At 65.9% G+C, this 57,057-nt stretch carries 51 protein-coding genes (1 of these 51 only partly in view); 24 read left to right on the forward strand and 27 right to left on the reverse strand.

Features of this window, described 5'->3' with window-relative positions; all coding sequences use genetic code 11:
• Positions 1-269: 269 nt before the first annotated feature.
• Positions 270-1,571, forward strand: coding sequence for a hypothetical protein (locus GQY20_RS20525; RefSeq protein WP_157219028.1), 1,302 nt, complete (start codon positions 270-272; stop codon positions 1,569-1,571).
• 29 nt (positions 1,572-1,600) lie between these two features.
• Here the strand turns inward: GQY20_RS20525 and GQY20_RS20530 are convergent, their stop codons facing one another.
• The 7 genes from GQY20_RS20530 to GQY20_RS20560 all read right to left on the reverse strand — a co-directional run bounded on the left by GQY20_RS20530 (position 1,601) and on the right by GQY20_RS20560 (position 8,350).
• Positions 1,601-2,743: an acyl-CoA dehydrogenase family protein gene (locus tag GQY20_RS20530; RefSeq protein ID WP_157219029.1), complete on the reverse strand. Its 1,143-nt coding sequence runs from the start codon at positions 2,741-2,743 to the stop codon at positions 1,601-1,603.
• Positions 2,731-3,498 (reverse strand): TetR/AcrR family transcriptional regulator, encoded by a 768-nt coding sequence (locus GQY20_RS20535; RefSeq protein ID WP_157219030.1) that lies wholly within the window; start codon positions 3,496-3,498, stop codon positions 2,731-2,733. The genes GQY20_RS20530 and GQY20_RS20535 overlap by 13 nt, the downstream gene beginning before the upstream one ends.
• 97 nt (positions 3,499-3,595) lie before the next feature.
• Positions 3,596-4,696, reverse strand: a complete 1,101-nt coding sequence (locus GQY20_RS20540; RefSeq protein ID WP_157219031.1) for a Zn-dependent alcohol dehydrogenase — start codon at positions 4,694-4,696, stop codon at positions 3,596-3,598.
• Entirely contained in the window at positions 4,696-5,196 is a 501-nt protein-coding gene (locus GQY20_RS20545) for a VOC family protein (RefSeq protein ID WP_157219032.1), read from the reverse strand. The genes GQY20_RS20540 and GQY20_RS20545 overlap by 1 nt, the downstream gene beginning before the upstream one ends.
• Positions 5,197-5,255: 59 nt before the next feature.
• Complete coding sequence (locus GQY20_RS20550; protein ID WP_157219033.1) at positions 5,256-6,680, reverse strand: aldehyde dehydrogenase family protein; 1,425 nt, start codon at positions 6,678-6,680, stop codon at positions 5,256-5,258.
• A gap of 10 nt (positions 6,681-6,690) precedes the next feature.
• Positions 6,691-7,569, reverse strand: a complete 879-nt coding sequence (locus tag GQY20_RS20555; RefSeq protein ID WP_157219034.1) for an SDR family NAD(P)-dependent oxidoreductase — start codon at positions 7,567-7,569, stop codon at positions 6,691-6,693.
• 136 nt (positions 7,570-7,705) lie between these two features.
• Positions 7,706-8,350: a TetR/AcrR family transcriptional regulator gene (locus tag GQY20_RS20560; protein WP_157219035.1), complete on the reverse strand. Its 645-nt coding sequence runs from the start codon at positions 8,348-8,350 to the stop codon at positions 7,706-7,708.
• 136 nt (positions 8,351-8,486) lie between these two features.
• On the opposite strand from GQY20_RS20560, the gene GQY20_RS20565 reads away from it, so the two are divergent.
• Both GQY20_RS20565 and GQY20_RS20570 read left to right on the forward strand, forming a co-directional pair.
• Positions 8,487-9,269 carry an SDR family NAD(P)-dependent oxidoreductase gene (locus GQY20_RS20565; RefSeq protein WP_157219036.1) on the forward strand — a complete coding sequence of 261 codons (783 nt, stop codon included), beginning with the start codon at positions 8,487-8,489 and terminating at the stop codon, positions 9,267-9,269.
• Between the two features lie 55 nt (positions 9,270-9,324).
• Positions 9,325-11,625 (forward strand): TonB-dependent receptor, encoded by a 2,301-nt coding sequence (locus tag GQY20_RS20570; protein ID WP_157219037.1) that lies wholly within the window; start codon positions 9,325-9,327, stop codon positions 11,623-11,625.
• A 20-nt stretch (positions 11,626-11,645) separates the two neighbouring features.
• Here GQY20_RS20570 and GQY20_RS20575 read toward each other — a convergent pair whose 3' ends face one another.
• Positions 11,646-12,506 (reverse strand): NmrA family NAD(P)-binding protein, encoded by an 861-nt coding sequence (locus tag GQY20_RS20575; protein ID WP_157219038.1) that lies wholly within the window; start codon positions 12,504-12,506, stop codon positions 11,646-11,648.
• Between the two features lie 148 nt (positions 12,507-12,654).
• On the opposite strand from GQY20_RS20575, the gene GQY20_RS20580 reads away from it, so the two are divergent.
• Positions 12,655-13,572, forward strand: coding sequence for a LysR family transcriptional regulator (locus GQY20_RS20580; RefSeq protein ID WP_157219039.1), 918 nt, complete (start codon positions 12,655-12,657; stop codon positions 13,570-13,572).
• Positions 13,573-13,614: 42 nt separating this feature from the next.
• Here GQY20_RS20580 and GQY20_RS20585 read toward each other — a convergent pair whose 3' ends face one another.
• Complete coding sequence (locus GQY20_RS20585) at positions 13,615-15,228, reverse strand: flavin-containing monooxygenase (protein ID WP_157219040.1); 1,614 nt, start codon at positions 15,226-15,228, stop codon at positions 13,615-13,617.
• Between the two features lie 168 nt (positions 15,229-15,396).
• On the opposite strand from GQY20_RS20585, the gene GQY20_RS20590 reads away from it, so the two are divergent.
• A complete protein-coding gene (locus GQY20_RS20590; protein WP_232476176.1) occupies positions 15,397-17,460 on the forward strand; it encodes a PQQ-dependent dehydrogenase, methanol/ethanol family in 2,064 nt (687 codons plus the stop codon).
• 69 nt (positions 17,461-17,529) lie between these two features.
• Here the strand turns inward: GQY20_RS20590 and GQY20_RS20595 are convergent, their stop codons facing one another.
• The 5 genes from GQY20_RS20595 to GQY20_RS20615 all read right to left on the reverse strand — a co-directional run bounded on the left by GQY20_RS20595 (position 17,530) and on the right by GQY20_RS20615 (position 23,133).
• Entirely contained in the window at positions 17,530-18,579 is a 1,050-nt protein-coding gene (locus GQY20_RS20595) for a J domain-containing protein (RefSeq protein ID WP_157219041.1), read from the reverse strand.
• A gap of 142 nt (positions 18,580-18,721) precedes the next feature.
• Positions 18,722-19,147: a GlcG/HbpS family heme-binding protein gene (locus GQY20_RS20600; protein ID WP_157219042.1), complete on the reverse strand. Its 426-nt coding sequence runs from the start codon at positions 19,145-19,147 to the stop codon at positions 18,722-18,724.
• The gene (gene glcF / locus GQY20_RS20605; protein ID WP_157219043.1) at positions 19,144-20,475 is read right to left on the reverse strand and encodes a glycolate oxidase subunit GlcF; all 1,332 of its coding nucleotides are present in this window, start codon (positions 20,473-20,475) and stop codon (positions 19,144-19,146) included. Before glcF ends, GQY20_RS20600 begins: the two co-directional genes overlap by 4 nt.
• Positions 20,465-21,640 carry a glycolate oxidase subunit GlcE gene (gene glcE, locus GQY20_RS20610; RefSeq protein WP_157219044.1) on the reverse strand — a complete coding sequence of 392 codons (1,176 nt, stop codon included), beginning with the start codon at positions 21,638-21,640 and terminating at the stop codon, positions 20,465-20,467. The genes glcF and glcE overlap by 11 nt, the downstream gene beginning before the upstream one ends.
• Positions 21,640-23,133, reverse strand: coding sequence for an FAD-linked oxidase C-terminal domain-containing protein (locus GQY20_RS20615; protein WP_157219045.1), 1,494 nt, complete (start codon positions 23,131-23,133; stop codon positions 21,640-21,642). Before GQY20_RS20615 ends, glcE begins: the two co-directional genes overlap by 1 nt.
• Positions 23,134-23,579: 446 nt before the next feature.
• Here GQY20_RS20615 and GQY20_RS20620 point away from each other — a divergent pair, with 446 nt between their 5' ends.
• Positions 23,580-24,326, forward strand: a complete 747-nt coding sequence (locus GQY20_RS20620) for a hypothetical protein (RefSeq protein WP_157219046.1) — start codon at positions 23,580-23,582, stop codon at positions 24,324-24,326.
• Between the two features lie 10 nt (positions 24,327-24,336).
• Here GQY20_RS20620 and GQY20_RS20625 read toward each other — a convergent pair whose 3' ends face one another.
• Genes GQY20_RS20625 through GQY20_RS20635 form a run of 3 tightly spaced genes read right to left on the reverse strand, consistent with a single transcriptional unit; the run spans position 24,337 to position 26,425 of the window.
• Positions 24,337-25,734: a hypothetical protein gene (locus GQY20_RS20625; RefSeq protein WP_157219047.1), complete on the reverse strand. Its 1,398-nt coding sequence runs from the start codon at positions 25,732-25,734 to the stop codon at positions 24,337-24,339.
• A 44-nt stretch (positions 25,735-25,778) separates the two neighbouring features.
• Positions 25,779-25,958, reverse strand: a complete 180-nt coding sequence (locus tag GQY20_RS20630) for a hypothetical protein (protein ID WP_157219048.1) — start codon at positions 25,956-25,958, stop codon at positions 25,779-25,781.
• Positions 25,959-25,963: 5 nt separating this feature from the next.
• On the reverse strand, positions 25,964-26,425 hold the full coding sequence (locus GQY20_RS20635; protein ID WP_157219049.1) for a hypothetical protein: 462 nt from the start codon (positions 26,423-26,425) through the stop codon (positions 25,964-25,966).
• A gap of 283 nt (positions 26,426-26,708) precedes the next feature.
• Between GQY20_RS20635 and GQY20_RS20640 the strand changes: the two genes are divergently transcribed.
• Positions 26,709-27,737 carry a methyltransferase gene (locus GQY20_RS20640; protein WP_157219050.1) on the forward strand — a complete coding sequence of 343 codons (1,029 nt, stop codon included), beginning with the start codon at positions 26,709-26,711 and terminating at the stop codon, positions 27,735-27,737.
• Between the two features lie 45 nt (positions 27,738-27,782).
• Complete coding sequence (locus tag GQY20_RS20645) at positions 27,783-28,097, forward strand: hypothetical protein (protein WP_232476177.1); 315 nt, start codon at positions 27,783-27,785, stop codon at positions 28,095-28,097.
• 335 nt (positions 28,098-28,432) lie between these two features.
• On the opposite strand, the gene GQY20_RS20650 is transcribed toward GQY20_RS20645, so the two are convergent.
• Positions 28,433-29,914: an acyl-CoA reductase gene (locus tag GQY20_RS20650; RefSeq protein WP_157219051.1), complete on the reverse strand. Its 1,482-nt coding sequence runs from the start codon at positions 29,912-29,914 to the stop codon at positions 28,433-28,435.
• Position 29,915: 1 nt separating this feature from the next.
• Positions 29,916-31,328, reverse strand: a complete 1,413-nt coding sequence (locus GQY20_RS20655) for a hypothetical protein (protein ID WP_157219052.1) — start codon at positions 31,326-31,328, stop codon at positions 29,916-29,918.
• 211 nt (positions 31,329-31,539) lie between these two features.
• On the opposite strand from GQY20_RS20655, the gene GQY20_RS20660 reads away from it, so the two are divergent.
• Positions 31,540-31,707 carry a hypothetical protein gene (locus GQY20_RS20660; RefSeq protein ID WP_157219053.1) on the forward strand — a complete coding sequence of 56 codons (168 nt, stop codon included), beginning with the start codon at positions 31,540-31,542 and terminating at the stop codon, positions 31,705-31,707.
• A gap of 81 nt (positions 31,708-31,788) precedes the next feature.
• Here GQY20_RS20660 and GQY20_RS20665 read toward each other — a convergent pair whose 3' ends face one another.
• Positions 31,789-32,190, reverse strand: coding sequence for a hypothetical protein (locus GQY20_RS20665; protein ID WP_157219054.1), 402 nt, complete (start codon positions 32,188-32,190; stop codon positions 31,789-31,791).
• 268 nt (positions 32,191-32,458) lie between these two features.
• Here GQY20_RS20665 and GQY20_RS20670 point away from each other — a divergent pair, with 268 nt between their 5' ends.
• Genes GQY20_RS20670 through GQY20_RS20685 form a run of 4 tightly spaced genes read left to right on the forward strand, consistent with a single transcriptional unit; the run spans position 32,459 to position 35,456 of the window.
• Positions 32,459-33,007, forward strand: coding sequence for a DUF1003 domain-containing protein (locus GQY20_RS20670; RefSeq protein WP_157219055.1), 549 nt, complete (start codon positions 32,459-32,461; stop codon positions 33,005-33,007).
• A complete protein-coding gene (locus tag GQY20_RS20675) occupies positions 33,004-33,366 on the forward strand; it encodes a hypothetical protein (RefSeq protein WP_157219056.1) in 363 nt (120 codons plus the stop codon). The genes GQY20_RS20670 and GQY20_RS20675 overlap by 4 nt, the downstream gene beginning before the upstream one ends.
• 10 nt (positions 33,367-33,376) lie before the next feature.
• Positions 33,377-34,066, forward strand: coding sequence for a winged helix-turn-helix domain-containing protein (locus GQY20_RS20680; protein WP_157219057.1), 690 nt, complete (start codon positions 33,377-33,379; stop codon positions 34,064-34,066).
• A gap of 1 nt (position 34,067) precedes the next feature.
• Positions 34,068-35,456 carry a sensor histidine kinase gene (locus tag GQY20_RS20685; RefSeq protein WP_157219058.1) on the forward strand — a complete coding sequence of 463 codons (1,389 nt, stop codon included), beginning with the start codon at positions 34,068-34,070 and terminating at the stop codon, positions 35,454-35,456.
• 110 nt (positions 35,457-35,566) lie between these two features.
• Here GQY20_RS20685 and GQY20_RS20690 read toward each other — a convergent pair whose 3' ends face one another.
• The gene (locus GQY20_RS20690; RefSeq protein WP_157219059.1) at positions 35,567-35,755 is read right to left on the reverse strand and encodes a hypothetical protein; all 189 of its coding nucleotides are present in this window, start codon (positions 35,753-35,755) and stop codon (positions 35,567-35,569) included.
• 267 nt (positions 35,756-36,022) lie between these two features.
• Here GQY20_RS20690 and GQY20_RS20695 point away from each other — a divergent pair, with 267 nt between their 5' ends.
• On the forward strand, positions 36,023-39,376 hold the full coding sequence (locus GQY20_RS20695; RefSeq protein ID WP_157219060.1) for a glycosyltransferase: 3,354 nt from the start codon (positions 36,023-36,025) through the stop codon (positions 39,374-39,376).
• A 103-nt stretch (positions 39,377-39,479) separates the two neighbouring features.
• Here the strand turns inward: GQY20_RS20695 and GQY20_RS20700 are convergent, their stop codons facing one another.
• Positions 39,480-40,151 (reverse strand): GDSL-type esterase/lipase family protein, encoded by a 672-nt coding sequence (locus GQY20_RS20700; RefSeq protein WP_232476178.1) that lies wholly within the window; start codon positions 40,149-40,151, stop codon positions 39,480-39,482.
• 112 nt (positions 40,152-40,263) lie between these two features.
• Positions 40,264-41,394 carry an NADP-dependent oxidoreductase gene (locus tag GQY20_RS20705; RefSeq protein WP_198351090.1) on the reverse strand — a complete coding sequence of 377 codons (1,131 nt, stop codon included), beginning with the start codon at positions 41,392-41,394 and terminating at the stop codon, positions 40,264-40,266.
• Between the two features lie 199 nt (positions 41,395-41,593).
• On the opposite strand from GQY20_RS20705, the gene GQY20_RS20710 reads away from it, so the two are divergent.
• From GQY20_RS20710 to GQY20_RS20735, 6 genes are all read left to right on the forward strand, one after another.
• Positions 41,594-42,379, forward strand: a complete 786-nt coding sequence (locus tag GQY20_RS20710; protein ID WP_157219063.1) for a hypothetical protein — start codon at positions 41,594-41,596, stop codon at positions 42,377-42,379.
• A 157-nt stretch (positions 42,380-42,536) separates the two neighbouring features.
• Positions 42,537-43,730 (forward strand): efflux RND transporter periplasmic adaptor subunit, encoded by a 1,194-nt coding sequence (locus tag GQY20_RS20715; RefSeq protein WP_157219064.1) that lies wholly within the window; start codon positions 42,537-42,539, stop codon positions 43,728-43,730.
• Between the two features lie 3 nt (positions 43,731-43,733).
• Positions 43,734-46,919 (forward strand): efflux RND transporter permease subunit, encoded by a 3,186-nt coding sequence (locus tag GQY20_RS20720; protein WP_157219065.1) that lies wholly within the window; start codon positions 43,734-43,736, stop codon positions 46,917-46,919.
• Positions 46,916-48,370, forward strand: coding sequence for an efflux transporter outer membrane subunit (locus GQY20_RS20725; RefSeq protein ID WP_157219066.1), 1,455 nt, complete (start codon positions 46,916-46,918; stop codon positions 48,368-48,370). The genes GQY20_RS20720 and GQY20_RS20725 overlap by 4 nt, the downstream gene beginning before the upstream one ends.
• A gap of 12 nt (positions 48,371-48,382) precedes the next feature.
• Complete coding sequence (locus GQY20_RS20730) at positions 48,383-49,729, forward strand: chloride channel protein (RefSeq protein ID WP_157219067.1); 1,347 nt, start codon at positions 48,383-48,385, stop codon at positions 49,727-49,729.
• A gap of 121 nt (positions 49,730-49,850) precedes the next feature.
• Positions 49,851-50,231, forward strand: a complete 381-nt coding sequence (locus GQY20_RS20735; RefSeq protein WP_198351091.1) for a DUF4168 domain-containing protein — start codon at positions 49,851-49,853, stop codon at positions 50,229-50,231.
• Positions 50,232-50,316: 85 nt separating this feature from the next.
• Here the strand turns inward: GQY20_RS20735 and GQY20_RS20740 are convergent, their stop codons facing one another.
• Positions 50,317-50,889: a hypothetical protein gene (locus tag GQY20_RS20740; protein ID WP_157219069.1), complete on the reverse strand. Its 573-nt coding sequence runs from the start codon at positions 50,887-50,889 to the stop codon at positions 50,317-50,319.
• 314 nt (positions 50,890-51,203) lie between these two features.
• On the opposite strand from GQY20_RS20740, the gene GQY20_RS20745 reads away from it, so the two are divergent.
• On the forward strand, positions 51,204-51,491 hold the full coding sequence (locus GQY20_RS20745) for a hypothetical protein (RefSeq protein WP_198351092.1): 288 nt from the start codon (positions 51,204-51,206) through the stop codon (positions 51,489-51,491).
• 8 nt (positions 51,492-51,499) lie between these two features.
• Here GQY20_RS20745 and GQY20_RS20750 read toward each other — a convergent pair whose 3' ends face one another.
• The gene (locus GQY20_RS20750) at positions 51,500-52,417 is read right to left on the reverse strand and encodes a LysR family transcriptional regulator (RefSeq protein ID WP_157219071.1); all 918 of its coding nucleotides are present in this window, start codon (positions 52,415-52,417) and stop codon (positions 51,500-51,502) included.
• Between the two features lie 109 nt (positions 52,418-52,526).
• Between GQY20_RS20750 and GQY20_RS20755 the strand changes: the two genes are divergently transcribed.
• From GQY20_RS20755 to GQY20_RS20765, 3 genes are all read left to right on the forward strand, one after another.
• Positions 52,527-53,369: an SDR family NAD(P)-dependent oxidoreductase gene (locus GQY20_RS20755; protein WP_157219072.1), complete on the forward strand. Its 843-nt coding sequence runs from the start codon at positions 52,527-52,529 to the stop codon at positions 53,367-53,369.
• A gap of 62 nt (positions 53,370-53,431) precedes the next feature.
• On the forward strand, positions 53,432-55,681 hold the full coding sequence (locus GQY20_RS20760) for a glycoside hydrolase family 66 protein (RefSeq protein WP_157219073.1): 2,250 nt from the start codon (positions 53,432-53,434) through the stop codon (positions 55,679-55,681).
• An 82-nt stretch (positions 55,682-55,763) separates the two neighbouring features.
• A complete protein-coding gene (locus GQY20_RS20765) occupies positions 55,764-56,183 on the forward strand; it encodes a secondary thiamine-phosphate synthase enzyme YjbQ (protein ID WP_157219314.1) in 420 nt (139 codons plus the stop codon).
• 13 nt (positions 56,184-56,196) lie between these two features.
• Here GQY20_RS20765 and GQY20_RS20770 read toward each other — a convergent pair whose 3' ends face one another.
• Both GQY20_RS20770 and GQY20_RS20775 read right to left on the reverse strand, forming a co-directional pair.
• Positions 56,197-56,634: a VOC family protein gene (locus GQY20_RS20770; RefSeq protein WP_198351093.1), complete on the reverse strand. Its 438-nt coding sequence runs from the start codon at positions 56,632-56,634 to the stop codon at positions 56,197-56,199.
• Between the two features lie 25 nt (positions 56,635-56,659).
• Positions 56,660-57,057 carry the final stretch of an NADH:flavin oxidoreductase/NADH oxidase gene (locus GQY20_RS20775; protein ID WP_157219075.1) on the reverse strand. The gene runs 709 nt beyond the window's last position, so only the last 398 of its 1,107 coding nucleotides appear in the window; its start codon lies off the right edge, out of view; its stop codon occupies positions 56,660-56,662.

Below are 57,057 nucleotides of genomic sequence, written 5' to 3' on the forward strand. Positions count from 1 at the left end.
GCGAACTCCCATACTGGCCCGCAGCTATGGCGCTGCTCATCGAGGCCGGACAGATGACAGCATCCGACTACCTGCCAATCCACCCCGATTTACCGCTTGCATCCGAAGGGGCGTCCACAGACGCCATTCCATAAGGCATCGTCACTGAATTGCTCGGTCGGGGATCGTCATTCCCTTCTGTGGTAGGATTCGCTCCTGTCGTAGAGCGCTTTCAGTTCCTTGCAGAGAAATCTCCCGGCAATCCCCGCCGTCATGCCAGCCTCGCTGCCATGACCGACTACAGCCCCGCTTTGATCCCCGTCGCCCGCACGCTTGCGGCGCGCGGCGCGCTCGACAAGGATCTCGCCACCGCCTTCGGCGTGCCCTTCACGACCATCCGCGCATGGAAGCAGCAGCATCCCGACTTCGCCGCCGCCTGCCGCCTGTCTCCGGAAGCGGCGGACGCCGCCGTCGAACGCGCGCTGTTCCGGCTGGCCACCGGCCATGACCGCGAGACCGAGCAGCTCGCCCTGAAGGACGGCGAACTGATCCGCACCACCGTCACCGAACATGTCCCGCCCAATGACAAGGCCGCCGCCTTCTGGCTGCGCATCCGCCGCCCCGAGCGCTGGGCCGCACCGATGGTGATCCGACGAGCCGGACCCGACGATCTCACGCCTACCGAAGAGACGCTGCGCGAGATCGAGCATGTCGCCTATGAGGCCTGGTGCGCTGCGATCGACGGCGAGCCGGAGATGGCGGGCGACGCCGACACGCTCGCCCGCATCGACGCGCTCGCTCCTGCGACTGCGCCCACCGACGATATCGATCCGCTCCAGATCCTCGAAACGCCCGCCCCATACCCGTCATCCCAGCGCAAGCTGGGATCGCTCTCCACGGGCGACCGGCCGACGGTTGAAAGCGATCCCAGCTTGCGCTGGGATGACGGGAAGGAGGAAAGCGATACCCTCCCTCATCGCATACACCCCCCTCTGCCGGCACCGATCACCGCCCCCCTCGTCGAACCCATCGACGCCGATCCGCCCGCACCCGCAGCGCGCTACGACCCCGCCTTCGTGCCCTTGGCCCGCGCGCTGGCCGGACAAGGCGCGCTCGACCGCGATCTCGCCCGCGCCTTCGGCGTCACCACCACCACCATCCGCCAATGGACACTCCGCCACGCCGCCTTCGGCCAAGCCGTACGCCTTCCCAAAGACGTTGCAGACGATGCCGTCGAAGCCGCCCTCTTCGCCCGCGCCACCGGCTACAGCCATGTCCGCGAGAAGATCTTCCGTAACGACGATGGCGACATCATCCGCACCCGGACCCGCGTCGAGCAGCCGCCCTCGCTCACGGCCATCCTCTTCTGGCTTTCCCGCTGCCCCGACCAGCGCTGGTCGCTGAACGCCCGCCCCGATCTCGACCCCGACGAAGCCGCCGCCCTCATCGCCGAGACCCGCGAACGCGTCGCCGACTATGATCTCCACCGCCGTCACTGGCGCACCCATGGCTGCGCACCGCCGGGCCGCGACGAGCCCGAGCCGCCCGAGTGGCAATGGGACGAAGCGGAGGACTGGGACGAGGCCGCCTGATCGAGGGCGGCACCGCCCCTGCCCGCCTCTCAGATCGAGCGGCTGATCAGCTCCTTCATGATCTCGCTCGTTCCGCCATAGATGCGGGTCACGCGGGCGTCGCGGAACAGCCGGGCGATCGGATATTCGTTCATATAGCCAGCGCCGCCATGCAGTTGCAGGCAGGCATCGATGATCTGCCACTGCGTCTCGGTATGCCAGAGCTTGGCGGCGGAGGCCTCATATTGATCGAGTTCACCGGCGATGTGGCGGGTCAGGCACCAGTCGACATGCGCCCAGCCGAGCTGAAGCTTGGTCTTGATGTCGGCTAGGACGAAGCGGGTATTCTGGAAATCGAACACACTCTTCCCGAATGCCTGGCGTTCCTTCACGAAACGAACCGTCTCGTCATAGGCGCGCTGGGCATTGGCCTGCGCGGCGATCGCGACGGTGAGCCGTTCCTGCGGCAATTGCTGCATCAGATAGACGAAACCCTTGCCTTCCTCGCCGATACAATTGCCCACCGGCACACGCACGTCTGCGAAGAAGAGTTCGGACGTATCGGCGCTGTGCTGGCCGATCTTGTCCAGGTTTCGGCCCTTGGTGAAGCCCGGCCGATCGGCCTCGACGATGATCAGGCTGATGCCCTTGGCGCCCGCATCCGGATCGGTCTTGGCGACGACGATCACGAAATCGGCATTTTGGCCGTTGGTGATATAGGTCTTCTGTCCGTTCACCACATAATGATCGCCGTCGCGCCGGGCGCTGGTGCGGATACCCTTCAGATCGGATCCGGCGCCGGGTTCGGTCATCGCGATCGCGGCGATCGCCTCGCCGGTCACCATCTTCGGCAGCCAGGCCCGCTTCAGCGCCTCGTCGCCATAATCGAGGATATAGTCGCACGCGATGTCTGTATGCAGGTTGAGCCCTGCCGAGGAACCGGCATAGTTCAGCTCCTCGTTGACCACCGCGATGAATCCGTAATCCAGGCCCAGCCCGCCATACTCCTCCGGCACCTGCGGGCAGAGCAGCCCGGCCTCGCCGCAGCGCAGCCAGAAAGCGCGATCGACGATGCCTTCCGCCTCCCACCGATCGAGATTGGGATAGAGTTCGCGATCGAACAGCTTGCGCACCGCTTCGCGAAACTGGTCGTGCTCGGCTCCGAACGCAGTCCTGCGGCTCAATTCCAGCATATGTCCTCTACAGGCTTGGGGGTGGAGGGCCAGGGCCGCTCGGGGAGCGTTTCGCCCCGCGCCTCGGCAATTTCCGTCAGCAGCGGACGGAGCAGTTCCGCCGCCAGATCATCGATATTCTCGGTATAGCCATGCAGCTGCCCGTGCAGCGTCGACAGCCGATCGCGATCGAAGCTCTCGAGCTGCATCCGCGCGGCCATGTCGGGATCGGCCCAGCGCCTGCGGCTCACCTCGGCCCGGCGCAGGCACACGGCCGCACCGACCGTGATATAGCCCGCTGCGCGGAACAGCCGCATCGCCTGATCGTCGGCGAAACCGCGCGCCGCCATCGCGCGCATGAAGCGATCCGCGATGCGCAGCTCCGCTTCCATGCCGAAGCCGGATGCGACGAACTGGCTCGCTATCTGCGGATGATCGGCGAGCAGCGCCTGCAGCCCGCGCGCATAGCAGACCACATAATCCCACCAGGGCTGCCCCTGGTCGACCGCGATTGGCAACCGCTCCACCTGCAGCGAAACCGTGCGCTGCAGCAGTTCGTCGCGGCTGCCGACATATTGGTAGAGCGTCGCAAGGCCGACGCCGAGCGTGTCGGCGATGCGTTTGAGGCTGAAATTTTCGAGGCCGAGCGCCAGCGCCGTCTCGACCACCTGCTCGACGGTCAGCAGCCGCGGACGGCCCGGCGGTCGTCCGGATCCGGCTTCGCCGGCACTCACCGCTCGCCGCCCTGTCTGCAATCCACCCATCTCGGCCACCATCCCCTGATCCGGAAATAGAGGGCAGCATCGCGTGCATGACCATGTCCGAAGGCTACCGCGTGACCGTCAAAAGATGACAGACATGCAGGATCCGCGCTCACAGCGTCAGCACCGTGCGGATGCCGATCCCCGCGCGCAGATCGGCGAGCGCCGCATTGACCTCTTCGAGCGGACGCTGCCGCGTCACCATCGGCGCCAGCCGCAGCAGGCCGGCGCGCCACATCTCCAGATAGCGCGGATAGTCGCGCGGCGCATAAGCGGTGCCGACATTGCAGCCCAGAATGCGCTTCTCCTGGCCGATGAGCTGGTTCGGCGAGACCAGGCCCAGCCGGTCCTCGGCCTGGAAGGCACCGACCAGCACGATCGATCCGCCCGGCATCGTCGCGCGCACGCCGAGCGCGACCAACTCCGGCGATCCCACCGCATCGAAGGCGTGGCGTACGCCGGGGCCGCCGGTGAGCGCGCGCACCGTTCGCACCACCTCGCATCCCGCCGGATCGATCACATCCGTCGCGCCGAACGCCAGCGCCGCCTCGCGCCGCTCCGCGATCGGATCGCTGGCGATGATGCGCGTAGCCCCCGCGATCCGCGCGCCCTGCACGATCGCCTGGCCGACGCCGCCCAGCCCCATCACCAGCACATGATCGCCAGCCTCGACACGGGCGGTGTTGAACACCGCCCCGACGCCGGTCTGGATCGAACAGGCGAGCAGGCATGCCTGGTCCAGCGGCGTGCCCGCCGGCACCGGCACCACCCCCGCGGCGTTGAGCACCGTCATCTCCGCCCAGCCGCCCATGCCGTTGCCGCGAAACACCTCCCGGCCGCGCCAGCGGAACGGCGTCGTGCCGTCGGCGAACAGGCCGCTCATCCAGATCCGCGCTTCGTCGCAGCAGGCGGGATTGCCGTTGCAGCAATAGGTGCAGCGCCCGCATGCCGGCATCGGCGTCAGAGCGACCGGATCGCCCGGCGCGACGTGCGACACGCCCTCGCCGACGCGATCGACGATGCCCGCCGCCTCATGCCCCACGATGATCGGCAGATGATCGCCGAAGCCGCCCTGCAGCGTATGCTCGTCCGAATGGCAGACGCCGCAATGGGTGATCCGCACGCGAACGTAGCCCGGCCGGGGATCCTCGACCTCGAGATCGTCGACGATCTCCAACGGGGCGCCGTGCGCGGTAGCGATCGCCGCGCGCATCAGGCGCGCTGGAACTGCATGAATTCGATGACGATGCCGTCCGGATCCTCGACGCAGAAGACCATGAAGGGCTGCCCCGCCATCACCACGCGGCACGGCTCGCTATACGGCCGATGCCCGGCCGCGACGAGCGCGGCATGGATGGCCGCGGCATCGCGCACCTTGAGCGCGATGCGCCCCACACCGGGCTGCGCCAGGCCGATACGCGCCGGCCCGCGCTGCACGGGCGCGCTCCATTCGACGATGTCGAGGCGCGTGCCGCGCGGATCGTCGCCTGTCGCCATCAGCACGGCACGACCGGCAAGATCGTCCGGCAAGGCCAGCGGCCGGGCAAGTCCGATCTCCGCAAAGCCGGTCGGCAGATCGCCTATCGGATCGCTGAGATCGATGGACCGCCTGAAGCCGATCAGTTCGTAGAAGGCGACGGTGCGATCGAGGTCGGTACTGTTGAGGTTGATATGATAGATTTGCAGCAGATTGGGCTTATCGGCCTCGGCCATTGTGGTCCTTCCCTTGAATCCTCCCCGTTTCCGCTCGGGAGGACGCAGCTCTCCCAGGCTCAGCCCGGAGCGAGCATATGATCGACATAGGCCGCCATTTCCGGCGGAAACGGCGGATAGGCGGCCGGCGTGCCGACGGCCGGATCCAGCGCATCCTCCACGACCCCGCGGCCGTTCGAGAATTCGCGGAAGCCGGCACGGCCGCCCAGCCGGCCGATGCCGCTATGATTGGATCCGCCGAAGGGCAGCGTGCCGATATTCGCCTGCGCCGCGACCGCGTTCACCGCGGTCGATCCGGCCCGCGTATGATCGATATACCAGTCGACGGTCGCGCGATCCTTCGTGAAGATGTAGAGGCCCAGCGGATTGGGCCGCCCGGCGATTTCCCGCGCGGCCTCTTCCCGCGAGGAGAAGCCCTGCACGGTCAACACCGGCCCGAACACCTCTTCGTGGAAGATTTCCATCGTCTCGCCGACATTTTCGAGCACGGTCGGCGCGACGAAACGTGCCTCGACGTCCGCCTCCCCACCCAGCGCCACCGTCGCGCCCTTGGCGACGGCATCGTCGATCAGCCCCTTGATCCGCGCCGCATGCCGCGTGTTGACGATGCGGGGCAGGTCGGGCGACGCTTGGAAGCCCTTGCCCTCGGGATCGTAGAAAGCGGCGATCTTCGTCTTCAGCGCGGCGACGAACGGTTCGCGCACGCTTTCGTGGACCAGCACATAGTCGGGCGAAAGGCACACTTGGCCCGCGACGAGGTGCCGGCCGAAGCTGATCTTGGCCGCCGCATCGTCGAGATCGGCATCGCGCTCCACGATCACCGGATTCTTGCCGCCCATCTCCAGGGTGACGCCCGCGAAATGCTTGGCCGCGGCCTCCATCACCAGCCGGCCGACGCGGTTGTTGCCGACATAGCAGACATGGTTGAACGGCAGCTTCAACAGCGCCTGCGCCGTCTCCGGCCCGCCGGTGACGACGGCCACATCATCGGTCAGCCCGGCCTTCTCGATCACCTTCGCGACGAGATCGGCGGACAGCGGCGCCAGTTCCGAGGGCTTCAGCACCACTGCATTGCCCGCGGCGAGCATCGTCACCAGTGGCGACAGGCTGATCAGCACCGGCGAATTCCAGGTGGCGAGATGCAGCACCACGCCCTTCGGTTCCCAATGGATATAGCCGCGCCGGCCCATGAGCGAGGGCACCTGCTCCACTTCCTCGCGCTCCATCCACCCTGCGAGCCGCTCGGAAACGAAGCCGATCTCCTCCTTGAGCGGCAGCAGCGCGAGCCGACCGTCCATGCCCAGTTCCTCGAGCCCTGCCTCGCCGATCTCGCCGCGCAAGTCGTAAACCGCCTGGTAGAGCCGCTTGAGCTTGGCGATGCGCTCGTCCGCGCTGGTCCGCGCCAGCGCCGGCGCCCGCGCGCGCAGCCGATCGAAGATGTCGCGATAGGCCTGCTCGTCCGCGCTTATGCTGTCATGAAGCATCCGATCCTCCTCACATCATGTCCGGAATGGCGGGCTGGCGCCGCTCTAGCATGTCCTCATAGCGTTTCCGGATGGCGTTCTTGGTCCGCTCTTCCAGCGGCAGGATATAGAAATCGTCGCGCAGGATCGAGGCGTAGACTTCCTCCGCAAAGTCCTCCGGTTGCGTCAATGGCACTTCATGGCCGATCAAGTGGCGCATGGCCGCTTGGAACTCGTCGACATTGTTGATACCGCCGCCCGCGCGCAGCGAAGGATCGCCATATCGCTCCTGGACATTGCGATGCGAACTGAACAGCCGCGTGTCGACGACATGCGGGCCCGGAAAGAGGATCGCGGCCTTCACCTTCGATCCGGCCATCTGCAGTTGATAGGCCAGCACCTCCATCAGCGCGATCAGCGCCGCCTTGGACGAGGAATAGGCCGCGCCGCTCGGCGGAAATACGATCCCCGCGCCGGACGAGGTGGACGTCATCAGCGCCTCCTCGCCCTGCTCGATCAGCACGGGCATGAAGGAGAGGATGCCGTTGAGCGGCCCGAAATAATTGACGTCCATCGCCCAGCGGAACGCATCCTCGCTGGTTTCCCAGATGGTCGGCCCACCACCGCCGCCGACGCCGGCATTGTTGAAGACGAGATGGACCTTGCCATATTCCGCGAGCACCGCGTCACGCAGCCCATCGACCGCCGCGCGCTGCGACACGTCCGTGACATGGCCGAACGCGGTCCCGCCCGCCTTGCGTACCTCGGCCACCGCCTCGTCCAGCGCGCCCTGCTCGATGTCCGCCAGCGCGACCTTCACGCCTTCGCGTGCCAGCCGCAGCGCCAGCTGCTTGCCCACGCCGCTGGCCGCGCCCGTGATCACGGCGACGCGCCCGTTCAGATTCTGCATCCCACTCTCCTGTGCCCTCGTTCGTCAGGGTCGGCAGGGACTCGGCCATCCCTACCGAACGAACGTTAGTCAGGTGTGGAAGCAGCTGCAACGGGGTGTCGCACACGTCGATGCGAAGCCGTGCCGCGCATGGCGCTCAGCCGTCGGGCAACAGCAGCGTCCGGGCCGTGCGGTGGAGCAGGCCGCGATAGCGGGCGATCCGCGCCGGATCGGCGAAGTCGTAACGGCGCGCCTCGCCCAACTGACCGGCATTGCACACATAGTTGATGATGCCGGCGCCCAGGATGTTGAGCGCCATCATCGGCTCGACCGGCCCGAACGCGCCACACGCCCGGCCTTCGTCCACGATCGCTTCGAACAGCAGCAGGATGCGTTCAGAAAATTGCACCGGATCGGGCGCGCGCGAGGTGAGGTCCGAGCTGTTGCGCGCCATGATCCGCGCCGCGGTCGGCCGTTCGATCATGAAATCGAGCCAGGTATCGATGAGGCCGGTCATCCGCTCGAACGGAGTGCCTCGGCTGCTCCGCTGCTCCGTCCGCGCCGCCAGTTCCTCGATGATCGACTGCTCCACGCAATCGTATATTTCGCGCTTGGACCGGAAATGGTGCAGGACGGACGGGCGCCTGATGCCCACGACGTCGGCGATCATGTCCAGGCTGGATCCCGAAAAGCCGACCTCCGCGAAGACCCGTTCGGCATGACGGACAATCTCGCCCCGCGTCTCGCTGCGGATCGATCCGCGCGGCGGCCCCCTGCGTACCCGTGTCTGCCCTTCGATCATGTCGTCGTCCCGTCCTTTGTTCTCGTCGTGGCAAGCTCCGTTACGGCTTGCAAGCGCGCTTGACTCGACCGCGCCGTGCCTGATAGCGCAATTAAACCTACTAACATGTAGGCATAATAATTAATGGGGAGAAGCCATGCCGGGTACCGACATCCGTCCCAACCTCGCCTCGCCGAACACCGGCGTCGTGATCACCGGGGGCGCCTCCGGCCTCGGCTTCGCCTCCGCGCGCGCGCTGGCTGCAGTGGGCCGCGCCGTCGCGCTATGGGACATCGACGGTGCGCGCGCCGAAAGCGCTGCCGGGCAGGTCCGTTCGGAATTCGGCGTTGCCGCGATCGGGCTCGCCGTCGATGTGCGCGATCCGCACGCCATCAAGGAAGCGGCCGAGGCCAGCCGTGCGGCGCTGCCGTCGATCGGCGGCATCGTGCATTGCGCCGGCATCGTCGACACCGCCTCGCTGGAAGGCATCACCATCGAAAGCTGGGACGACGGCATCAACATCCATCTGCGCCCGATCGTGCTGCTGCTGCAGGCTTTCCTCGAAGATCTGAAGAGCAATCCGGGCTCTGCCGTGGTCGCCACCGCGTCGATCAACGCCACGCTCGGCAACGCCGTCAACCCGATCTACACCGCCGCCAAGGGCGGCGTGCTCTCGCTCGTCCGCTCGCTCGCGGACCGGCTGGCGAAGGACGGCATCCGCGTCAACTCGGTCTCGCCAGGCCAGATCATGACTCCGATGATGAAGCCCTCGGTCGATGCGCTGCCCGATCGCTATTTCGAGAAACGGATCCTGATGGAGCGGATCGGCGAGCCCGAGGAGATCGGCCGTGTCGTCCGTTTCCTGCTGTCCGACGAAGCGAGCTACATCACCGCGTCCGAAATCGTCGTGGATGGAGGAAACATCTCCTCGCAACGCTGACGCCGGGATCTTCGACAGAATGATATCAAGTCCAAAACACTAAGGGGAGTGAAAGATGAAAGCTTCGGTCGTGCGCCGCATCGTGGCGCGCAGGACGCTGTGTGCCGCCGTGTCGATGAGCGCGCTCGCCGCCATGCCCACCCACGCGCAGGATGCGGCTGCGCCGGCATCGGTCAGCGAGGCCGCCACCGGTCTCGGCGATATCGTCGTCACCGCGCGGCGGCGCAACGAGAATCTGCATGACGTGCCGGTGGCGATCACCGCCTTTACCGGCGAGGCGCTGCAGACCCGCAACATCACCGAAGTGACCGCGCTCGATGGGCTCGCGCCCAACGTCAAGGTCGTCGAGAGCAGCAGCAACGTGACGACCTACATCCAGATCCGCGGATCGGTGACGACCAATCCCAATCCGGGCTACGAACCGGCCGCCGCCATGTATATCGACGGCGTCTATATCGGTAAGGCCGTGGGTTCGACCGTAGACGTCGCCGACATCGATCACATCGAGGTGCTGCGCGGTCCGCAGGGCACGCTGTTCGGCCGCAACACGCTGGCCGGTGCGGTCAACATCGTCACCAAGAAGCCGAGCGGCACATTCGGCGGCTGGGCGAAACTCGGCGCCGGCGATTATGGTCGCAAGCTCGGCCAGTTTTCATTGGACCTGCCTGAATTCAATAATATCAGCATCAAGCTCGCCGGGCTGATCTCGCGCCGCAACGGCTTCGTCCATGTGCGTGACAATCCCTATCCGGCGATCCCCGGCCAGGATCCCACGGTGAAGCGCATCGGCGACGAGCGCAGCGAAGCCTTCCGCGCGGCGGTGCGTTACCGGCCGGTCGACAATCTGACGCTCGACTACACCTTCGATTATAACCGGGTCCACAACACGCCGATCGCAGGCGTTCTGCAATCCATCGGACAAGGCGGCATATTCGATCCCAATTCATCCAACTATGTTGGCGTGCCACTCTATCTCTATCTGCAGAACGGCCGCACCGACACCAGCTACGCGACTGGCGGCGTCGACAATGCGAAGATGGCGGATCGGGTGAAGACCTTCACCCACACGCTCACCGGCACGCTCTCGCTCGGCGAAGCGACGCTGAAATCGATCACCTCCTATCGCACGATGAAGTGGCTCCAGTCGCTCGATCTCGATGGCACGCCGCTGCCGATCGCCGCCGGCGGATCGAATCTCGACTATCATCAATTCTCGCAGGAGATCCAGGTCACCGGCAAGCTCGGCCGGCTGGTTTATACCGGCGGCCTCTATTATTTCCACGACAAGGGCGACAACAGCAACCCGCAGCAATTCTTCGGAACGACGCTGGAATCGCTCGACACCTTCACCACCAATGCCGACGCCATCTACGCACAGGTCGATTACACGCCGCCGATCCTCGACGACAAGCTCGTGCTGACCGCCGGCTACCGCTATAGCCACGAACGCAAGACGAGCGACCGCTTCGCATCGGCCGGCGGCTTCGTCACCATTCCAGCGGGAACCATCTCGGCTGCCAGCTTCCATGGCTCGACGCCGACTTTCATCGCCAAATACTCGTTCACGCCCGCGTTCAACGTCTACGCCAAATATGCCGAGGGTTTCAAAAGCGGCGGCTTCTCCGTCGACGCCACCGATCTCGTCGCCGCGACGACCCCCTATGCCCCCGAAACCGTCAAATCGATCGAGGTCGGCTCCAAGCTGCGCTTGTTCGGCGGCCGCCTGATCCTCAACGCCGCCGCCTTTTTCGACAAGCACGACAATCAGCAGATCGCCATCTTCAAGGCCGGTCCGAACGGCTTCGTGACGCTCACCGCCAACGGCGCCAAGTCCAAGATCAAGGGTTTCGAGCTGGAGGCGCAGGCCAAGCCGGTCGACTGGCTGATGCTGTCGGGCAATGTCGGGCACACCGATCCGCGCTTCACCCAATATTTTGGAACGGAAGGCGGCCCCAATATTGCGAAAACACAGGCCTTCGCCTTCGTGCCGCGCTGGCAGGCGACGGTCAGCGGCGATGCACGGTTGTTCCAGGCAGACAATCTTCAGGTCAATGTCGCGGTCGATTTCAACTATAATTCGAAATATGCCGCCTTGCCCTACAGCACGGACCCTGCGACCAACCCCAACATCTATTCGACGCTAGCGGATTCGCAAAAGATCGTCGACGGCCGCGTGATCTTCAGCAAGATCCCGATCGGCGGCACGACGCTGACAACGACGGTGTTCGTCAAGAACATCTTCAACGATGCGTCGCGCACAGCCGGAATCGATTTCGGCCCGTCCTTCGGCAATATCGTGACGCGCAACTATAATTTCCCGCGCAGCTTCGGGGTGGACGCCACTGTCCGCTTCTGATCGGGTGAGCCGCCGCCCGATCAGGCGGCGGCTACCAAAGCTGCGATCGCAGCGTCTAGACCAGTCTTGCCTTTTCGGGCACCGGCGCCGCGATCGGGATAATCGATCCAGCCGGCATTGAAACCGTCGATCATCTGCATGCGCGGAACCGGATTGCGCATGCCCTGCTCGCGGAAGATCGCCTCCCACCTCGCACGCGGCACCGCCTCGGCCTGCACCGGTCGGGAGAGCGCCTGGGAAAAGGCCGATGCCAGTGCCAGGGGCGTTACGCGCTCCGCCGCCTCCAGTTCGACGACATGCGCATGCGTTTCCTCGCGCAGCAGGTCGGCGACACAATGGCCGACATCCTGCGCGGCGATCATCGGCACCGGCCGATCGAGCGGCTGCAAATAGCTGCGGATCACCCCCTCGTCTCGGGCGGATGCCACATCGGCCGCGGCATTGTCGATGAACCAGGCCGGCCGCAGGAAGGTGACGGGAAACGGCAACGTGCCAAGCCTTTCCTCCAGCAATCCCAGCTGATTGAGCAGGTTCGGCCGCGTCGTATCCGCACCGATGGTGGAGAGCGCGACCACATGGGCCGGCCGGGAGGAGACCAGCGCGGCGTGCAGCGTCGCGATCATCGCCCGTGCCTCCGGAAAACCGGGCGAAGGATCGAACACCGACGGGAGCATCGCGAACACCCCCTCCGTCCCGGCAAAAGCCCGCGCCAAGGCGTCCGGCGCATCCAGATCGGCAACAGCGATCTCGCAACCCAGGCCCGCCCATGGCGCCCCCTTGGCAGCATCGCGCACGATCGCCCGCACAGGCTGTCCCGCTGCACGCAAAGCGCGCGCGGCCGCGCCGCCGACCTTGCCGGTCGCTCCCATGATCGCAAACATTGAATTGTCCTTTCCGCATTCCCGCCAGTGCGGGGAAACAGGTTCGGCAGGACTTTGCCCGCCTCGCTCCGTCTTATGCAATTTGGAGACTACTGATCCCAATGCGCTTATGTCATATCAGTCGTGATCTGTTGTCAGGAGTGAACCCATGGCCTATGACGGCCGCCTGCTGTCCGGCGTGACCGTGCTGATGGCGGTGGTGGAGGCAGGATCGATCGTGCGCGCCGCCGGTGCGATCGGCCTTTCGCCTTCCGGCGCCAGCCGCGCGCTTGCCCGGCTGGAGGCGCGCGTCGGCATCCGCCTCATCGATCGCACCACTCGCGCCCTCTCGCTCACCGACGAGGGCCGACGCTTCTACGAGAGCGTCGCACCGCATCTGGCCGCGATCGAGGAAGCTGCGCACGAGGCTGCAGGATCCGCCAGTCTCGTGCGCGGCCGCCTGCGCGTCAACGTCGATCCATTCTTCGCGCGCATCGTGCTGGCCGATCGCATCGCGGCTTTTCTTGGCAGCCATCCCGATCTGTCGCTGGAACTGGTGGCTCGGGATGCGGTGGGCGATCTCGTCGCGGACGGCTTCGATCTCGCCATCCGCTTCGGCGATCCGCCCACCGGCTCGTTCGTCGCACGCAAGCTGACCGACACGCGCATCCTCACCGTCGCATCGCCCGCCTATCTCGCCACGCGCGGCCGGCCGTCCCACCCGTCCGATCTTGCGGACCATGACTGCATCGATTTTCTCGATGTCGGCACCGGCCGCCCCTTCGCGTGGGAGTTTCACCGCAAAGGCACGATCATGCCGGTGACGTTCCGCTCACGGCTGCTGCTGTCGGATAGCAACACGTTGCTCGACGTCTGCGTCGCGGGCGCGGGCATCGCGCAGGTGCTGGAGATCGGCACGCGCGCCTGGATCCGGAGCGGCGCCTTGGTCGATCTGTTCCCCGACTGGGCTGAAGAGCGCTTTCCGCTCTATGCCCTCTTCCCGTCGCGCCACCATCGCGCCGCGAAAGTCCGCGCATTCATTGACTTCTGCGAGGAGATGATCGCCGCGCACGAAGCACTGGGATGATCTTTGGCCCTCTCCCCCGCGCGGAAGAAGGTTCAATCAAGGTCAGGGCGCCACCGTGAACCCACTATATCCCTCTGCCGCCACTTTCTCGCATCGTCCGACATAGGCCGGATAATCGAGATGAATCATGAAACGACGTGGTTTCCCGTCTATATTTGCGCCGGTGTACCAACTGTTGCCTGTCGCCAGCAATGTGCCGGCGGCCATCGCGTTCAGTTCCTCGCCCCATGTCTCCTGCGCCGTCTCGTCCGCCTCGATCAGGTTCAGGCCTTGCGTGCGCAGATGGACGAGACAGTCCGCGATCCAGTCGACATGCTGTTCGATCGAATAGATCATGTTGGTGAGCACGCAGGGGCTGCCCGGTCCCGACACGATGAACATGTTCGGAAAGCCGGCGACGCCGAGGCCGAGATAGGATTGCGCTCCGTCCGCCCAGTCGTCCCGCAGCCGGCGGTCGCCGCGGCCGCGAATGTCCATGCGCAGCAACGGTCCTGTGATCGCATCATAGCCGGTCGCCAGCACCAATATGTCGAGCGGATGGTCCTTGCCGCCCGCACGTACGCCGGTTTCGGTGACGCGTTCTATCGGCTCCTGCTTCAGGTCGACCAGATGGACGTTGGGCCGGTTGTAGGTGTCGTAATAGCCGGTATCGATGCACAGCCGCTTCACGCCCAGGCGATGCTTCGGCACCAGCTTGTCCGCCGTTTCCGGATCCTTGACGATCTCATGGATCTTGTCGCGGAAGAAGGCCGAGGCGGTGTCGTTGGCCTTCATGTCGTAGCTGAGATCGTAGAAGGCGCCCTGGAACGAAAGGCCGCCGCGCGCCCAGGCTTCCTCATAGATGCGCTTGCGCTCGGCATCGTCCACTTCCAGCGCGCTCTTGGTACCAGGTTCTCCGGTCACGGCACCGAACTGCTTGCCGCAATGATCGCGGAACGCCTTGTAATCGCTCTTGATCTTGGCGGCATCGGCGGGATCGAGCGGCCGGTTGTGCGCCGGCACGCAATAGGATGCGGTGCGCTGGAAGACGGTCAGTTCCGCCGCCTCACGGGCGATCATCGGAATAGCCTGTACGCCGGACGATCCGGTGCCGATCACGCCGACGCGCTTGCCGGCGAGGTCCACGCCCTCGTGCGGCCAGCTTCCGGTATGGACGAGCAGGCCCTGAAAGCTGTCGAGCCCGGCTATGTCCGGCACGTTGGACGCGGAGAGGCAGCCGACGGCGGTAACGAGGAAGCGCGCCACCGTTTCAGCGCCATCGGACGTCGCGACGATCCAGCGCCCGCGCGCTTCGTCGAAACGCGCGCCCAGCACGCGCGTGTGGAAGCGGAAGTGACGCCGCAGATCGAAGCGGTCCGCGACGTGGCCCGCATAGCGCAAGATTTCCGGCTGGGGCGAGAAATGCTCGCTCCATTCCCATTGCTGCTGCAGATCCTCGGAGAAACGGTAGCTATATTCCATGCTCTGCACGTCGCAGCGCGCGCCGGGATACCGATTCCAGTACCAGGTACCCCCGACATCACCGCCCGCCTCGAACCCCTGCATGGAGAAGCCGTTTTCCTGCAGCCGGTTCGCCATGGCGAGCCCCGCAAAGCCCGCACCGATGACGACGACATCCACCTCACCACCCTGGCCGGCCCGCTCCGCCGAGTTCATGATCCTGCTCCTATCAAAAACCATGTCCGGGAATCGAAAGCCCCCGCTTCTTTCTCTGCGCGCATCAATCTGCCATCACGACATTTGACGGGCATTTTGGTTTATTCTAGCACGCATCACATCGTCAATGCGCGAAAATATTGACAAAATGCGTAAGGGGAGAGGGTCTTGAAATCGATCTGGCGTGTCGCCGTACTTGGCGTGACCCTTCTTTCCGGCGCCGCCTTCACCATGGTGCCTTCGCAGGACAGCCTTTCAGACCCGTCTGCGCGGGATTGGGCGATGCACGGCCGCACCGCGAGCGAGCAGCGCTTTTCCCCGCTCGGCCAGATCAGCCAGGCAAACGTCGCTGGCCTCGGTCTCGCCTGGTATCATGAGTTCGACACGGATCGCGGCCAGGAGGCGACGCCGATCGTCGTCGACGGCAAGCTCTATGTCTCCACCGCCTGGAGCAAGGTGTTCGCCTTCGACGCCGCAAGCGGCACGCCTCTCTGGTCCTATGATCCGCAGGTAAAGGGCGCCAAAGGCTTCGATGCCTGCTGCGACGTGGTCAATCGCGGCGTGGCGGTGGATGGCGGCCATGTCTTCGTCGGCACGCTCGACGGCCGACTGATCGCGCTCGACCGGACGACAGGCAAGCCGGCCTGGTCCGTGCAGACCACCGATCCGGCCAAGCCTTACACGATTACGGGTGCGCCGCGTGTCGTGCGCGGCAAGGTGATCATCGGCAACGGCGGCGCGGAATATGGCGTGCGCGGCTATGTGAGCGCCTATGACGCGGCCACCGGCAAGCTCGTCTGGCGCTTCTACACTGTGCCCGGAGATCCGAAGAAAGGGCCCGACGGAGCAGCGTCCGATCCGATCATGGCCAAGGCCGCGTCCACCTGGTCGGGCCGCTGGTATGACGAGGGCGGCGGTGGCGGCACCGTCTGGGACTCGATCGTGTATGACGAGGAACTGGGCCGGCTCTACATCGGCGTCGGCAATGGCGGGCCCTATAATTATTTCGTGCGATCGGACGGCAAGGGCGACAACCTCTTCCTCGCCTCGATCGTCGCGCTGGATCCGGATACCGGCCGCTACATCTGGCACTATCAGGAAAATCCGCAGGAAAGCTGGGACTATACCGCGACGCAGCCGATCGCGCTGGCCGATCTCGTCATCGACGGCAAGCCGCGCAAGGTGCTGATGCAGGCGCCGAAGAACGGGCTGTTCTACGTCATCGATCGGACGACCGGGAAACCGATCAGCGCGACGCCCTACACCCAGATCAACTGGGCGAGCGGCATCGATCCCAACAACGGCCGTCCGATCGAGAAACCTGATATTCGCTATCCGGAAAAGCCGGTGCTGCTCATGCCGGGGGCATCGGGCAGCCACAACTGGTATCCTATGGCGTTCAACCCGCGGCTCAACCTCGCATATTTCCCGATCTCGCGGAACAATGCGCAGCTCTACACGCCGCAAAAGCCCTTCCAGTATCGCAAGCAGGGCTGGAACACCGGCATCGAACTCGCCCCCGCCGCCATCCCCGACGATCAGATCGCGCCGATCGCCGCCAGCCAGACCGGTGCGCTGATCGCCTGGGATCCTATCGCCGGCAAGCCGCGCTGGGCAGTCGAGCATCCCTATCAGAATAATGGCGGGGTGCTGGCGACCGGCGGCGATCTCGTCTTCGAAGGCACATCGGACGGCTATTTCTATGCCTATGCCGCGAACACGGGCAAGCAGCTCTGGCGCTACGAGGCGGGCAACGGCATCATCGCCGGTCCGATCAGCTATGCGGTCGGCAACGTCCAATATGTCGCGGTGATGGCCGGCTTCGGCGGATCGGGAGTCTCCGCCGGCTTCCAGGCGCATCAGCATCGCCGCCTGCCCGGCCGGTTGCTGGTATTCAGGCTCGGCGGCACCGCAAGCGCGCCGGCCTATCCGCCCGAGCCGGTTTCGACCTTCAAGGCCGAGACGCCGAAAGTACCCGCCGCCACGATCGAACGCGGCCGCATCGTCTACAATAATAATTGCATGGTCTGTCACGGCGTAAACGCGATCAGCAGCATCCTGCCGGATCTGCGCAAATCGATGCTGATCGCCGACGCGCAGGCCTTCGATGCGGTGGTGGCCGACGGCGCGCTGGCCGACAACGGCATGGTCGGTTTCCGCGACAAGCTGCCCGCCGCGGATATCGCGGCGATCCGAGCCTATCTGCAGGAGCGGTCGGCCGCGCAGAAATAGCGTCCTCAGCGCTCGCGCCCGCACGAGAGTCCTCCGCCGGCTACGGCGGGGGCTCGCCGTCTGCTGCGCTCAGTTGCCGCTCACGGCTGCCTTCTCGTTTTCCGCATCGGCCTTTTTCGCGAGCGCGTCGGCTTTCGGCCCGTCGGTGCGATTCCTGATCTCGAAATAGACCGCCCGGCTCGCCGCGCGCTGGATCGTTTCCAGCCTGATCGACACCAGAGCCGGCTCGACGCCGAGAACGCGGTAATTGTCGGCCTGATTTTCCTTCTGAAGGACGAAATAGCCGTTGGGATCGGTTCCTTTCACGACCGCCAGCCGCCGGTCGACGAAGAATGCCGCGGAATCGAATGCCGCGCACATGTCCGCCTTCGACCAGACGGGATCGATATCGACGGCCTTGTGGCAGGATTCGCTGTAGAGCTGCGCGCCCTGCAGCCCGCCCTTTCCCTTTATTCTGACGAAATCGCCGACCCCCTTTTCGATATCCCCATAAGAAAGTTCGGGCGGCCCCGTTCCGGATGCGAGCCGGTCGCTCTCGATATGCTGGCTCGAAATGAAATTATCCAGAATGTCCGTTCCGACATTGGCCACGGACGGTATCGATCCGACTTCATCATCGCCCAGAGACCGGCGATCGCCACCGGCCGTGCTGCTCCAGATCCTGTCCGCAGCGGCCGCGGGCTGGTAGCGATCGGAAGCGACCACTTCCAGCACCATGGCGAGAGCCAGCGCGACACCGATCGAGCCGAGCAGTGTGCGGTGCCGCTTGATGAAACCCTTGCGATAGAGGGAGAGAGGAAAGTCGAGCCGCGGCGGAATGATCTGCGGTGGGGAAGAAGGCCGCGGTGGAGGCGAAGACGCGCGGGACTGCGCGGCGGCGACCTGCCCCCAGATGGTCGCCGCATCGGCCCTCCTGCGATCATAGGCGGCGCGTTTGGCAGGATCACCGATCACGGCCCAGGCGGAATTGATCTCGGCGGCGCGCTGCGTTGCATCTGCCGACATGTTTCGGTCGGGATGAAATTTCCGCATCAAAGCCTTGTAAGCAGCACGAATTACGTCCTCATCGGACGATGGCGACACCCCCAAAATCTCGTAGAAGTCCGGAACTTCCGCCATCCATCGTCCCCTGGACAATGTCTACCGGCGAGCGATCCCTTTCGCCAATTGGATATATCGGTTGGTCAAGGGAGCATTATGGGTACCGTTCGCCGCCATTGCTCGATCGCTTGCGAATGATAGCCCTAGCGGCATCCGATATTCAGGCCTGCGCCGCGAGCCCGGCGGCGGCGATACCGGCGAGCGCAGCGGTCTCATCATTGTCGGAGGTGTCGCCGGTGACGCCGACAGCGCCGATCGCACGGTCATGATCGACCACGATCACCCCGCCTGCCGCAGGCACGATACCGGACGGCGCGAGCGGACCCAGCGACGCCAGGAAGGTCGGACGCTCTAGCGCCATCTCCCCCACCTTGCGGCTGGGGACGCCGAGGAACAAGGCGCCGGCCGCCTTGCCCGTCGCGATCGCGAAGCGGCCACTGGAGGCGCCGTCCTGCCGCTCGAACGCGATCGGGTGTCCGCCGGCATCCAGCACCACCACGCTCAGCGGCTTCAGGCTCAGTTCCTGCCCCTTGGCGAAGGCGGTGGCAATGATGATGCGGGCCTGATCGAGGCTGATGTGGCTCATGCGTTCTTCCTTGTGGCAGAGGTAGTGGATTCGAGGCTGGCAGGACGGGGGCCGCCCTGAGCCCAGTCGATCAGCTCGATGGTATGGACGACGGGCCGCGCGGCCCGCTGGCCGATCTGGGTCGCGCAGCCGATATTGCCGGTGACGATCACGTCGGCATCCAGCCGGTCGAGCGCCGCAGCCTTGCGCGCGCCCAGTTGCCCGGCAATCTCCGGCTGCAGGATGTTGTAGGTGCCCGCCGATCCGCAGCACAGATGCGCATCGGCCGGGACCCGAACCCGATAGCCCATACGCTCCAGCAGCCGCTTCGGCGCCTCCGTCACCTTCTGGCCGTGCTGCAGCGAGCAGGCCGCGTGATAGGCGATGGCGAGCCCTCGCCCCTCGCCCTCTGCAAGGCCGAGCCCATCCAGGTATTCGCTGATGTCCTTCGCAAGCGCCGATACCCGCGCCGCCTTCTGCGCATAGGCCGGATCATCGCGCAGCATGAAGCCGTAATCCTTGATCGTCGTCCCGCAGCCCGAGGCGGTGATCAGGATCGCCTCGATCCCGTCCGCCTCGATCGCCCGCGTCCACGCATCGACATTGCGCCGCGCCGCCGCCAGTCCCGCCGCCTCGCGCCCCATATGGTGGACCAGCGCGCCGCAGCAGGCCTCACCCGGCGCCTCCACCACCGCTACACCCGAGCGCGCCAGCACCCGGAGCGTGGCGTCGCGTATCTCCGGCCTCAGCACCGGCTCCGCACAGCCCCGCAGGATCGCCACGCGGCGCCCAGCGCTCCTCCCGGTCGCAGGGACGACGGACGGGCCAGATCGTCGAGACGGTCCTTCTTTCCGTTCCGGCACCAGCTCCAGCATCGCCTGCAGCGGCTTCAGCGCCGCCGCCTTGCCGAACCACGGCGCCAGCGGCCGCACGAGCCGGCCCAGCGCCAGCGCCGCCCGGAACCGGGCCGGATGCGGCAGCACCCAGGCCAGCAGCGACCGGATCAGACGATTGGGCAGCGGCCGGCGGTAGCGCGCGTCGATATAGGCGCGCGCGTGATCGACCAAATGCATGTAGTTCACGCCCGACGGACAGGTCGTCATGCAGGACAGGCATGACAGGCAGCGGTCGACATGCTTCACCGTCTCCGCGCTCGGCTGCCGCTCCTTCTCCAGCATGTCCTTGATCAGGTAGATCCGCCCGCGCGGGCTATCCAGTTCGTCGCCGAGCAGCACATAGGTCGGGCAGGTCGCGGTGCAGAAGCCGCAATGCACGCATTTGCGGATCACCCCCTCCGACGATGCCATTGCGGGATCGGCAAGCTGGGCTTCGCTGAATTCAGTCCGCATCGGCCTCGTCCAGATAGCGACCCGTCTCGAACACGCCCGTCGGATCGAATGCCCGCCGAACGCGACGCTCGAGCGCCATCACGCCGGCCGCGCGCGGATGCTGAAAGGACACCACAGCCCGCATCGCCTCGCTCGCGCGCACCAGCATCGCATGGCCACCCGCTCTCTCCGCCGCACCCCGGATAACCGCGGCGTCGCCGTCGAACGCCGCCCAGACGAGGCCTCCCGCCCAGTCGAAGAACCAGCGGGCGCCGTGCGGCGCCAGCGTGGCGGCGACGGTGCAGCCGCCCGCGGGCGGCACGCTCACGCGCCACAACGTCTCCGCATCGGCCAGCGGCTCGACATCGCGGATGCCGCGCCAGAGCGCGTCCGCCTCGCCCGTTTCCATCAGGCCGACAGGGCCATGTTCGGACAACAGGCCGGGAAGCACGGCGCAGCGTGCGGTGACGGACGGCTCGAAACCGTGCAGCCGCAGCAGGGTCAGCGCCCGCCCGTCATTCACCGCGGCGGGCAGATGCGCGGCCGCCGACACCTCGGCATGGCACCCCATGGCGCGCGCCATCGCGGCATGGGCCGCGGCATCCTCCAGCCCTTCCAGCACCATCGTCGCCTGCATGCGCGGCCGGGGCAGTACCTTGAGGGAGAGCTCGTGGATCGCCGCCAGCCGGCCCCAGCTTCCCGCCATCAGCTTGGGCAGATCATATCCGGTGACGTTCTTGACCACCTTCGCGCCGCCCACAAAGGCCTCGCCACGTCCGGAAACCGCCTTGAAGCCGAGCAGGTGATCGCGGGCGCCGCCCGCGGTCAGCCGCCGCGGCCCGGCGACGCCGGCCGCGATCACGCCGCCGATCGTCGCCCGGCCTTCCGGCCAGCCGAACAGATTGCCATGGTCCCAGGGCTCGAAGGCGAGCATCTGCCCCTGCCTCGCCACCATCCGCTCGATCTCGGCGAGCGGAGTGCCGGCGCGCACGGTCAGCACCAGCTCGGCCGGGTCATAGTCGACGACGCCGGTGAAGCCGCGCATGTCGAGTATCGCCGCCTCGCGGGGCGCGCCGATCGCCGCCTTGCTGGCGCCGCCGCGGATCTCCAGCCGGCCGCCGGACGCCGCGGCCGCGCCGACCGCCTCCGCCAGCTCGGCGGGCGTGGTGGGACGCAGGCTCGCCATCAGAAGCGCGGCAGATCGGGATGCGGCAGCTGCCCATGATGGACATGCATTCGGCCGAGCTCGGCGCAGCGGTGCAAGGTCGGGAAGACCTTGCCCGGATTGAGCAGCAGCATGGGATCGAAGGCGCATTTCACCCGCTGCTGATGCGCCAGATCGACCTCGCCGAACATAGCCGGCATCAGATCGCGCTTCTCGACGCCGACGCCATGCTCTCCGGTCAGCACGCCGCCGACCTCGACGCAGAGCCGCAATATGTCGTTGCCGAAGGCCTCGGCGGTCTCGAGCTGGCCCGGCTGGTTGGTGTCGAACAGGATCAGCGGGTGGAGATTGCCGTCGCCGGCATGGAAGACGTTGACCACTGCCAGCCCATGGGCGTCCGAAAGCTGCTGCATCCGGCGCAGCACCTCCGGCAGCCGGCGGCGCGGTATGGTGCCGTCCATGCACAGATAATCGGGCGCGAGCGATCCCATCGCCGGAAAGGCCGCCTTGCGCCCCGCCCAGAAGGCGAGCCGCTCCGCCTCGTCACGCGACACGCGCGCGGTGCCGGCACCGTTCGCCCGCGCGATCGCCGCCACCGCCTCGATCAGATGATCGCACTCCGCCGCCGGCCCGTCGAGCTCGACGATCAGCAGCGCCTCGACGTCGAGCGGATAGCCGACCTGCACGAAGGCTTCGGCGGCATGGACGGCGGCGCGGTCCATCAGCTCCATGCCGGCCGGGATGATCCCCTCGGCGATCACGTCGGCGACGCATTGCCCGGCGCTCTCGACGCTGGGAAAGCCGAGCAGCACCGCGCGCGCCGTCTCCGGCCGTGGCAGGATGCGCACCGTCACCTCTGTGACGACGCCGAGCAGCCCCTCCGAGCCGACGATCACGCCGAGCAGGTCGAGCCCAGCCGGATCGAGCTGCCGCCCGCCGAGACGCAGCACCTCGCCCTCCATCGTCACCAGCTCGACGCCCAGCACATTGTTCGTCGTCAGCCCATATTTCAGGCAATGCACGCCGCCCGAATTCTCGGCGACATTGCCGCCGATCGAGCAGGCGATCTGGCTCGACGGATCGGGCGCATAATAGAAGCCCGCCTCCTCCACCGCGCGCGTGATGGCGAGATTGGTGACGCCGGGCTGGGCGACGACGATGCGATCGGCATAGTCGATGTCGAGGATCCGGTTGAACCTGCTCATGCCGAGCAGCACCCCGTCGGCCAGCGGTAGCGCGCCGCCCGACAACGACGTTCCCGATCCGCGCGGCACCACCTTCACGCCCTCGCCGTGGCACCAGGCGAGGATCGCGGCCACCTGCTCGACCCTCTCGGGCAGCACGACGACCATCGGCGGCTGGCGATAGGCGGTCAGCGCATCGGATTCATAGGGCCGCAACGCATCCGGATCGCTGATCACGCCCTCGCCCGGCACGATCGCCTGCAGCGCCGCGACGATCGCGTCGCGGCGGCCGAGGACGGCCTGATCCGGTTCCGGCATCACCAGCGACATCGCATTCTCCCCGGGGCCGGTTACGACAGCTGCGCGCGACATGCCAGAGGCTGGGCAAGAATGCGCCAGCCACGCGCCGGCTTGCACCTCCGGCCACATTCAAAAGAAATCCGTCAGGCCCTGCGGATCGCCAACGTCTAGCCCTGCTTCGATTCGCCAAAGGCGATGCCGCGTGAGATCGCCGCGATGGGATTGGATAGGGGGTGTATCGGATGAGGGAGGGTATCGCCCCCAGTCGCGATGGGCGCGGGCGTGTCGATCGCCGTCCAAAACACCGTGCTCGGCGAGAGCGCGGGCGCTGGCGACCAGTGTGGGAGCATAGCAGTTAGGCGGTCTCATCCCCGAGGCATAGGCAACGCACGAGCGCTCTTGCCACCGCCCTCATCAGGAAACATAAAGAGAACAAGGCAAGCCTTCGAAGGGACTGTCTCTTGCTGGAGGGGGCGATGGCTCGTTCGAGACTGATCAAATGGATACTGCTCCCGTTTGGCCTGGTCGGGTGCTTTGCTCTGTCTTTATGCACGCCACCAATCGAAACGGCTCCCCCCTCGGCCGAAAAGGCGATCGCACCATCCGCCGCTGCGGCGGCCGATCTTTTCGAGCAGGAATGTGTCCGGCAACGCAATGCGGCCTGGATCCGCAAGCAGAACAAGCAGCGCATGGATCAATGCACCTGGCTTGACGACGGAGATTGCAGGTTTCGTGCCGACGGCCTGGTCGCATGGCTCGTTCCAACTACGGATCACTCCAATATTCTCGTCAGCGTGTCTTGGGCTCAGCCCGGTCGCATCGAAGGGCCGCCACCGGGCCTGTTGTCCTGCACGGTGAGAGTGCCGGCCAAGATGGGAGATGGTCTGGCGGCTGCCCTGTCGCGCATCCACTATCATGGCAGGCCCATCGGTAAACCTTTTGAAAAGGAAGGATATCGAGATTATTTCGATACCTCTCTCTTTTGGGGACCGAAGCCCAATGATGCGGCCTCGGCAGTCATTTGGTTGAATCGTTACAGGGACAGGAATGATCTTTTGGAGCGAGCCAAGGATCCTAACAATTCCATATGGGATGATTGGAAAGAGAATCAGGATCATTATAAATCCATTAAAATGAGTAAGCAGCATTATCTGCAATTGGCTACAGACCCGCCTTTCGATCAATATGATCGAAATTTTCTAATAGAATTTAGAAAATATTGAAAAATGAAATCTACACATTATCATCTTTGATAATTTCTTCAAATTGATGATATAGACTGAGCGGATGAAGAAAGAAATTCTGGTAATTATCTCTGAGCGGTATGTCATAATGCGTATCATCATATTCTTTCCGCTCCATTATCCTCTTTTTGACCCTTTTGAGGGAATTGCGATATCCAAAATCGAGCAGCATATCCCGCTGCGTGGCAGTGCTTTTTTCATACGAATCTTTGAACTTTTTATCAAACGAATCATCATCACTCTTTATATTTTCATAGACACTCTTAACTTCTCTCAACCTTAGTCCAGTCAATTTAACGATGATATCCGTTTTATCGTTCATCATATCCCGATAGAGATTTTGAGATTTTGCGGAATAGAATTTCAAATTCAGGGGATCATCGGCCTTTCCCGGATGTTCCTTCATATATTCTTTCACGAGATACATCGCCGTCCCGAAATTGAAGTTTCCAGAGCCAATGTCCAGTTTCAAGGGATCCCGGATTTTTCCCGCCTTTCCCCAGCTTTTGTCGCTGTTTTGGACAGTGCTTCCCTTTATGGCTTCCTCGTCCAGTTTATACATTCTCTCAAGATAGGCATTAGGATCCGAACGGACCTTGAGATACGCCCATCGCCAGCGGTCAGGCGCCCAGTCCTTTGCGTAGCCGAAGGTTCGGTACTCCTCACCTATCGCTGCTGCAATCGCAGTCCTCAGAACATCAAGAACGGATGCGGTGGATATGATCGAGCTTCTATTCTTTCTTACATAATCGATAATTTCCTTTCTCATCGGAAAGCTGGTGCCCGTTGCCCTGCCAGCGAGTATGATATTATCCGCCTTGTTGTCATTTTCATTGAAAATTATGCGGGATGGCTTATCGATGCTTTTATCCGTAGCGCGTGAATAGCCGCGATCCTGTGATGCCGAAGCGGATATCGTTTCATCGCCTGCTGCTTGCTTGCGGTCCGGATCCAGGGGAGCCATGAGATCCGAGCCTTTAAGATTACCATCAACCCAAGGCTGGTTTTGAGCGGTCGGCACGAGCATGGTTTGGCGCCCATCGCCACGGAGGTTCGCCGCCATGATCGCGCGGACCGTATCCAGCCTTTCCGGCGTGAGCGCGTAATAATCCGCCAGCGGTATGCCGCGCAGCGATTGCGTTTCCGGATCGAGCACTGCGGCCATCACGCGCGAGAAGGCCGCATCCTGCTCCTTCTCCACAGCCCTGCGGTCGCCTTCCGCCATGTCTGCGAGGCGCTGCTTGAGCCCGTCCGCGATGGCCGGATCGAGCCCCATCGCGTCCACCGCGGCATGCTGGGCCGGCAGGTCGCCGCCCTCGTCGCGGATCAGGCCGGCAAGCCCTTCCTGCTGCTGCTCCGCCACATAGGGCTGCAGCATACGGGTCAATCGATCCACCTTCGCCGCATCGCCGATCGTCGCGGCGCGCGCGTTCAGCCAATCTTGCGCTGGCGTGGATCGTGCTGCGCCAGATGCTCCACCACATCCGCATGCGCCGCGCCGCGCGCGTCCGTCTCCGCCGCGCTCGCCGCATCCGGGTCGAGGCCCTGCCGCCGGCTGCGTCCGCGCACCTCGCCCACGAGGCGCCGCTCGCCTTCCGCAACCGCGCGCATGTCATTCAGTCGCGCGCCTCGGCGCATCGCTGCCAGCGCCAGATCCTGGCGCTGCTGCGACTCCGCATCGTTGAATGCCTGCGTCTCGCGCTCCGCATGAGCGCGCGCCTCGTCGCCCAGGCCGAAAGGCGCGGTTCCATGATGTCGCGATACATGTTCCGCTGCCGCACCGTGTCCAGCTCGCCCAGCGGCCGGCGCACGATCTCGTTCAGCGACTGCTCGATATCCTTCCAGCGCGACGCGGCATCCCCGCCGCGCGCGGCAAACCACGGGCCAGCAAAGGCCTTCCAGCGGTCGACCGTGTCATTGTCGGCCTTGCGCACCAGCGCCTCGTCGAGGTGCAGCTGGATCGGATCGTCGTCCTCCGGCAGGCCGGAGACGACGGGGGTTGCGGGGCTATCCGGTACGGCGGGCGTGTCGGCCCAGACGACGGGATAGAGCGGATCGGGATATGGGACTCTTGGCATGACCAACTCGTCCCACCGAGCCGGGATTGCCGCCAGGGTTGCGTGTAGCCAGTCCCCTAGGGTCAGCCCATCATGCCGGCATCCGCGCTCGATGCGTGTCGCAGCGATCGGATCGAGACAACGTCCTCAGCAGCATAATCGCGTATCCTGTCGTCGGAAGCGAGCACCCGTGCCTGGCATCACAGTGCACGTCTATACTCGCCTCTAGACCGCGGCTCGAATCGATCCGGCCTCCGATCACGCCGTGCCGGGTTGTTCGCGCTTTGAGGAAGGACGAACCACCATGCAAGCCGACACGCCTCCCGCCGAGACAAGCGCCGCACTGATGCAGCTTGCCGGCGGCCTGTGGATCTCGCGCGCCATATGGGTGGCGGCGCACCTGCGCATCGCCGATCACATCGATACAGCCCCCGTTTCGATCGAGGATCTCGCCGCCGCCACCGCGACCCGGCCCGATCCGCTCGGCCGCCTGCTGACCGCGCTCGCCACCGTCGGCGTGTTCGATCGCGATACGGAAGGCCGGGTCTCGCACACGCCGATCTCGCGGCTGCTGCGGTCGGATCATCCCGCCACGCAGCGGGCCTTCATCGAATCGGTGTTCGGCCACGAACATTATGAGGCCTGGGGCGCGATCGAGGGAACGCTGCGCACCGGCGTCACCGCCTTCGACCTCCATTATGGCAAGCCGGTGTTCGACTGGTTCGGCGAACATCCCGCCACCGCGGCGCTGTTCGGCGAAGCGATGACCTCGGTCACGCTAGCCACCGAGGAAGCCGTCATCGCCGCCCATGATTTCGGCGCCTTCACCCTCGCGGTCGACGTCGGCGGCAGCCATGGCTCGCTGCTCCGGCGGCTGCTCGCCCAAGCGCCCGAGGCCCGCGGGATCGTCTTCGACCTGCCGAGCACGGTCGCCGAAGGCGAGCGCATGTGGCAGGGCACCCCCGAAGCCGCGCGGCTCAGCGCCATGGGCGGGGACTTTTTCCAGAGTGTCCCGGCCGGCGGCGATCTCTACCTGCTCAAGTTCATCCTCCACGACTGGACGGACCAGCAGTCGATCGCGATCCTGCGCAACATCCGCGCCGCGATGAAACCGGACGGGACGGTGGCGATCATCGAGATGGTGCTGCCGGACGATCCGGCGACGCGCCATCCTGGCCGCTTCATGGACCTCAACATGCTGGTGATGACCGGCGGGCGCGAGCGCAGCGCCAAGGACTATGCCGCGCTGCTGCACGAAGCCGGCCTCACGCTGCGCAGCGTTACGCCCACCGCGTCGCCGATGAGCGTGATCACGGCGGGGATGGTTGAGTAATCGCCGGGCGGCGATTAGATTCGGATGATCGACAGGGAGCAGACCATGAGCGTAGCCGAGGAAAGACCAGCGGACACCAATGTCGGCCGCCTTCCCGACCAGCCACGCTCGACGGCGGTGTCGGACGAGCTCGGCAGGCTCGTGGCCCTGCTGCGCGGCGTCTGCCCTCGCGAGGCCGATATCGAGTTCCAGTTCGACACCAAGCTGCGCGTGCATATCGATGTCCGCGAGCTTGAGCATGTCGTCGCGCTGGAGCTGATCCTGCCGACGCTCGGCGCCGGCATGTTCCACGATATCCAGCGCGGACAGACGCCCCACCACTCGTTCATGCATCGCGTGACCGCGCTGGTGGATCGGTAAGCGCTGGGCATCTGGAACTGATGTCTTAAGCCCCTCCCCTTCAGGGGCAGGGCTATCGCATATGAACGGCAGAGTTCTTCATCCTCCCCATCGCAGATGGGGAGGGGGACCGCGCGCAGCGCGGTGGAGGGGAAATGCGCGGCCGGCTAACGGCTCGCACTTTGCAAATGCACGGTATTTCCCCTCCACCAGCCTTCGGCTGGTCCCCCTCCCCAGCAGAGCTGGGGAGGATGAGGAGGCCCGCATGCAGCGATTTCGCCATATGCGATTGCCCTGCCTTCAGGGGAGGAGTGAGCCGAGATGATCGCGAATCGCTCCAGACCCACGATCCGTCATCACGCCGCCACCGGCTCCGCTTCCGGCTCACGGATCGCCTGCGCTTCCATCATGCCCGCGTCCGCGCTCTCGTCGGTGATCCATTTCACCATGCGCCGCAGCGGCTCGATCCCGTCCTGGGGCGACGGCGTCTGCATCAACGTCGCCGCGCCGCCGAGCGAGACGAGCCGCTGAGCGCCCTGGAAGGCCAGCCGGTCGCGCAGCGTCTCCTTGAGCGATTCCGGATAGATGCCGATCGTCTGGGTGTAGCTGTTAACCGAGCGCACCGCCGTCTCGATCGCATCGACCGGCACGATGTTCGCCACGCGGCAGGCGAGCATCCGCGCGAAATCCACCGGCGCGTCGGAGCGCGAGACGATGATCGCGCCCTCATTGCGCCGCCCGCCGAACAGCCGATATTCCTCCTCGACGAAGCTCAGCGCGTCGAGCTCCGCCTTGAGCTCGGGATCGAACGCCTTGTGCGGCGTGCTCAGATGATCGGGCAGCGCCTGCAGCGCGGCGAAGGTCAGTTCGCCCAGCCGCTCGGCCCGCGCGATCCCGGCCTCGTCGGTGCCCGACTGGACATAGACGACGCGCGCGTTGACGCAGCCCTCCTGGTTGAGCGCGCCGATATCCACCGCCAGCCGCCGCGCCACCGCCTGCAGGGTCGCCTCGTCGGCGAACGCCTCCGGGCCGATGATCGTGCCGCTATGCTTGGGATCGAGGGTGATCAGGTCGAGCCCCGGCTGGAGATATTGGGTGACATGCTTGATCCCCGCGAAGCCGCCCCAGGCGACGATCTTCTCGATGCGGCGCGGATCGTAGAGATGCGCCTCGATACGCTGGTCGCCGCCCTTCCAATAGGCGACCGAGACGTGACGGGTGATCGGATGGTCCGGAGCCATGTCGATCATCGTGCGGGCGATCGCCGCGGTGGTGAGCGGATCGTTGGACGGCGTCTTGACGATCGCGTCGGAGCGCGTGACGGCGTTGCGGATCACCGTCGTCACGCCGACCACCGGCACGTTGCCGGCGATGATGTGCACGGCGCGTGCGCCCATCGCACGGATGCGCAGCTTCGTGCGCGGATCGCGCCCGGCGGGCTGCTCCACCCAGCCTTCGAGATAGTCGATGCCGACCAGCCGCTCGGCCAGGTCGCGCACCGTCTCGGCCCGGAAATAATCAGGGATCAGGCCGTAATGATAGCGCAGGATCGGATCGGAGAGGCCCGAGGTGAGCCGCGACAGCTCGAACGCCTCCTGCAGATAGCGATTCTCATGGGGATCGAGCAAAGTGCCGAGCCGGTCGAGATAGGCGACGATGTCCTCGAAGCTGAGGTCGTAGAGATCCGCCATGCGCGACGGTGCCGAGAGAGCCAGCCGGTCGAGATGATCGACCACGTCGGGCGCGGTGAAGCTGGCGCCGCCGCGCCGGCCGCCGAAGGAGATGCCGCCCTCGTCGACGATCTCGCCGCGCAGGATCAGGGGAACGGTGTAGGCCATCTCAGGCGCTCCTCTCGAGGATATAGTCCATCGCGCGGTCATGCGCCTCGGGCGCGCCGGCGCAGTTGATCTTGTCGTCGCCGCCCTGCGCCTCCGAGAAGCGGCGGATGGTCGATTCGAGATAGGGCCCCTTCCGGCCGCAGCCGCAGGGCTCGTCAAAGCCCGCCATCGTCACCTCGTCTCCGCTGACGAGGCCGCCCCAATAGCTGTCGGGCAGCAGGTCCATCAGCGCGAGCCGCCCGGTCTGGCGCCCCGTGCGCGGCAGCGGCTCACCCGTCTCCGGATCGAGCACGAAGGTGATCACCACCGGCGGGAAGTGGAAATGCCCTTCGGAACAGCGCGGCGCATTGGCCATCAGCTCGCTCATCCCGAAAAACTCGAAATGGCGGCTGAAGCCGAGGAATTCGAAAATCCGCTCTTTATAGTCGGGCGGCAGCAGCTTGCCTTTCGATCCGCCGCCGGTGGTGAGGATGGAATTCTTGCCGAAGATCCCCTTGAGGCCGCGCTTCAGCCCCTCCTCCGCCCATTCGAACAGGATCGGCCACACCGCGAAGAGGAAGACGTCGCGGCCCGCATAACGCTCGCTCGCCTGGGCGAAGAAGCGATCCATGTCGTGCGGCCGATCGGCCTCGCGCTTCGCAAACTCGTCGCGCCGGGCGAGCAAGGCGGGCGAGAGCGCGATCTGCCCCTGCTCGCCGCGCGCCTCGGCAGCGCGCAACCGCCCGGCGAGCGAGGCGACGTCGGCGCTGAAATAGGCCTCGGGATAGAGGAACAGCGCGTCGCCCGCGGCATAGATGTCCGCCATCAGGTTCATGCCCCGCGCGATCGCGCTCGCGCCGTAGCGATAGGAGGGCGAGATCAGCGGCATATGATCGACGAGAATGTCCGGCCCGGTCCGATAGCCGTCGAAGTCGCGGATGCAGTGGGCGTTGATCGTCGGCGTGATGATCGTCTGCGCCTTGGTGCGCGGGATGATCGAGAGCTTGCCCGAGGTGCCGAAGGTGTGGATCGGCAGGAGGTCGCTGCCCGCCGCCAGCGCGCCGATCCAATCGTCGATGGTGGTGACACCGGACACGTCGACCCGGGACAGATCGGTGGTCGTCATATTCTGCAGCCAACGGGTCAGCCTGTCGAACTGGCCGCGCTCGAGGAAGGAAAGCGGATAGCTTTTGTACACCGTGTGGGGAAAAAGCAGCGGTACAACATCGTCGATCGCGTCGATCCGGTCGATGCCCTGCTCGTCGGCCAGCTTGCGCAGCACCGGCAGCCGGTCGCGCAGCTCCGCGAAGCGCTTGCGAAGCGCGGAAAGCTGAACCTGCTCGCGCTCGGCGTCGCTCAGCCGGAAGCCGGCATCATAGTTCGCATCCCTGAAGGATTGCGGGTCGGCGGCGAGCGCCTGCACGAAATCGGACATCCATCGCTCCTGAGTCTTGTCTGGAGCCATGCCTAGCCGGGATGCCGGCACGCGCATGATGCATTCGCACTAGGACTCGAAACGGCGCAGCACGCCATTGGTCCCGGAACGCCCTTTTTGCCCGACCAATACGACCAAATCGTCCGCAACCCTGCTTGACGACTCGCGTTTGTCATGATCCTATGCTGCGATGCAACATAAGGGTTCGACTATGATCGAGTTCGCAGGGTCTTCCGGAGAGACTATTCGTCTTGACCCCGATCTGATCGAGTCGGTCCGTCCGGATCATGGCGCGGTGATCGTCCGGCTCATCAACGGCGTGCTCAAGCGGGTCAGTGATCCCTATTCCAGCGTATTGGAGAAACTCGCACGCTGCTGATCGGCATGGGCCTTCGCCGGCGGATCGCCCTGCCCGCGCGATGCGGGCAGGGAACAACGGAAGAAGATGCGTTCACCTCATTCAGCGGCGATAATAATCGTCATAGCCGCGATAATCCCGGTAGCCGCCGCTCCACCGGTTATGGCGGCCATAGTCGTCGTCGCGATCGTTGATCGCCATTTCCAGATTGTCATATTCGCTGTCTAGATAGCGCGCCTCGGACGGGCCGAGACCGTTCGCGCAATAGCGATCGGCATTCTGCTCGATCATCGCGATGTGGCGGTTCATATTGGCCGCCTGGCCCGGGTTCAGATCACCCTCGATGCGTTCCTGGCGAATCCGGCGATGGAGCGCGTCCGCTCTTGAGCCATCACAAAGCGCGCGCGCTTGCCAGCGATAGTCGCCTCCGCCCCAGGGCTGGGCCGAAGCCGGCACGGCTGCAATCGTCATGGCCATCAGGCCGGCTGCAAACAAGGCTTTCATCTCACCACTCCCTAACATTGTGGGGGTGAGACTGCGCCCGTCTCGCTTTTGTAATACTGAATGCTTCGTCGTCTGCGGTTAAGACTTGCCGGCCTACGGCAATAGGGCGTTTTTCTTGCGCCTGCCGGCACCCGACCGAGAGACACGGCAAGACCATCGCGGCCCGCGCCCGCCGGACGAAACATGAACTATCGGTCATCCACAGCCAATGCCCCGGCAGGCCAACCCCGGATAGGAGGGAAACCGGGGACGTTCGGAGACAGGGATCATGGCAACTCGTTCTTTCCATTCGCTGGCAATGGCGCTGCTCGGCAAGCATGCCCAATCGCTCGATCCCGAGGAAGCGCACGTCCTCACCAAGATCGAGGCCCGATTGCCGATCAGCCGGGACGCTGCCGACGTCGCAGACGAGCGCGCGACGTTCGGCGAGCGGCTCGCCGATCAGGTCGCCGCCGTGGGCGGCTCATGGAGCTTCATCATCGTCTTCGTCGTCGTCCTGTTCGGCTGGATGGTGCTGAACAGCGACATATTGCCGCGCCTGAAGGCGGTCTTCGATCCCTATCCCTATATCTTCCTGAACCTGATGCTCTCGATGCTCGCCGCGATCCAGGCGCCGGTGATCATGATGAGCCAGAATCGTCAGGCAGCGAAGGACAGGCTGGCGGCCAGCCTCGATTTCGAGGTGAATTTGCGCACCGAACTGGAAATTCTGCGCCTGCACGAGAAGATCGATCAGGCGGTGGCCGCGCGGCTCGACCATATCGCCACGCGGCTGGAAGGCATGATGACGGCGATGGGCACCAGCAGCCGCCCATGAAACGCCCCGTCGCCGTCCTGATGCTCTTGCTGGTTGCCGCGCTCGCCGCGGCATCGCTGCTGTTGCGTCCGGGACAGCGGCTGGCGGACTCCTATGCCCCGCCCGTCACCTTCCTGCCCAGGGTCACGCTGGACAAGATCGCGACCCCCGAGGGGCCCCGGCTGGTCGTCACCAGCGAGCGTTCGCCCGACGCGTCCGACCTCAACGTGGGAGACCGGCTGGAGGATATCGACGGCCAGCCCGCCCCGTCGTTCGCCGCGCTGCGCCATATCCTGGCGGTGGATCATGCAGCGACTCTGAGGCTTCACGTCCGGCGCCACGACCGGCTATTGACCATCCTCGTCGACAGGGCGGCATGAGGAGACGGGCGTGGGGCACAAGATTCTGGTGGTGGAGGACGACGGCGCCACTGCCGACTATATCGCGTCGGGCCTCGATCAGGAGGGTTTCGTGGTCGATCGCGCCGGCAATGGCCGCGACGGCCTGTTCCATGCCATCGACGGCAATTATGATTGCATCGTGCTAGATCGGATGCTGCCGTCGATGGACGGCATGGCCGTGCTCGGATCGATGCGAGCGGCGGGCGTGGAGACCCCGGTCATCATCCTCTCGGCGCTCGGTTCCGCCGAGGATCGCGTCGCCGGCCTGACCTCCGGCTCGGACGATTATCTCACCAAGCCGTTCGCCTTCGCCGAGCTGCTCGCGCGCATCCGCCTGCAGATCCGGAAGAGCAAGGGCAGCGGTCCCCAGCCGGAGACGACACTGTCCTGCGCGGATCTCGAGATGGACCTGCTCTCGCGCAGGGTTCGGCGGGCGGGCCGGCCGATCGAGCTGCAGCCGCGCGAATTCCGCCTGCTCGAATATCTGCTGCGCCACAAGGATCAGGTGGTGACGCGAACCATGTTGCTGGAAGGCGTCTGGGACTATCATTTCGATCCGGGCACAAACGTGATCGACGTCCATATCAGCCGCCTGCGCAAGAAGCTGGACGAAGGACAGGCCGGCCCGCTGCTGCACACCGTGCGGGGGGCCGGCTATCGTCTCGGCGCGGACGCATGACTTGCGGCTGATCCGATCAGCCACTTTCCGCTTCGCGGCGCTGGTCTTCCTGCTCCAGCTCGCCGGCGCGCTGCTGCTACTCGCCGCGGTGCACCGGTTGACCAGCGCCGAGCTTTCGCAAAATGCGCGCGCGCTCGCCGAGGAGTTGCGCGACGATCTGCTGGCTACCTATCGCCAGGGCGGCACCGTCGCGCTGGCGCAGACGATCGCCCGGCGCACCGCGCCCGAGCGCGAGCCGAGCTCCGCCATCCTGCTGGCCGCGCCCGACGGCAGCTTCCTGGCCGGCAATATCGCCGCCTGGCCGCCAAATGTACCGATCTCGACGCCTTGGGCGGTGATCGAGATCTACCGCATCGGCCAGTCCGCTCCCGAACGGCTGGGCGTGGTGGCGACGCACCTTCCCGGCGGCGAACGGCTGCTGACCGGCCACGCTATCGACAATGCCCTGCGCTTCACCACGGTGATGGAGGGCGCGATGCTCAGTACCCTGCTGCTCGCCATCGCGCTCGCCGCCATCGCCGCGCTGGTCGCCGCCCGGCTGATCGAACATCGGCTGATCGCGACGGTCGAAACCGCGCGGGCGGTTGCCGCCGGAAAGCTGGAACATCGCGTGCCGCTGGATCGCAGCGGCGACGCGTTCGAACGGCTGGCGATCGTCGTCAACGCCATGCTGGATCGGATCGCCGCCCTGATGACCGAACTCAAGGTGGTCACCGACGGCCTCGCCCACGATCTGCGCTCGCCGCTAACCCGGCAGCGCGCCATGCTCGAACGCGCTCTCGGTCGGACGCAGGAGGAGCAGGCGCGTTTGGCGTTGGGCGGAGCGATCGAGGAATCGGATCGGCTGCTCGCGATGCTCAACGCCGCGCTGCAGATCAGCCGTGCCGAGGCCGGGCTCGGCCGGGAATTGTTCGTGGCCACCGATATCGGCCGGATGCTCGCCGATCTCGAGGAGATGTACGGGCCGCTCGCCGAGGAGCGCGGCTTCTCCATCGCGCTGGCCACCGAGCCGGATCTCGTCGCGCCCGTGCATCGCGAGTTGCTCGGCCAGGCGCTCGCCAATCTGATCGACAATGCGCTGAAATATGGCGCGGGGGAAATAAGTTTGTCCGCCGATCGCCGGGGCGATGCCATCTGCATCGCCGTCGCCGATCGCGGACGGGGCATTGCGGAGGACCAGCGAGCCGAGGCCCTGCGGAGATTCGGCCGCCTGGATGCGGCGCGTCGAGGGGAAGGAGCGGGCCTCGGCCTGTCGCTGGTTGCCGCCGTCGCCCGGCTTCATGGCGGCACGTTGAGCCTGGAAGATAATGATCCCGGGCTGTGCGCCCGGCTCACCATCCGGCCCGAGGCGGATGCATCGGGGCCGGGGGCGCGGCCGGCGTCAGGCTGAAGCGCGCCGGCCGCCCGGTTTGGAGTCTGTTTGTCGATCAGTCTTCGGCGCATTGTGCGGCACAGCCTCGAAATGCCCTCTCTCGCGCTTTTCCGACCGATTGTCTCACGTCAGCGGGTCTTGGCAGCCGCTGCCTTGGCATGATGCGCGGCCTTGCCCGGAACCTGCTTGTGCACCTTGGTCGCTGCGCTTCGCTGGTGCTGCTTGCCGGTCGCCGCATTGGCCGGGGCGGCCGCGATCGAAAGCGCCGCAACTGCGCCCAATATCGTTGCCGGAATGACGTTTTTCGTGCGGAACATGTCTGTCTCCTGATTTCCGCGCCCGTTCATCGGGTGCGGAAATCACAATAGAGCCGGGCATTTACGGCGGAGTGGCCCCAACATTGTCATTCCGTAACATTACGAATGACCATTCTGTCATGGACGGTGACAGGCTGCGCGGCTTTGCCCATGATGCCACCGGGACGGCACGGCTCGCCGGCAACCCGGATCGTTCGACCGGGCTTGCCTGAATGGCCGGAGCAAAGCAGGGAAGGCCGCGGGCAGGCCCAACAGGCTGGAGGGCGGGTGGAAGAACCGGTTTTCTACGATGCGTCGGGGCGGCGTAACCGCTGGACAATGCGCGGCTTCCTCGGGCTGCTGCTGCTCACCGTGCTCGCCGCCATCGCCTTCGCGGTCACCGTGGTCGAAGTGCCGGTGCCCCAGCCGCTCGCGCTCGCGATGGAACATCCGGTCCCCCGCCCGCTGGAGCAGCAGGTGCTGCATCTGCGCCATCGCGCGGCCCGCGGCCTCTCTGCCCTGCGCGACAATCTGGCATCCTGGCTGCCCCGCCACACCTCGCCCGCCGCACAGCAGGTGCGCCAGATCAAGGCTGCCTTCTATGTGCCCTGGGACGATGCGAGCCGCTCCTCGCTCTCGCGCCATATCGGCGAGATCGACTGGCTGATCCCGAGCGTCATGTTCGTGACCGGCCCCGCCCACACCCTCACCATGGCGCCCGACCGCCGGCTCGACGCGCTGCTCGCCGCCACGCCGCATCGCCCGAAGCTGCTGCCCATGGTGCAGAATGCGGTGGAGGATCGCTGGGACGGCGCGGGCAGCGCCGCCCTGTTCCGCGACCGCGCAGCGCGCACCGCCTTCCTCGACCGGCTCGAGCAATTGCTGCTCGCGCGCAAGGCGGATGGCGTGGTGTTCGATTTCGAGGAAATCCCCGCCGACGCGCTGCCCGCCTACATGCAGTTCCTGCGCGAGGCTCGGGCCCGCTTTGCTGCGCGCCAATGGCAGGTGGTCGTCACCGTGCCCGCCGACGATGACGACTGGAACCTGCGCGCATTCGCCCGCGTCGCCGACAAGATCGTGCTGATGGCCTATGACGAGCATTCGCCGGAAGGCGATGCCGGGCCGATCGCGAGCCAGGGCTGGTTCGTCAAGCAGCTCGGCAAGGCGCTCGCCCGCGTGCCCCGCGAAAAGCTGATCGTGGCGATCGGCAACTATGCCTATGACTGGACGGCATCTGGCCAGGCCACGTCGCTGGCGGTCGAGGAAGCGTGGCTGAACGCGCACGACAGCGAGGCGCCGATCCAGTTCGACCGGCAGAGCGGCAACCCCTCCTTCGGCTATGAGGATGGCGGCGCCACGCACAGCGTGTGGATGCTCGACGCCGCCACTGCCTGGAACCAGCTGCGCGTCGCCGATCTGAACGGCGTCGCCGGCGTCGCGCTGTGGCGGCTCGGCACGGAGGATGCCGGCTTCTGGCCTGCCCTCGCCGCCTTCGAGAGCGGTCATATCCCGGATCTGCGTACCTTGCACGCGGTCGGCAACGTCGATGTCGAGGGCAATGGTGAGATATTGCGGATCGAGGACGTGCCCGCGCCCGGCCAGCGCCAGCTCTTCCGCGACGCCCGCAACCTCATCGTCCTGGAACGCTATGTGCAGCTTCCGACGCCCTTCGTGGTGCGCCGCACCGGATACAAGCCCGGCTTCGTCGCGCTGAGCTTCGACGATGGACCGAGCGCGGAATGGACGCCCAAGATCCTCGACGTCCTCAAATCCCGCGGCGTGCCCGGCACCTTCTTCCTGATCGGCGAGAATGCGATGGCGCATCCGTTGCTGGTCAAGCGGATCGTCGCGCAGGGCAGCGAGCTGGGCAACCATACCTTCACCCATCCCAATCTCGCCAAGGTCTCGCCCGAAGGCACGCGGATCGAGCTCAACGCGACGCAGCGCGTGGTGGAGGCCTATACCGGCCGCTCGCTGCGGCTGTTCCGCGCGCCCTATTTCGGCGACGCCGAACCCACCACCGCGGACGAGCTGATCCCGGCGCTGACTGCACAGCAGGCCGGCTACACCAATGTCGGGCTGCACGTCGATCCGAACGACTGGCAGCGGCCGGGCACCGATGCGATCGTCAACCAGGTGATCGCGCAGGTCGAGGACGGATCGGACGACCGCTCGGCGCAGATCATCCTGCTCCATGACGGCGGAGGCGATCGGTCGCAGACCGTGGCCGCCCTGCCCCGCATCATCGATGCGTTGCGCGCCAAGGGCTATCGCTTCGTGCCGGTATCCGAACTGGCAGGGCTCGCGCCGGGCCAGGTGATGCCGCCGGTCTCGGGCGTCGACCTGCTCTCGGTGCGTGCCGATATCGGCATGTTCCTGGTGCTCGCCGCCCTCGGCTATGCACTCAAATGGATGTTCTTCCTCGCCATCGCACTCGGCGTGGCGCGCGCGGTGATCCTCGCGGCGCTGGCGCTCAACAGTGCCCGGCGGCGCAACCGGCCGGTGCCGCCGGCGATCGATCCCGAACTCTTCGTCTCGGTGTTGATTCCCGCCTTCAACGAGGCACGCGTGATCGAGGCCTCGGTGCGCCGGGTGCTGGCCAGCACGAACACGCAGGTGGAAGTGATCGTCATCGACGACGGCTCCACCGACGAGACCAGCGCGATCGTGCGCGCCGCCTTCTCGCAGGACGATCGCGTGCAATTGCTCACGCTGCAGAATGGGGGCAAGGCGCGCGCGCTCAATCGCGGGCTCGCCCTGGCCAAGGGCGGGATCATCATCGCGCTGGATGCGGACACCCAGTTCGAGGAGGAGACCATCGCCCGCCTCGCCCGCTGGTTCGCCGATCCGCGCATTGGCGCGGTCGCCGGCAACGCCAAGGTCGGCAACCGGATCAACCTCGTCACCCGCTGGCAGGCGGTGGAATATGTCACCGCCCAGAATCTGGAACGGCGCGCGCTATCTCGTTTCGATGCGATCATGGTCGTGCCCGGCGCGGTCGGCGCCTGGCGCAAGGCCGCGCTCGACGAGGTCGGCGGCTACCCCGCCGATACGCTGGCGGAGGACCAGGATCTCACCATCGCCATCCAGCGGCGCGGCTGGGAGATCGCCTATGACGTCGACGCCGTCGCCTGGACGGAGGCGCCGGAAAGTTTCCGCGCGCTCGCCAAGCAGCGCTTCCGCTGGGCCTATGGTACGCTGCAATGCCTGTGGAAGCATCGCGGCATCCTGCGCCTGCGCCGCCCGGCCGGCCTCGCCTATGTCGGCATTCCCCAGGCCTGGATATTCCAGATCGGCTTTGCGCTGATCTCCCCGCTGATCGATCTCGCGCTGGTCGTCAGCATGATATCGACGGCGATCAACGTCGCGCAGCATGGTTGGGCGCAGACGCAGAGCGACGTGCTGCGCATGGCGGCCTACTGGATCGTCTTCACCGCGGTCGACATCCTCTGCGGCTGGGTCGCCTATCGGCTGGAGCGGCGCGAGAAACGCTATCCCTTCGTCCTGCTCGTCGCCCAGCGCTTCGTCTACCGCCAGCTCATGTACGGGGTCGTGATCCGCGCTGTCGCCAATGCGCTGCGCGGCCTGTGGGTGGGCTGGGGCAAGCTGGAACGCAGCGGACGCGTCGATGCGCGCAGCTGAGCCAGGCAGTCACGCGCGAACGGGTCCCGCTCCGCTGGGGAATCATCGACTTCCCGAAGGGTAGCGTCCCGTCACCGCGAGTCGGCGCGCGCAGACGCGCAGATCAGCTCACCGAGGCCTGCCGCGGCGCCTGATTGCGCGGCGGCGCGATGAGATCGTCGATCATGTCGTTCCACAAGGCATAGCCCTGCGCGTTCATGTGCAGTCCGTCGGGCCGGAAATAGCTGGCGTTGGGAGTGCCTGCGGGCGTCAGCAGCACGCTGCCGACATCGACATATTGGAAGCCGATCGTCCCGGCGCTCGCCCGGATCGCCATGTTGGCCTCGCTCATCTTGGGCCACAGTGTCCAGCGTGCCGGGCTCGGCTTCATCGACAGATAGAGCAGCCGCGACTGCGGCAGATCCGCCTTCAGCCGGCGCAGCAGCGCCAGAACGTCCGCAGTCACCGCTTCGGGCCTGCGGCCTTCGGCAATGTCGTTCTCACCGACATAGACCACCACCGTAGCCGGATGCTCGCCGGCAACGACGTCGCCATAATAATGCAGCACGTCCGGCGTGGTCGCGCCACCGAAGCCGTGGTTCATCGCCGCGACGCCGGGAAAGCTGTGCGGCAGATCCCAGAAGCGGATGCTGGAGCTGCCGATGAACAGCGTCGTCGCATCGCTCGCTGCCTGGCGGTCACGCGCGGCGAACGCCTGTACCTCTGTCGCGAAACGCGCAAAATGGTCGGGTGCCGGATCGGCGGCCTGCGCCGTTCCAGCAAGTCCCAGCGACACAAAGAAAATTCCCAAACGCCCCATGGACCATGCCCAACCGCGTCGATGATGCCATTGTAATCTATCACAGCCCGTGGGTGAACCCGGATTCACGAAAACCGGGTTCGGTGGCTCAACTCCGCTCCGCCCGGCTGTCATCCGGCGCCACCTGGACGAGGATCTTGCCGCCGCTGCTCCGCCCGGACAGACAATCGGCCAGTGCCCGCGGCGCGCTTTCCAGTCCCTCATAGACGAGTTGGCGGTAGTGGATCCTCCCCTCCCGCCACAGCCGCGCGATCTCGCTGCGGAAGGCCGGGTAATCGTCGTCATAATCGAGCACGACGAACCCCTCGATGCGCAGCCGCTTGCCGAGGATGATCCCGGTCGGCAGCTGCGTATCCCCGCCGCCGCAATAGGAGGCGGCCATGCCGCACACGATCAGCCGGCCGAACGGTTTCAGCCGATCGAATATCGGCCGCTGCACCGCGCCGCCGACATTGTCGAAATAAATGTCCACGCCGGCCGGGCAAAGCCGGTCGAGCGCTGCGCCGACATCCTCGCCCATCCGGTCGATGCAAGCATCCGCGCCCAGTTCCCGGGTCACGAACGCGCATTTGTCCGCGCCGCTGGCGATACCGACGACATGCAGTCCATCGGCCTTCGCCAGCTGCACGACCAGCATGCCGACCGATCCCGCCGCGGCCGAGACGAGTATCGTCTCGCCCGGCCGGGCGTTGCAGATGCGCCTATAGCCGACCCAGCCGGTGAAGGCGGACCGCCCGATCAGGCCGAGGTCCGCCTCAATCGGCAGTTCCGCGGGATCCAGCCGGATCGCGCTCGCCCCGTCGATGGCCTCATAATCCTGCCAGTATCGGCCGCCGAACGCGTAATCGCCCACGCGAAAATCAGGATGACGCGAGGCGATCACGCGCCCCACCGTACCGCCGGCGAATTTGGAATCGGACGGCACCATGCCCGCGCGCATCGCCTCGCCGACGCGAATGCGCGAGGGATTGGGCACGGCATCCGCCGAGGCATCGACGCGCCCCGCGCTCGAATCCTGCGCGACATCCGGTCGTTCCCCGGCATAGGGCATCAGCGGCCGGACGCCGGGGGCGATGCTGATATAGATGGTCCTGACCAGCGCCTGCCCCTCGCCGGGCTCCGGCACCGGCTCGACCCGGATCTCGAAATCATCAGGCCCAGGAAGCCCGTCGATCGGCCGGGCGATGCGTACCACCCGGTTCTGCAGCCCCGCCGCCATCGCCCTCTCTCCTGCTCCGCGCGGCCCTTGCCGCTTCGCCGAGCTGTCGGACGGAGGCGCCGGACGGTCAATCGCGGACGTCATCGCGCGCCACACCCGATGACGCGATGCGGCCAAAAAGCGCGGCGATCCTCAAAATTTTGTAACCGCGGCCGGCCATTGCCGCCGACGGGCACAGCCTGTAGGGCGCGAAACGCTCATGGCTTCGGTCTTTTTTCGGGATTCTTCCTATCAGGGTCGTGCGTCGCTCCGTCGTCGCGCCATGGCCTTTCTCGTCGCTGCGGCCGCGAACATCCTGCTCGTATTGATGCTGCTTCGTCTGGCTTCCGGCCCCCCCGCCCCACCGCCGCCGCGCAATCCCGTGCTGGTCGATCTGCTGCCCGAACCGACTACCACGCCGACGGCCGACAAGCAGGCGACGCGCCAGAAAAAGGCCGGACGCAAGACGCCGGAACATCCGCCGACGCCCACCGCCCCAAGCGCCGAAACCAAAGCCCAGCCGCCCGCAGCGCTGGCCGGCCCGCTGAAGATGGTCATCGTGACTCCCGACGTGTTCCGCGCCTCAGACATCTCCAAGCTGCCCCAACACCCGGCCAACCAATCGCAGAGCGCCAGCGACAGCGACAGCGCCGATGCTGGCTCCGCCGGCGACAGCACCACCGACGGACCCGGCACCGGCCCGCATGGCGAGCCGCTGTACAATGCCGAATGGTTCCGCGAACCCACCGATGCCGAACTGTCCTTCTATCTGCACTCCCGCCCGCCTGACGGCGGCTGGGCGCTGATCGCTTGCCGCACGGCCGCACGCTACCATGTCGAGGATTGCATCGAGATCGGAGATTCCCCGCCGGGCTCCGGCCTTGCCCGGTCGATGCGTCAAGCCGCCTGGCAGTTCCTCGTCCGCCCCCCGCGCGTCGGCGGCCGCTCGCTGGTCGGCGCATGGGTCCGCATCCGCATCGATTTCACCCAGGCCGCGCAGCGGTGACGGGGATACAGATGACACCAATTCGCCTTATCCACCAATGGGGAACCGCTTCTGGATCCGGACGTTGCGGGCGAAGGTCTGGGCATCTAGACATCATCCGTCACACAAACGGGGGCGCGGCAACGACGCGTGCCGGCGATTGTCGCGAGGCTTTTTAATGGGTTCCGTCCGCGCGGCGAGTCCGCTCTGGTTTCTGTCGGGCTTGTCGCTCCTGCTCGCATCCTGTGGACCGAACGAGAAGAAGAGGGACACGACGCCGCCCGAAGCCGGCTTCGTGGTGCTCAAGGCCGAGACCGTGCCGATCTATGTCGAGCTCTCCGGGCGCACCGCTGCCTATGAGACGTCGGAAGTGCGGCCACAGGTCTCGGGCCTGATTCAAGCGCGACTGTTCACCGAGGGCAGCATCGTCAAGGCGGGTCAGACGCTCTACCGGATCGATCCGAGCCTCTATAAGGCCGCGGTCGATCAGGCCGATGCCAATCTCGCCAGCGCGCTGGCGAATCGGGAATCGACCCAGGCCAAGGCCGATCGCTACCGTCCGCTCGCCCAGATCGAGGCTGTGTCCAAGCAGGATTATACCGATGCCGCGGCGGCGGCGAAGCAGGCAGTGGCGAGCGTCGCGCAGAACCGCGCGACGCTGGAGACGGCGCGGATCAACCTGCGCTTCACCCGCGTGCCCGCGCCGATCACGGGGCGCATCGGCCGCTCGCTGTTCACCACCGGCGCGCTCGTCACCGCGAACCAGGCCGATCCGCTGACCACGATCCAACGGCTGGATCCGATATATGTCGACATCCAGCAGTCGAGCGCGGAGCTGCTGGCACTGCGGCGCTCGCTCGCCTCGGGCGGCGTCGTGCCGTCGGCCGCAACCGTGAAGCTCACGCTGGAGGACGGCAGCACCTATCCGCTCGCCGGAACGGTCGAATTTGCCGAAGCGATGGTGGATCCGAACACCGGCTCGGTCACGCTGCGCGCCCGTTTCCCCAATCCATCGGGCTTGCTGCTGCCAGGCATGTATGTCCGCGCTCGGCTCAGCCAGGCCACCAGCCGGAGCGCCATCCTGGTGCCGCAGCGGGGCCTGTCGCGCGATGCGAAGGGCAATGCCACGGTGATGGTGGTCGGCGCCGGAAACAAGGCCGAGCTCCGCACCGTCACCGCCGGCCAGACGGTCGGCGACGCATGGCTCGTCACCTCCGGGCTCAATCCGGGCGACAAGGTGATCGTCGAAGGGCTCGGCAAGGTCCGCGCCGGTCAGGCGATCCGCCCGGTGCCCGCAGGATCGCCGCCGCAGACGACGCCGCCCGCGGGCGGCGGAAGCGGCGGGTCCGGTCAGCCGGCAAGCCGCAGCTAGGCGATGCTCTCCCGCATCTTCATCGATCGACCCATCTTCGCATGGGTCATCGCGATCGTGATCATGCTGCTCGGCATCGGCGGGATCATCTCGCTGCCGGTCGAACAATATCCCGACATCGCGCCGCCCGCCGTCAACATCCGCGCCACCTATCCAGGCGCCTCGGCCGAGACGGTCGAGAGCAGCGTGACCCAGATCATCGAGCAGCAGCTCACCGGCATCGACGGGCTGATCTATTTTTCCGCCACCTCGAGCTCCGCCGGCACGGTGACCGTCACCGTCACCTTCCAGAAGGGCACGGACCCGGACATCGCGCAGGTCCAGGTCCAGAACAAGGTGCAGCAGGCGCTGTCCCGCCTGCCCCAGCAGGTGCAGCAGCAGGGCCTGATCGTCACCAAGTCCAATGCCGATTTCCTCACCGTCGTGTCGATCTACGACCAGACCGACCGGATGACGAGCGCGGACGTCAGCGACTATCTCGTCTCCAACCTGCAGGATGCGATCGGTCGCCTGCCGGGTGTCGGCGACATCAACGTGTTCGGCGCGCAATATGCGATGCGCATCTGGCTGGACCCTTACAAGCTCATGTCGTTCCAGCTCACCACGGACGACGTGATCTCGGCGATCGAGGCGCAGAACACCCAGGTCGCGGCCGGGCAGATCGGCGCCCAGCCCTCGCCCGACAGCCAGATGCTCAACGCGATCGTCACTGCCAAATCGCGCCTGACCAATGCCGAGCAGTTCCGCAATATCATCGTCAAGACGCAGACCGACGGCTCGAAGGTGCTGCTGAAGGACGTCGCCCGCGTCGAACTGGGGAGCGAGAATTACAACAGTGTCAGCAGCCTCAACGGCCATCCCGGCGCCGGCATCGCGATCCAGCTCGCGCCGGGCGCGGATGCGCTCAAGACCGCCGAGGAAGTGCGCAATTTCATGGATGCGCACGCCGACTCGCTGCCGCAAGGCCTGACCTACACCTATCCCAATGACAGCACCGCCTTCATCAAGCTCTCCGTCGAGGACGTGATCAAGACGCTGATCGAGGCGATCATCCTCGTCGTCATCGTAATGTTCCTGTTCCTGCAGAGCTGGCGCGCCACGCTGATTCCGGCGATCGCGGTGCCGGTGGTGCTGCTCGGCACTTTCGGCGTGCTCGCCGCCTTCGGCTTCTCGATCAACACGCTCACCCTGTTCGGCATGGTGCTGGCGATCGGGCTGCTCGTCGACGATGCCATCGTCGTCGTCGAGAATGTCGAGCGCGTGATGGAGGAGCAGCCCGACATCACCCCGCGCGAGGCCACGATCCAATCGATGGGCGAGATCAATGTCGCGCTGATCGCCATCGCGCTGGTGCTGTCCGCGGTGTTCCTGCCGATGGCCTTTTTCGGCGGATCCACCGGCGTCATCTACAAGCAGTTTTCGATCACCATCGTCTCCTCGATGGTGCTTTCGGTGCTCGTCGCGCTGATCCTCTCGCCCGCGCTGGCGGCTACCCTGCTGAAACGGCGCGATCCGGAAGCAATCGCAGCCGGCAACCGCTTCGTCGCCAGGGCGCACGACTATGGCGAACGGTTCAACGAATGGTTCGCCCGGACCTCTGAACGCTATCGCGATACGGTCCGCCGGCTGTTCGGCCATGCCAGGGCTGCGATGCTCGTGTTCGCCGGCATCGTCGTATTGCTCGTCTTCGTTTTCCTGAAACTGCCCACCAGCTTCCTGCCGGTGGAGGATCAGGGCATTGCCCAGCTTCAGATCACCCTGCCGCCCGGCGCGACCCAGAGCCGCACCGTAGCCGCCGCCCAAGCGATCCAGCGCTATTTCCTGACCCAGGAGAAAGCGAACACCGCCGCGGTCTACACGGTGGTCGGCGGCAACCAGGCGGGCACCGGCCAGAATGCAGGGCGAGGCTTCCTCTCCCTGGCGCCGTGGGACCAGCGCAAGGGCGCGGAGAACACCGCGGAGGCTATCACCCGCCGGGCGACCCAGGCGATCGGGCGCCAGCTGCGCGACGTGCAGTTCAATGCGCTCAATCCGCCGCCGGTGCGCGGCCTCGGCCAGTCCAGCGGCTTCACGCTCGAGCTTCTGAACAGCGGCAATCTCAGCCGGGACGAATTCAAGGCGCGGCGCGACAAGCTGCTCGCCGAGGCGAGCGCCGACCCCGATCTGGCGCAGGTGCGCCTCAACAGCCTCGAAGACACGCCGACGCTGGGAATCAACATCGACGAGGCGAAGGTCGGAGCGCTCGGCATCAACGAGGCGAGCGTCAATTCCACACTTTCGGCCGCATGGGGCGGCGTCTATGTGAACGACTTCGTGGATCGCGGCCGCGTCAAGCGTGTCTATGTCCAGGGCGATGCGCCGTATCGCAGCCGTCCGGAGAATCTCGCGAGCTGGTATGTGCGCACCGGGACCGGCGCGATGGCGCCCTTCTCGTCCTTCGCGCAGATCGGCTGGAATCGCGCGCCCAACACGTTGACCCGTTTCAACGGCATCAGTTCCTATGAAATCCAGGGCCAGGCCGCCGCGGGCCGAAGCTCCGGAGATGCGATGACGCGCATCGCGGCGATCGCCGCAGAGCTGCCCGGCACCTCGATCGCGTGGAGCGGCCTTTCCTATCAGGAGAAACTGTCGGGCGGCCAGGCCCCCATCCTCTACGGCCTTTCGCTGCTGGTCGTCTTCCTCTGCCTCGCAGCCCTCTACGAAAGCTGGTCGATCCCGTTTGCGGTGATGCTCGTGATGCCGCTCGGCCTCATCGGAGCGACCCTGGCGGTGCTGCTGCGCGGGCTGGAGAACGACGTCTATTTCCAGGTCGGCCTGCTCACCACCATGGGGCTGTCCGCCAAGAATGCGATCCTCATCGTAGAATTCGCCGAGCAGGCGGAGAAGCAGGGTAAGAGCCCGACCGAGGCGGCGCTCGAGGCCGCGCGCATTCGCCTGCGCCCGATCCTGATGACCAGCCTCGCCTTCATCTTCGGCGTGCTGCCGCTCGCCATCTCCACCGGTGCCGGCGCGAAGAGCCGCGTCGCGATCGGCACAGCGGTGATCGGCGGGATGACCACGGCGACCGTGCTCGCCCTCTTCTTCGTGCCGTTGTTCTTCGTGCTGGTCCGCCGTCTTTTCCACGGCAGGCAGGAGGAGCGGGAGACGCCGCCGGCCGCACCCTCCGCCGGCGAGGACGTTTCGGCATGAAGCCCTTCATCGCCATAACCGCCCTTGCCGCCCTTGCCGGATGCAGCCTGCAGCCGGCCTATGAGCGTCCCAGTCCGGCCGTCCCCCCCGCCTGGCCGCAAGGCGATGCCTATCTGCGCCAGAGCGAAGCCACCCTGCCGTCGATCAATTATCGCGACATCTTCCGCGACACCCATTTGCAAGGCCTGATCGAACAGGCGCTGGCCAACAATCAGGATCTGCGCGTCGCCCTTGCCAACGTCGCTTCGGCGCGCGCCCAATATCGCGTCGCCCATGCCGCGATCTTCCCGCAGATCGACGCCAGCGGCGGCGTCACCGTTAGGCGTCCGTCGGATAGTGGCACGACCACCGGCGGCACCAACACCGGGACGGGCAGTTCCAGCGGCGACAGGACGACCACCAGCTACAGCGCCGAAGTCGGCACTACCTCATTCGAGATCGACCTGTTCGGCCGGCTGCGCAGCCTCAGCAACGCCGCCTTCGACGAGTATCTCGGCACCGAGGCGGCCGCCCGCGCCGCCCGGCTGACGCTGGTCGCAGGGGTCGCCAACGCCTATCTGCAGCTTGCTGCCGATCGCAGCCTGCTCGCCATCGCCGTCGACACGGAAAAGAGCGCGCAGAAGAGCGTCGAGCTGACCCGAGCCCGCCTCCAAGGCGGGATCGCGCCGCGTACCGATCTGCGCCAGGCGGAGACCATCCTCGCCACCGCCCAGTCGGATCAGGCTGCGCTCACCACCGCCGTTGCGCAGGATCGCAACGCGCTGGAGCTGCTGGTCGGCACCCCAGTAGCCGATACCGCCTTGCCCGCTTCGCTCGAGGCAATCGACGGACTTCTCGCGGAACTGCCCGCCGGACTCGATTCCGGCATTCTCCTGCGCCGGCCCGACGTGGTGGAGGCCGAATATTCGCTGCGTGCCGCCAATGCGCGGATCGGCGCGGCGCGCGCCGCTTTCTTCCCGCGCGTTTCGCTGACCGCGCTCGCCGGCCTCGCCAGCACGGCGCTGTCGAGCCTGTTCACCGGGGGCGCCTTCACCTGGTCGGTCGCGCCGTCCGCCACACTGCCGATCTTCGATGCCGGCGCCAACAAGGGCAATCTGCGCTATGCCGAGGCGCAGCGCGATCTCGCCATTGCTAATTACCGCAAGGCGATCCAGACGGCCTTTCGCGAGATCGCAGACGCGCTCGCGAGGCGCGGCACGATCGATCGTCAGCTTGCGGCGGACACCAAGCTCGAAGAAGCCGCGCGCGACAGCCTGTTCCTCGGAACGGCCCGTTATCGCGAAGGGATCGACGCCTATCTCGCCACGCTCGATGCGCAGCGCAGCTTCTACAGCGCGCGACAGACGTTGACCAATGCGCGGCTCGTGCGCGCCCAGAACCTCGTTTCGCTTTACCAGACGCTCGGCGGCGACCAGCTCGTTGCGGACTTGCCCGCCGTCCACGGGCGGTAGAGAGTCACGCCCATGCGCATCGGCCGTCTCACCCCCCGCAGAGCCTTTGTGCTGGCCCGACGCCATCGGCCCGATACTGAGGTCTGGCGCCGCCGCGTGGCGATCCTCGGCGGCGCGATCCTGATCGGGCTGGTCGCACTGCTTTTCGCCCGCGCCGCGGATTGGGCTTCAGCGATCTTCCAGCAGGCGATCGGGCGATGGTGGTGGCTGCCGTTGATCGCGACGCCGCTCGGCTACGGCGCGCTCGTCTGGTTTACCCGCCGCATCGCGCCCGAAGCAGCGGGTTCGGGCATTCCGCAAGTCATTGCGGCCTCTCGCGTGCCGGATCGCGGCATGGAGCGGCTGGTTTCGGCCAGGACGGTCATCGTCAAGCTGCTGCTCACCGTCGGCACGCTGCTCTTCGGCGCATCGGTCGGCCGGGAGGGGCCCACGGTCCAGGTTGCCGCTGCACTGATGGGTTATGCACATCGGGCGATGGCCATTCCGCTGCGCGCCTCGGTCTATATCGCCGGTGGCGCCGCGGGTGTCGCCGCAGCATTCAACACGCCGCTTGCAGGCGTCGCCTTCGCGATCGAGGAGCTCGCCGCGGCCTATGAGCAGCGGATGACGCTGCTGGTCATGGCGGCGGTGCTGATCGCGGGCATGGTGAGCCTCGGTCTGGCCGGCGACTATGTCTATTTCGGCGTGATGCGACAGACCCTCGGCGTCCACGATGCGCTGTTCGCAGCGCCGGTGGCAGGCGTGGTCGGCGGCGTCGCCGGCGCGCTCTTCTCGCGCATGCTGCTCGGCGCCGGACGGACGTGCTTCGCGCCCGTCCGCTGGCTGCGCGAGAGGCCGGTCCGTTTCGCCATCGCGTGCGGCCTGATAGTTGCCCTGCTCGGTGTCGCTACCGGCCTCACCTGGGGAACGGGCTACGATACCGCACGAGCGATCATCACCGGCTCGGACGTTCCGATCTGGTATGGACTCGCCAAATTCGGCGCGACACTTGCGACATCGCTGTCCGGCCTGCCGGGTGGCATCTTCGCCCCATCGCTGTCGGTGGGCGCGGGGATTGGCGACATGTTGCGCAGCATCTTTCCCGGCTATCCCGGCGGCGCCATCGTTCTGCTCGGCATGGTCGCCTATTTCACCGGCGTGGTGCGCGCGCCGCTCACAGCAGTGATCATCATTTCGGAGACCACCGCCAGCCGCGGTCTCATGATGCCGCTGCTCGCCGCTGCGCTGACGGCCGATTTCGTGGCGCAGATGGTGAGCAAGGAGCGGCTTTATCACGGTCTCTCTCAACGCTTCGCCATTCCGCCCGCGCCGGGATCAGGCGACGGCGCTCCGGCAGGCGAGGCGCGCCCGGCCCATTGAGCACCCGCGGGGTCTGGCCATCTGCCGTGTGCTCGCCTAGACTGAAAGTGACGGGGGCTGTTCGATCGCAGCGCGATTTGGGACCGCGGGCGATCACGATATGTTGGGAGAAGCTCCTTTGATGGTCTCGGTTCGCCAGTCTCTTGCTGTCGTCGCCCTTTTTACTGCATTTGCGGCACCCGCCGTTCAGGCCAGCGATCTCGGCACCTCCGCGAAGACGGGTGCACCAACCCTCACCGCACAGCAGATACGCGACTATGCGTTGGCGCTCGGGGAGATTCAGACGATCCGGAAGGCTGTGGCCGATGCCCCGGCCGACCAGCGGCCACTAATGGCCGCCCAGGCGAAAACTGCGATCGCGGCTGCGCTCGAACGCCGCGGCATGGATGTCATCAGCTTCAACACGATCAGCGCCGAGGTCGAGCGCGAGCATGGCCTGCGCAGCCAGGTCCGCCAGATCATGATGCAGGGCGTAATGGGCGGGATGACGGACAGCCAGTAAGAGTGAAAATGCCGCCCCGGATCATCCGGAGCGGCATCATAGGCCTTGGCCGCAGGCAAGGCCGCGGTGTGCGTCCAGCCCGCTATCAGGTCCGTATCGCAGGTATCGAGGGCTTGGCCGTAGCGTCGGTTGCCGGCGCCGGCGTCTGGCTGGCAGCCGGGCCGCAATCGCCGCTGGTCTGGCTCACCACCTTGGGCTGCTTGCCTTCGCCGAGCGAGGTGACCTGAACGCTGCGGCTGCACATGCCTTTTCCGCTGCTGGTCGACACGAACGAATAGCTGACAGCACCCGCCGGCAGCGTGCCCGTCGAAACCGCGGTTAGACCGCCCGGCTGAGTCGCCGCCTGTTGGCGCATCGCATCGATCTGCCGGAACATCGCATCCGCCTGCGCATCCATCTCGGCGGCGATACGGTCGAACATCGCGAACGGCGCGGCATCGAAGGCATCGAACGCAGTCGGCGCGAAGGCGTCGGCACCGGCGGGCGCGAACAGGATTCGCGGCGCCACATCGCCGCTGTAGCGAATATGCGCGACGCTGCCGTCAGGCAGCGCGACTTCCATGACATGGGATGGTTCGGCCTTTGTCGCCGCCACTGCGGCCGTCCCGACGGCGAGTGAGGCGGCCACGGCCAGCATGGCTTTCCTGTTGAATCGCATGAATTCCTCCGCTCGAATAAACAGGTTCGCTCACTATGCACGACAGAGGCTGAACCCCGGACTAACGGCGCAGGAAGGGTGCGACGGTGGCAAAAGCCGTCCAACGCAAAGCGCCACCGTCGCCCCAGCCTAATGATCGACAGCAAACGACCGCGCAGTGATGCCGATCACGGTGCGATCGAAATGTTCGTGCACCGGCGAACGGATCGCTTGCCACACCCTGCGGTATCGTCGCCGGACGCTCCGGCAGAGAGCGAGGTGCGCGCCGCTTTGCAATCCGCAGCAGCGTGTCCCATCTATCATGAAGTCGAACGATGCCGACCGTGCTGAACGCTTTTTTCCTCGTCCTGCAGGCAGAGGCCGCACCTGTCTCCGCCCCTGCCGCCCACAACTTGCAGATCGGCCGCATGCTTCGTTTCTCCGACGGCCGCCGCATCGGCGAGGTGATGCGCATCGATCGGGACGGGGCCGGCCAGCCGCGCGGCGTTGTGGTAATCTTCGGATCGGGCACCGTCATAGTGCCGGCCTCCACCTTGTCGGACAAGGATCACGGCCTTCTGACCAGCCTCGGCTATCGGGACGTGCAGGGTCTCGCCCGCTAAGCGCGCCTTCAGTCGGCCTCCCGCGCCGGCTGACGGAGCATGTCGATGAACGCGCGCAACGCCGGAGCCATCTGGCGCTGCTGCGGATAACAGAGGAAATGCCCTGGAAAGGGCGCCGACCAAGGTGCCAGCAACGGCACCAGCCGCCCATCCGCCAGATAGGGGCGAAACAGATCCTCCACCGAAAAGGCGATGCCGACGCCCTGCAGCGCGGCGGGCACGCACATGTCTTTCTCGTTGACGATCAACGGGCCGTGCACGGCCACTTCGAACCAGCCGCCATCCTCGAAAAACTCCCAGGCATAAGGCGTCTGCCGCCCCGGCCAGCGCCAGCGGATGCAGCGATGATGGACGAGGTCGCGCGGATGCGCCGGCGCGCCGTTCGCGGCGAGATAAGCCGGCGATGCCACCGCGATCTGACGCAGTTCCGGCCCCAGCCGGACCGCCACCATATCGCGCTCGATCACTTCGCCGATGCGGATCGCCGCGTCATAGCCGCCCGCGACGACGTCGATCACCGCATCGTCGAGCGTGAGGTCCAGCTCCACATCGGGATAGGTGGCGGCAAATTGCCCGAGAATCGGCACGATATAACGCTCCGCCGCCGAACGGAAACTATGTACGCGCACCCGACCGGCCGGCCGCTCGCGCGAATGGCGCACCTGGTTCAGTGCCGCTCCGAGCTCCGCCACCGCCGGCCTGACCCGCTGGAACAGCGTCTCGCCCGCATCGGTCAGCGCCACGCTACGCGTCGTGCGGTTGAGCAGCCGCACGCCGACGCGCTCCTCGAAACCGCGCACCAGCTGGCTGAGCGCCGAAGGCGAGACGCCGAGCGCCTCGGCGGCGCGGCTGAAACTCAAATGCTCGCCCACCGCGACGAAGGCGCGGAGCTGGTTATAATCGCTGCCGGGCAGAAGCGTGTCCATGCGACAGGCTCAGCATTATTCAGCTGAGCTTACAAGCTCTGTGAGAAATAGGCGTATTCTGAAAGACTGCTGCAAGTGCGATCTGGGGCGTGCAAAAAGGAGACGTCCCATGAAGACATGGCTCATTACCGGCATTTCCCGCGGCTTCGGACTCGATCTCGCCCGAGCCGCCCTGGCGCGCGGCGATCGGGTGATCGGCACGGTGCGCAGCGGCACGCCGGACCTGCCGGAAAGCGACGGGCGGCTGCACCTCTTCACTCTCGACATGGCCGATCCCGCCGGCATCGGCGCCACCGTCGAGGCCGCCTTCACCCTGGCGGGCCGGATCGACGTCGTCGTCAACAACGCCGGCTACGGCCTGCTCGGCGCGATCGAAACGACGAGCGATGCCGATGCGGAGCACCTCTTCGCCGTGGATCTTTTCGGCCCGTTCCGCCTCATCCGGGCGGCGCTGCCTCATCTGCGCGCCCAGCGATCGGGCCACATCCTCAACATCACCTCCATTGCCGGACGCGCGCCGGTCGCCGGATCGGCACTTTACGCGGCCGCCAAGCATGCGCTGGAAGGCTTTTCCGCCGCGCTTGCCCAGGAAGTGGCTCCCTTCGGCATCAAGGTGACGGCGGTCGCCCCCGGTGCATTCCGGACGGACTTCCTCTCCGCCCATTCGCTGCATCGGGCTGATGCCGGGAGCGATGCCTATGCCGCCTCGGTTGGCCGGAGCCTCGCCGCTTTCGATGCGATGGCCGGCCGCCAGGCAGGCAATCCCGCCCGCGCGGCAGAGGCGCTGCTCACCATCGTCGATGCCAAGGATCCGCCTCTCCACCTGCTGCTCGGTTCGGACGCGCTACGCCGCACGCGCGAAAAGCTGGGCGGCGTAATCGAGGAGATGGATCGCTGGGAAAGTCTCACTCTCGGCACCGATTACGCTCGGGGTGCGGCGGGAATGGCGTAAAGATGGCTTAGCTTCAGCATTCGGTCCTCGCCGCGACACCAAGCGCTCGCTACGACGGCCGAATGCTGCGCTTGCTCACGCTCTTCGTCTTCCTGGTGTTGTTCGCCTCGCCACTTTCCGCCACGCCATCGCTCGATCCGGCGCTGCACGAACGGATCGGCCTCGTCACCACCGACAAGGGGCGCTACGCGCCGGGCGACACCGCGACTGCGCGCATCACGTTGCGCTCATCCAACGCGCCATTTCGCGGAACGCTGGTCGCCACGCTCTTCCGCAACGCCGAGGAGATCGCACAAGGCAGGCGCAGTGTTGAGATCGATGCCGAAGCGGTCGTCGCCGAATTCCCGTTCATCGTGCCTCCCTCCGACCTGCGAGGCTATCGCATCGATGTGACCCTGGTGGATGCCAACGGACGCAGCGTGGACCAGGCCTTCGGCTCGGTCGACGTCCAGTCCGGCGCGCTGCCGACGCGCTTTCCCCGCCAATGCTGGATCTCGCGCTGGGGCGAGGATATCGATGCCGCGGCACTGCTCGACAGCCAGGTGGCCTGGCGCTGCAACACCGTCCAGGCCTATGCCAATTATTACCGGCCCGAGCTCGCCCCTCCGCCCGAGCTCGCCAGCTGGCCGTCCCTGCCCAATCGCACCGTGAGCCGCGCTACCATCCGCAGCGTGATCGCGGCGGCGCATGCCCGTGGCCTGCCGGTGCTCTTCTTCCAGGGCACCGGTGAAGCCTATGACGATTTCCTACGCCGCAGCACCGGCCCGAGCCTCGACCAGGGCTCCTTCGTCCGCGCCTGCTCGGTTGCCCGTCCCTGCACGGAGGCGGATCTCGATCGATCGCCCGCCCTTCCCGACAACTGGACCCGATATGGCTGGCAGGCAGATCATCTCGATCTGTTCGATCTCTGCTCGCCCGGCTGGCAGGCACATCTGCTGTCGAAGAGCATCAAGCCGATGCTCGATCAGTTCGGTTTCGACGGGTGGCAGGCCGACACGCTGGGGCCGCCCGCCGGCCCGCGTTACGACCTCACCGGTCAGCTCAGGGATCCGGGCGCCTGCCTGTCGGCCTTCACCAGCAGCGCCCAGGATTATCTCGGCAAGCCGGTGGTGGTGAATACTGTGAGCGGCTGGCACCTCGCCGACGTCGCGCGGGACGGCAGCCAGCCGATCCTCTATCGCGAGACGTGGAACTTCGATTCGCCGAGCTTCGCAGCGCTCGACGCGATCACGACCGGCATTCGGCGGGATACATCCCGCGCGATCGTGCAGCCCGCCTATCTCCAGCGCGCACTCGCCACGAACTGCGCGCGCAACACGGCGCAGCCCGGCTCCTGCGCGGTCAATCTCGCCTCGCCGCTGCTCGCCACCGCGCTGATCGCATCGGCGGGATCGACGCTGATGAACCATATGGACGATGGCTGCATCGCCACCGGCGTGTTCATCGAGGGCTATCACTTGCCATGCCCACCGCCCGTCACCGACGCGCTGCTGCGCTACAAGAATTTCGAGGTCGCTTATCAGCCGATGCTGCGCGACGGCGTAACGGCCTCGCCGCTGCCCTGCGCCCTGGCCGACGGCACATCCTCCGCCAGCGCCCCGGCCGCCGGCCACATCGACCTCATGAGCCGCGCCAAACCGGGCTTCCAGATCTGCCAGGTCGTGAACCTCGCCGGCATAGCCACCGATCGCTGGACCGACATGGACGGCACCATGCCGGCACCCACACCTGCCACCGATCTGGCGATGATCCTCCATTATTCCGGCGCACCCGTCCAACCCGGCACCAACCGCCTGTGGTGGGCCTCGCCGGACATGAACAACGGCGCCGCGACCGATCTTGCCTATGTCACAGGATCGGATGCGGGCGGCAATTTCGTGCGCTTCACCCTGCCCCGCCTGGCTTATTGGGCGATGATCGTGCTGGAGACGCCCGGCCTCGCGGATTCGGATCTGCACGCCAATCCCTATGAGCCACTATCCGGCGCCACGTTCAGCACGGCGGCCAATGGCATCGGTGTCGCAGATGGCATCGCCATTGCCGCCTGCTGTGGCCGCTGGGCGCGCTTCGCCACTTTGCAATTTGGGGAAACGACGCCGCGGCATGTCCATATCGCCTATCGGGCGGAGGCGACGGCGCAACTGACGCTGCGGCTGGACGGTCCCACCGGGCCGGTCATCGCGGTCTGCCCGCTCGTGGCGCCGGGCGGCGAAGCGGATTGCCCCGTCTCTGGTGCCCAAGGCCTCCACGATCTCCACATTGCGTTCGACGGCGCGGACATCCATCTGCAGGCGCTGCAGTTCGCACGCTGAGCATCGTTGTCGCACCATGATCGTCGCCACGCGTTGTCGGCGTCACCGTGCGATCCGCGGCGTGCAGGAAAGGGAAACGGACATGCGACAGGCGACGAAGCTGCTGCAGGTGCAGACCAGCCGTCAGGGACTGATCGAGGTCACGCGCGAGATCGTCGATTGGATCGAGACGCAGGCGTTTGCCGAGGGGCTGCTGACAATCTTCTGCCGGCACACCTCGGCATCGCTGCTGATCCAGGAAAATGCCGCGCCGGAGGTCCGCAGCGATATCGAGGCCTATTTTGCCGAAATCGCGCCGGAAGATGCAGGCCGCTATCGTCACGACGACGAAGGTCCGGACGACATGCCCGCCCATCTTCGCACGGCGCTCACTCAGGTGCAGCTGTCGATTCCCTTGATCGGCGGGCGGCTCGCGCTCGGCACCTGGCAGGGTATCTATCTGTTCGAGCACCGCCGCGTACCGCACCGGCGGAGCCTGGCCCTGCACCTGATCGGAGCCTGAGCGCGTTCGGCAGTCAATCCGTCGCGAACAGCCGCGCAGGATCGGCCATGGCCTTGATCTCGATCGCATTGCCGCTCGGATCGGTGAAGAACATCGTCGCCTGCTCGCCCGCCTGGCCGCGGAAACGGACATAGGGCTCGATCACGAAGGAAAGTCCGGCCGCCTTCAGCCGCGCGGCAAGCGCCTCCCAGTCCGCCATCGGCAGCACCAGCCCGAAATGCGGCACCGGCACGCCATGGCCGTCGACCGGATTGACGCCCGCCGGGCCGGAGGCGCCGGTGCGATGGGCGACAATCTGGTGGCCATAAAAGTTGAAGTCGACCCAGTCCTCGGCGCTGCGCCCTTCGGGACAGCCCAGCAGCCCGCCATAAAAGGCACGCGCCTCGGCAAGGTCGCGGACCGGGAAGGCGAGGTGGAAAGGACAGACGGGATGGGCGGTATCGTTCGACATCATGTCCCTCGGCGGTCGGGAGCGGTCAGGCGCTCTCGAACAGATTTTTGAACTGCCGCGGCTGGCAGCGCAGATACTGGTTGGGCGCCCGCACGGTCGCGCCCAGCTCGGCGGCTGCATGCCAGGGCCAGCGCGGATCGTAGAGGATGGTCCGCGCCAGCGCTACGAGATCCGCATCGCCTGTGCCGACGATCGCCTCGGCCTGCTCGAAGCCGGTGATGAGACCTACCGCGATCACCGGAATGCCCACTTCCGCCTTCACCGCACGCGCCAGCGGCACCTGATAACCGGGGCCGACCGGGATCTGCTGTGCGGCATGGAGCCCGCCGCTCGATACGTGGATGGCGCTGCAGCCCCGTCGCTCCAGCTCCTTCGCAAAGGCGACGGTCTGCTCGACATCCCAGCCGCCTTCCACCCAGTCCG

Origin of the sequence: Flavisphingomonas formosensis (assembly GCF_009755815.1) — a bacterium.
Classification (GTDB): domain Bacteria; phylum Pseudomonadota; class Alphaproteobacteria; order Sphingomonadales; family Sphingomonadaceae; genus Flavisphingomonas; species Flavisphingomonas formosensis.

Bases quoted from the DNA above. Each gene is read 5' to 3' on its own strand.
- GQY20_RS20755 (WP_157219072.1), top strand. From the start codon at position 52,527: ATGAAGACATGGCTCATTACCGGCATTTCCCGCGGCTTCGGACTCGAT.
- GQY20_RS20570 (WP_157219037.1), top strand. From the start codon at position 9,325: ATGAAAGCTTCGGTCGTGCGCCGCATCGTGGCGCGCAGGACGCTGTGT.
- GQY20_RS20660 (WP_157219053.1), top strand. From the start codon at position 31,540: ATGATCGAGTTCGCAGGGTCTTCCGGAGAGACTATTCGTCTTGACCCC.
- GQY20_RS20735 (WP_198351091.1), top strand. From the start codon at position 49,851: ATGGTCTCGGTTCGCCAGTCTCTTGCTGTCGTCGCCCTTTTTACTGCA.
- GQY20_RS20710 (WP_157219063.1), top strand. From the start codon at position 41,594: ATGGCTTCGGTCTTTTTTCGGGATTCTTCCTATCAGGGTCGTGCGTCG.
- GQY20_RS20645 (WP_232476177.1), top strand. From the start codon at position 27,783: ATGAGCGTAGCCGAGGAAAGACCAGCGGACACCAATGTCGGCCGCCTT.
- GQY20_RS20550 (WP_157219033.1), bottom strand. From the start codon at position 6,680: ATGCTTCATGACAGCATAAGCGCGGACGAGCAGGCCTATCGCGACATC.
- GQY20_RS20745 (WP_198351092.1), top strand. From the start codon at position 51,204: ATGCCGACCGTGCTGAACGCTTTTTTCCTCGTCCTGCAGGCAGAGGCC.
- GQY20_RS20525 (WP_157219028.1), top strand. From the start codon at position 270: ATGACCGACTACAGCCCCGCTTTGATCCCCGTCGCCCGCACGCTTGCG.
- GQY20_RS20740 (WP_157219069.1), bottom strand. From the start codon at position 50,889: ATGCGATTCAACAGGAAAGCCATGCTGGCCGTGGCCGCCTCACTCGCC.
- GQY20_RS20655 (WP_157219052.1), bottom strand. From the start codon at position 31,328: ATGTCCGATTTCGTGCAGGCGCTCGCCGCCGACCCGCAATCCTTCAGG.
- GQY20_RS20705 (WP_198351090.1), bottom strand. From the start codon at position 41,394: ATGGCGGCGGGGCTGCAGAACCGGGTGGTACGCATCGCCCGGCCGATC.
- GQY20_RS20725 (WP_157219066.1), top strand. From the start codon at position 46,916: ATGAAGCCCTTCATCGCCATAACCGCCCTTGCCGCCCTTGCCGGATGC.
- GQY20_RS20530 (WP_157219029.1), bottom strand. From the start codon at position 2,743: ATGCTGGAATTGAGCCGCAGGACTGCGTTCGGAGCCGAGCACGACCAG.
- GQY20_RS20575 (WP_157219038.1), bottom strand. From the start codon at position 12,506: ATGTTTGCGATCATGGGAGCGACCGGCAAGGTCGGCGGCGCGGCCGCG.
- GQY20_RS20560 (WP_157219035.1), bottom strand. From the start codon at position 8,350: ATGATCGAAGGGCAGACACGGGTACGCAGGGGGCCGCCGCGCGGATCG.
- GQY20_RS20635 (WP_157219049.1), bottom strand. From the start codon at position 26,425: ATGCCAAGAGTCCCATATCCCGATCCGCTCTATCCCGTCGTCTGGGCC.
- GQY20_RS20620 (WP_157219046.1), top strand. From the start codon at position 23,580: ATGGCTCGTTCGAGACTGATCAAATGGATACTGCTCCCGTTTGGCCTG.
- GQY20_RS20760 (WP_157219073.1), top strand. From the start codon at position 53,432: ATGCTGCGCTTGCTCACGCTCTTCGTCTTCCTGGTGTTGTTCGCCTCG.
- GQY20_RS20730 (WP_157219067.1), top strand. From the start codon at position 48,383: ATGCGCATCGGCCGTCTCACCCCCCGCAGAGCCTTTGTGCTGGCCCGA.
- GQY20_RS20595 (WP_157219041.1), bottom strand. From the start codon at position 18,579: ATGGCGGAAGTTCCGGACTTCTACGAGATTTTGGGGGTGTCGCCATCG.
- GQY20_RS20765 (WP_157219314.1), top strand. From the start codon at position 55,764: ATGCGACAGGCGACGAAGCTGCTGCAGGTGCAGACCAGCCGTCAGGGA.
- GQY20_RS20585 (WP_157219040.1), bottom strand. From the start codon at position 15,228: ATGAACTCGGCGGAGCGGGCCGGCCAGGGTGGTGAGGTGGATGTCGTC.
- GQY20_RS20670 (WP_157219055.1), top strand. From the start codon at position 32,459: ATGGCAACTCGTTCTTTCCATTCGCTGGCAATGGCGCTGCTCGGCAAG.
- GQY20_RS20580 (WP_157219039.1), top strand. From the start codon at position 12,655: ATGGCCTATGACGGCCGCCTGCTGTCCGGCGTGACCGTGCTGATGGCG.
- GQY20_RS20535 (WP_157219030.1), bottom strand. From the start codon at position 3,498: ATGGTGGCCGAGATGGGTGGATTGCAGACAGGGCGGCGAGCGGTGAGT.
- GQY20_RS20640 (WP_157219050.1), top strand. From the start codon at position 26,709: ATGCAAGCCGACACGCCTCCCGCCGAGACAAGCGCCGCACTGATGCAG.
- GQY20_RS20650 (WP_157219051.1), bottom strand. From the start codon at position 29,914: ATGGCCTACACCGTTCCCCTGATCCTGCGCGGCGAGATCGTCGACGAG.
- GQY20_RS20540 (WP_157219031.1), bottom strand. From the start codon at position 4,696: ATGCGCGCGGCGATCGCTACCGCGCACGGCGCCCCGTTGGAGATCGTC.
- GQY20_RS20600 (WP_157219042.1), bottom strand. From the start codon at position 19,147: ATGAGCCACATCAGCCTCGATCAGGCCCGCATCATCATTGCCACCGCC.
- GQY20_RS20715 (WP_157219064.1), top strand. From the start codon at position 42,537: ATGGGTTCCGTCCGCGCGGCGAGTCCGCTCTGGTTTCTGTCGGGCTTG.
- GQY20_RS20690 (WP_157219059.1), bottom strand. From the start codon at position 35,755: ATGTTCCGCACGAAAAACGTCATTCCGGCAACGATATTGGGCGCAGTT.
- GQY20_RS20770 (WP_198351093.1), bottom strand. From the start codon at position 56,634: ATGTCGAACGATACCGCCCATCCCGTCTGTCCTTTCCACCTCGCCTTC.
- GQY20_RS20630 (WP_157219048.1), bottom strand. From the start codon at position 25,958: ATGCGCGCGGTTGCGGAAGGCGAGCGGCGCCTCGTGGGCGAGGTGCGC.
- GQY20_RS20545 (WP_157219032.1), bottom strand. From the start codon at position 5,196: ATGGCCGAGGCCGATAAGCCCAATCTGCTGCAAATCTATCATATCAAC.
- GQY20_RS20615 (WP_157219045.1), bottom strand. From the start codon at position 23,133: ATGTCGCTGGTGATGCCGGAACCGGATCAGGCCGTCCTCGGCCGCCGC.
- GQY20_RS20565 (WP_157219036.1), top strand. From the start codon at position 8,487: ATGCCGGGTACCGACATCCGTCCCAACCTCGCCTCGCCGAACACCGGC.
- GQY20_RS20555 (WP_157219034.1), bottom strand. From the start codon at position 7,569: ATGCAGAATCTGAACGGGCGCGTCGCCGTGATCACGGGCGCGGCCAGC.
- GQY20_RS20720 (WP_157219065.1), top strand. From the start codon at position 43,734: ATGCTCTCCCGCATCTTCATCGATCGACCCATCTTCGCATGGGTCATC.
- GQY20_RS20675 (WP_157219056.1), top strand. From the start codon at position 33,004: ATGAAACGCCCCGTCGCCGTCCTGATGCTCTTGCTGGTTGCCGCGCTC.
- GQY20_RS20750 (WP_157219071.1), bottom strand. From the start codon at position 52,417: ATGGACACGCTTCTGCCCGGCAGCGATTATAACCAGCTCCGCGCCTTC.
- glcF (WP_157219043.1), bottom strand. From the start codon at position 20,475: ATGCGGACTGAATTCAGCGAAGCCCAGCTTGCCGATCCCGCAATGGCA.
- GQY20_RS20665 (WP_157219054.1), bottom strand. From the start codon at position 32,190: ATGAAAGCCTTGTTTGCAGCCGGCCTGATGGCCATGACGATTGCAGCC.
- glcE (WP_157219044.1), bottom strand. From the start codon at position 21,640: ATGGCGAGCCTGCGTCCCACCACGCCCGCCGAGCTGGCGGAGGCGGTC.